The sequence below is a fragment of the Mycolicibacterium komossense genome (assembly GCF_025822605.1).
Lineage (GTDB): Bacteria > Actinomycetota > Actinomycetes > Mycobacteriales > Mycobacteriaceae > Mycobacterium > Mycobacterium komossense.
The window spans coordinates 1-56877 of sequence record NZ_JACKTY010000009.1 but is presented as its reverse complement, the minus strand read 5'-3'; the positions used below and the strand labels follow the sequence as shown (position 1 = coordinate 56877).

57 protein-coding genes and 3 tRNA genes (1 of these 60 only partly in view) are annotated in these 56877 nt (G+C 63.7%); 28 read left to right on the top strand and 32 right to left on the bottom strand.

The genetic code is table 11. The features are described 5' to 3' along the window. Positions 1-435: the final stretch of an N-acetylmuramoyl-L-alanine amidase gene (locus H7J73_RS01475; RefSeq protein ID WP_264065455.1), read on the top strand. 795 nt of this gene lie to the left of the window's left edge; 435 of the gene's 1230 nt are visible here — the last part of the coding sequence; its start codon lies beyond the left edge, outside the window; the stop codon is at positions 433-435. On the opposite strand, the gene H7J73_RS01470 is transcribed toward H7J73_RS01475, so the two are convergent. From H7J73_RS01470 to rpmH, 9 genes are all read right to left on the bottom strand, one after another. After that, positions 422-1168: an acetyltransferase gene (locus H7J73_RS01470; protein ID WP_264065454.1), complete on the bottom strand. Its 747-nt coding sequence runs from the start codon at positions 1166-1168 to the stop codon at positions 422-424. The two genes, H7J73_RS01475 and H7J73_RS01470, sit on opposite strands and share 14 nt — an antisense overlap. 248 nt (positions 1169-1416) lie before the next feature. Then, entirely contained in the window at positions 1417-2397 is a 981-nt protein-coding gene (locus H7J73_RS01465; protein ID WP_264065453.1) for a ParB/RepB/Spo0J family partition protein, read from the bottom strand. Further along, entirely contained in the window at positions 2394-3341 is a 948-nt protein-coding gene (locus H7J73_RS01460) for a ParA family protein (protein WP_264065452.1), read from the bottom strand. Before H7J73_RS01460 ends, H7J73_RS01465 begins: the two co-directional genes overlap by 4 nt. After that, positions 3338-4045: a 16S rRNA (guanine(527)-N(7))-methyltransferase RsmG gene (rsmG, locus tag H7J73_RS01455; RefSeq protein ID WP_264065451.1), complete on the bottom strand. Its 708-nt coding sequence runs from the start codon at positions 4043-4045 to the stop codon at positions 3338-3340. Before rsmG ends, H7J73_RS01460 begins: the two co-directional genes overlap by 4 nt. Before the next feature lie 51 nt (positions 4046-4096). After that, complete coding sequence (locus tag H7J73_RS01450) at positions 4097-4654, bottom strand: Jag family protein (RefSeq protein ID WP_264065450.1); 558 nt, start codon at positions 4652-4654, stop codon at positions 4097-4099. Between the two features lie 90 nt (positions 4655-4744). After that, the gene (gene yidC, locus H7J73_RS01445) at positions 4745-5815 is read right to left on the bottom strand and encodes a membrane protein insertase YidC (protein WP_264065449.1); all 1071 of its coding nucleotides are present in this window, start codon (positions 5813-5815) and stop codon (positions 4745-4747) included. Continuing rightward, positions 5808-6101, bottom strand: a complete 294-nt coding sequence (gene yidD / locus H7J73_RS01440; protein WP_264065448.1) for a membrane protein insertion efficiency factor YidD — start codon at positions 6099-6101, stop codon at positions 5808-5810. The genes yidC and yidD overlap by 8 nt, the downstream gene beginning before the upstream one ends. 20 nt (positions 6102-6121) lie before the next feature. Continuing rightward, a complete protein-coding gene (gene rnpA / locus H7J73_RS01435; protein WP_264065447.1) occupies positions 6122-6478 on the bottom strand; it encodes a ribonuclease P protein component in 357 nt (118 codons plus the stop codon). Between the two features lie 23 nt (positions 6479-6501). Continuing rightward, on the bottom strand, positions 6502-6645 hold the full coding sequence (gene rpmH / locus H7J73_RS01430; protein ID WP_264065445.1) for a 50S ribosomal protein L34: 144 nt from the start codon (positions 6643-6645) through the stop codon (positions 6502-6504). A gap of 592 nt (positions 6646-7237) precedes the next feature. Between rpmH and dnaA the strand changes: the two genes are divergently transcribed. The 11 genes from dnaA to H7J73_RS01375 all read left to right on the top strand — a co-directional run bounded on the left by dnaA (position 7238) and on the right by H7J73_RS01375 (position 19847). Beyond that, the gene (dnaA, locus tag H7J73_RS01425) at positions 7238-8764 is read left to right on the top strand and encodes a chromosomal replication initiator protein DnaA (protein ID WP_264065444.1); all 1527 of its coding nucleotides are present in this window, start codon (positions 7238-7240) and stop codon (positions 8762-8764) included. Between the two features lie 601 nt (positions 8765-9365). Further along, positions 9366-10565, top strand: coding sequence for a DNA polymerase III subunit beta (gene dnaN, locus H7J73_RS01420; protein WP_264065443.1), 1200 nt, complete (start codon positions 9366-9368; stop codon positions 10563-10565). A gap of 4 nt (positions 10566-10569) precedes the next feature. Beyond that, a complete protein-coding gene (gnd, locus tag H7J73_RS01415; protein WP_435405402.1) occupies positions 10570-11487 on the top strand; it encodes a phosphogluconate dehydrogenase (NAD(+)-dependent, decarboxylating) in 918 nt (305 codons plus the stop codon). Positions 11488-11494: 7 nt separating this feature from the next. After that, positions 11495-12655: a DNA replication/repair protein RecF gene (recF, locus tag H7J73_RS01410; protein ID WP_264065441.1), complete on the top strand. Its 1161-nt coding sequence runs from the start codon at positions 11495-11497 to the stop codon at positions 12653-12655. Then, the gene (locus H7J73_RS01405) at positions 12648-13244 is read left to right on the top strand and encodes a DUF721 family protein (RefSeq protein ID WP_264065440.1); all 597 of its coding nucleotides are present in this window, start codon (positions 12648-12650) and stop codon (positions 13242-13244) included. The genes recF and H7J73_RS01405 overlap by 8 nt, the downstream gene beginning before the upstream one ends. Before the next feature lie 224 nt (positions 13245-13468). Continuing rightward, positions 13469-15502 carry a DNA topoisomerase (ATP-hydrolyzing) subunit B gene (gene gyrB / locus H7J73_RS01400; protein WP_264065439.1) on the top strand — a complete coding sequence of 678 codons (2034 nt, stop codon included), beginning with the start codon at positions 13469-13471 and terminating at the stop codon, positions 15500-15502. Between the two features lie 53 nt (positions 15503-15555). Next, entirely contained in the window at positions 15556-18096 is a 2541-nt protein-coding gene (gene gyrA, locus H7J73_RS01395; RefSeq protein ID WP_264065438.1) for a DNA gyrase subunit A, read from the top strand. A gap of 60 nt (positions 18097-18156) precedes the next feature. Next, entirely contained in the window at positions 18157-19041 is an 885-nt protein-coding gene (locus H7J73_RS01390; RefSeq protein WP_264065437.1) for a DUF3566 domain-containing protein, read from the top strand. Positions 19042-19118: 77 nt separating this feature from the next. After that, positions 19119-19192, top strand: a tRNA-Ile gene (locus tag H7J73_RS01385). Positions 19193-19365: 173 nt separating this feature from the next. Further along, positions 19366-19438, top strand: a tRNA-Ala gene (locus H7J73_RS01380). Between the two features lie 97 nt (positions 19439-19535). Next, positions 19536-19847 carry a hypothetical protein gene (locus tag H7J73_RS01375; protein ID WP_264065436.1) on the top strand — a complete coding sequence of 104 codons (312 nt, stop codon included), beginning with the start codon at positions 19536-19538 and terminating at the stop codon, positions 19845-19847. Here H7J73_RS01375 and H7J73_RS01370 read toward each other — a convergent pair. Together H7J73_RS01370 and cwsA are read right to left on the bottom strand one after the other, a co-directional pair. Continuing rightward, positions 19844-21196, bottom strand: a complete 1353-nt coding sequence (locus H7J73_RS01370) for an L-serine ammonia-lyase (RefSeq protein ID WP_264065435.1) — start codon at positions 21194-21196, stop codon at positions 19844-19846. The two genes, H7J73_RS01375 and H7J73_RS01370, sit on opposite strands and share 4 nt — an antisense overlap. A gap of 22 nt (positions 21197-21218) precedes the next feature. Beyond that, positions 21219-21647: a cell wall synthesis protein CwsA gene (cwsA, locus tag H7J73_RS01365; protein ID WP_264065434.1), complete on the bottom strand. Its 429-nt coding sequence runs from the start codon at positions 21645-21647 to the stop codon at positions 21219-21221. Positions 21648-21728: 81 nt separating this feature from the next. Between cwsA and H7J73_RS01360 the strand changes: the two genes are divergently transcribed. Continuing rightward, positions 21729-22277, top strand: coding sequence for a peptidylprolyl isomerase (locus H7J73_RS01360; protein ID WP_264065432.1), 549 nt, complete (start codon positions 21729-21731; stop codon positions 22275-22277). Between the two features lie 73 nt (positions 22278-22350). Here H7J73_RS01360 and H7J73_RS01355 read toward each other — a convergent pair whose 3' ends face one another. Beyond that, on the bottom strand, positions 22351-22764 hold the full coding sequence (locus tag H7J73_RS01355; RefSeq protein WP_264065470.1) for a PH domain-containing protein: 414 nt from the start codon (positions 22762-22764) through the stop codon (positions 22351-22353). Between the two features lie 145 nt (positions 22765-22909). After that, positions 22910-23173: a cell division protein CrgA gene (gene crgA / locus H7J73_RS01350; RefSeq protein ID WP_264065431.1), complete on the bottom strand. Its 264-nt coding sequence runs from the start codon at positions 23171-23173 to the stop codon at positions 22910-22912. 106 nt (positions 23174-23279) lie between these two features. Here crgA and H7J73_RS01345 point away from each other — a divergent pair, with 106 nt between their 5' ends. Together H7J73_RS01345 and H7J73_RS01340 are read left to right on the top strand one after the other, a co-directional pair. Further along, on the top strand, positions 23280-24044 hold the full coding sequence (locus H7J73_RS01345; protein ID WP_264065429.1) for a DUF881 domain-containing protein: 765 nt from the start codon (positions 23280-23282) through the stop codon (positions 24042-24044). Positions 24045-24074: 30 nt separating this feature from the next. Beyond that, positions 24075-24749 (top strand): aminodeoxychorismate/anthranilate synthase component II, encoded by a 675-nt coding sequence (locus H7J73_RS01340; RefSeq protein ID WP_264065427.1) that lies wholly within the window; start codon positions 24075-24077, stop codon positions 24747-24749. On the opposite strand, the gene pknB is transcribed toward H7J73_RS01340, so the two are convergent. From pknB to H7J73_RS01305, 7 genes are all read right to left on the bottom strand, one after another. Further along, positions 24727-26619 carry a Stk1 family PASTA domain-containing Ser/Thr kinase gene (gene pknB / locus H7J73_RS01335; protein ID WP_264065425.1) on the bottom strand — a complete coding sequence of 631 codons (1893 nt, stop codon included), beginning with the start codon at positions 26617-26619 and terminating at the stop codon, positions 24727-24729. The genes H7J73_RS01340 and pknB overlap by 23 nt on opposite strands. Beyond that, positions 26616-27911: a protein kinase domain-containing protein gene (locus tag H7J73_RS01330; RefSeq protein WP_264065424.1), complete on the bottom strand. Its 1296-nt coding sequence runs from the start codon at positions 27909-27911 to the stop codon at positions 26616-26618. The genes pknB and H7J73_RS01330 overlap by 4 nt, the downstream gene beginning before the upstream one ends. Before the next feature lie 106 nt (positions 27912-28017). Next, a complete protein-coding gene (pbpA, locus tag H7J73_RS01325; protein ID WP_264065423.1) occupies positions 28018-29496 on the bottom strand; it encodes a D,D-transpeptidase PbpA in 1479 nt (492 codons plus the stop codon). Next, positions 29493-30944 carry a peptidoglycan glycosyltransferase RodA gene (locus tag H7J73_RS01320; protein ID WP_264065422.1) on the bottom strand — a complete coding sequence of 484 codons (1452 nt, stop codon included), beginning with the start codon at positions 30942-30944 and terminating at the stop codon, positions 29493-29495. The genes pbpA and H7J73_RS01320 overlap by 4 nt, the downstream gene beginning before the upstream one ends. Continuing rightward, complete coding sequence (locus H7J73_RS01315; RefSeq protein ID WP_264065421.1) at positions 30941-32536, bottom strand: PP2C family protein-serine/threonine phosphatase; 1596 nt, start codon at positions 32534-32536, stop codon at positions 30941-30943. The genes H7J73_RS01320 and H7J73_RS01315 overlap by 4 nt, the downstream gene beginning before the upstream one ends. Next, entirely contained in the window at positions 32533-33000 is a 468-nt protein-coding gene (locus H7J73_RS01310) for an FHA domain-containing protein FhaB/FipA (protein WP_264065420.1), read from the bottom strand. Before H7J73_RS01310 ends, H7J73_RS01315 begins: the two co-directional genes overlap by 4 nt. A gap of 146 nt (positions 33001-33146) precedes the next feature. After that, complete coding sequence (locus H7J73_RS01305) at positions 33147-34583, bottom strand: FhaA domain-containing protein (RefSeq protein WP_264065469.1); 1437 nt, start codon at positions 34581-34583, stop codon at positions 33147-33149. A gap of 271 nt (positions 34584-34854) precedes the next feature. On the opposite strand from H7J73_RS01305, the gene H7J73_RS01300 reads away from it, so the two are divergent. Together H7J73_RS01300 and H7J73_RS33650 are read left to right on the top strand one after the other, a co-directional pair. Then, positions 34855-34937: transfer RNA gene (locus H7J73_RS01300), tRNA-Leu, on the top strand. Positions 34938-35136: 199 nt separating this feature from the next. Beyond that, positions 35137-36075, top strand: coding sequence for an abortive infection family protein (locus H7J73_RS33650; RefSeq protein WP_264065419.1), 939 nt, complete (start codon positions 35137-35139; stop codon positions 36073-36075). Between the two features lie 326 nt (positions 36076-36401). Here the strand turns inward: H7J73_RS33650 and H7J73_RS01290 are convergent, their stop codons facing one another. Beyond that, positions 36402-37058 (bottom strand): DUF6338 family protein, encoded by a 657-nt coding sequence (locus tag H7J73_RS01290; RefSeq protein ID WP_264065418.1) that lies wholly within the window; start codon positions 37056-37058, stop codon positions 36402-36404. A 177-nt stretch (positions 37059-37235) separates the two neighbouring features. On the opposite strand from H7J73_RS01290, the gene H7J73_RS01285 reads away from it, so the two are divergent. The 3 genes from H7J73_RS01285 to H7J73_RS01275 are packed head-to-tail and all read left to right on the top strand — an operon-like array spanning position 37236 to position 39102. Beyond that, complete coding sequence (locus H7J73_RS01285) at positions 37236-37745, top strand: TIR domain-containing protein (RefSeq protein WP_264065417.1); 510 nt, start codon at positions 37236-37238, stop codon at positions 37743-37745. Positions 37746-37753: 8 nt separating this feature from the next. Further along, complete coding sequence (locus tag H7J73_RS01280) at positions 37754-38599, top strand: macro domain-containing protein (RefSeq protein ID WP_264065416.1); 846 nt, start codon at positions 37754-37756, stop codon at positions 38597-38599. Continuing rightward, on the top strand, positions 38596-39102 hold the full coding sequence (locus H7J73_RS01275; RefSeq protein ID WP_264065415.1) for an HIT family protein: 507 nt from the start codon (positions 38596-38598) through the stop codon (positions 39100-39102). The genes H7J73_RS01280 and H7J73_RS01275 overlap by 4 nt, the downstream gene beginning before the upstream one ends. 64 nt (positions 39103-39166) lie before the next feature. Here H7J73_RS01275 and H7J73_RS01270 read toward each other — a convergent pair whose 3' ends face one another. Then, positions 39167-40099 carry a DUF5677 domain-containing protein gene (locus H7J73_RS01270; protein ID WP_264065414.1) on the bottom strand — a complete coding sequence of 311 codons (933 nt, stop codon included), beginning with the start codon at positions 40097-40099 and terminating at the stop codon, positions 39167-39169. Further along, positions 40096-40668, bottom strand: coding sequence for a recombinase family protein (locus tag H7J73_RS01265; protein ID WP_264065413.1), 573 nt, complete (start codon positions 40666-40668; stop codon positions 40096-40098). The genes H7J73_RS01270 and H7J73_RS01265 overlap by 4 nt, the downstream gene beginning before the upstream one ends. Before the next feature lie 175 nt (positions 40669-40843). On the opposite strand from H7J73_RS01265, the gene H7J73_RS01260 reads away from it, so the two are divergent. Continuing rightward, positions 40844-41224, top strand: a complete 381-nt coding sequence (locus H7J73_RS01260) for a hypothetical protein (protein ID WP_264065412.1) — start codon at positions 40844-40846, stop codon at positions 41222-41224. A gap of 26 nt (positions 41225-41250) precedes the next feature. On the opposite strand, the gene H7J73_RS01255 is transcribed toward H7J73_RS01260, so the two are convergent. Further along, positions 41251-41532 carry a hypothetical protein gene (locus H7J73_RS01255; RefSeq protein ID WP_264065411.1) on the bottom strand — a complete coding sequence of 94 codons (282 nt, stop codon included), beginning with the start codon at positions 41530-41532 and terminating at the stop codon, positions 41251-41253. Positions 41533-41837: 305 nt separating this feature from the next. After that, complete coding sequence (locus tag H7J73_RS01250; protein ID WP_264065410.1) at positions 41838-42542, bottom strand: DUF3887 domain-containing protein; 705 nt, start codon at positions 42540-42542, stop codon at positions 41838-41840. A 79-nt stretch (positions 42543-42621) separates the two neighbouring features. On the opposite strand from H7J73_RS01250, the gene H7J73_RS01245 reads away from it, so the two are divergent. Continuing rightward, complete coding sequence (locus tag H7J73_RS01245) at positions 42622-43257, top strand: DUF3887 domain-containing protein (protein WP_264065409.1); 636 nt, start codon at positions 42622-42624, stop codon at positions 43255-43257. A gap of 377 nt (positions 43258-43634) precedes the next feature. Here the strand turns inward: H7J73_RS01245 and H7J73_RS01240 are convergent, their stop codons facing one another. Together H7J73_RS01240 and H7J73_RS01235 are read right to left on the bottom strand one after the other, a co-directional pair. Continuing rightward, complete coding sequence (locus H7J73_RS01240) at positions 43635-45002, bottom strand: glycine--tRNA ligase (protein WP_264065408.1); 1368 nt, start codon at positions 45000-45002, stop codon at positions 43635-43637. Between the two features lie 254 nt (positions 45003-45256). Continuing rightward, positions 45257-45733 carry a GNAT family N-acetyltransferase gene (locus H7J73_RS01235; RefSeq protein ID WP_264065407.1) on the bottom strand — a complete coding sequence of 159 codons (477 nt, stop codon included), beginning with the start codon at positions 45731-45733 and terminating at the stop codon, positions 45257-45259. A gap of 193 nt (positions 45734-45926) precedes the next feature. Here H7J73_RS01235 and H7J73_RS01230 point away from each other — a divergent pair, with 193 nt between their 5' ends. Next, entirely contained in the window at positions 45927-46205 is a 279-nt protein-coding gene (locus H7J73_RS01230) for an SDR family NAD(P)-dependent oxidoreductase (protein WP_264065406.1), read from the top strand. Between the two features lie 206 nt (positions 46206-46411). Next, positions 46412-46576 (top strand): hypothetical protein, encoded by a 165-nt coding sequence (locus tag H7J73_RS01225; RefSeq protein WP_264065405.1) that lies wholly within the window; start codon positions 46412-46414, stop codon positions 46574-46576. 513 nt (positions 46577-47089) lie between these two features. Here H7J73_RS01225 and H7J73_RS01220 read toward each other — a convergent pair. From H7J73_RS01220 to H7J73_RS01205, 4 genes are read right to left on the bottom strand one after another with little or no spacing between them, the layout of a single operon-like run. After that, positions 47090-47527 carry an ankyrin repeat domain-containing protein gene (locus tag H7J73_RS01220; RefSeq protein WP_264065404.1) on the bottom strand — a complete coding sequence of 146 codons (438 nt, stop codon included), beginning with the start codon at positions 47525-47527 and terminating at the stop codon, positions 47090-47092. Beyond that, positions 47517-48221: a hypothetical protein gene (locus H7J73_RS01215; protein ID WP_264065403.1), complete on the bottom strand. Its 705-nt coding sequence runs from the start codon at positions 48219-48221 to the stop codon at positions 47517-47519. The genes H7J73_RS01220 and H7J73_RS01215 overlap by 11 nt, the downstream gene beginning before the upstream one ends. 10 nt (positions 48222-48231) lie before the next feature. Then, entirely contained in the window at positions 48232-49569 is a 1338-nt protein-coding gene (locus H7J73_RS01210; RefSeq protein WP_264065402.1) for an Rv0964c family protein, read from the bottom strand. Positions 49570-49571: 2 nt separating this feature from the next. After that, the gene (locus H7J73_RS01205; RefSeq protein WP_264065401.1) at positions 49572-49898 is read right to left on the bottom strand and encodes a WXG100 family type VII secretion target; all 327 of its coding nucleotides are present in this window, start codon (positions 49896-49898) and stop codon (positions 49572-49574) included. 204 nt (positions 49899-50102) lie between these two features. Here H7J73_RS01205 and H7J73_RS01200 point away from each other — a divergent pair, with 204 nt between their 5' ends. The 4 genes from H7J73_RS01200 (at position 50103) to H7J73_RS01180 (ending at position 54902) form a co-directional block, all read left to right on the top strand. Continuing rightward, entirely contained in the window at positions 50103-50576 is a 474-nt protein-coding gene (locus H7J73_RS01200; RefSeq protein ID WP_264065400.1) for a hypothetical protein, read from the top strand. Positions 50577-51599: 1023 nt separating this feature from the next. Next, complete coding sequence (locus H7J73_RS01190; RefSeq protein ID WP_264065399.1) at positions 51600-51785, top strand: hypothetical protein; 186 nt, start codon at positions 51600-51602, stop codon at positions 51783-51785. Between the two features lie 265 nt (positions 51786-52050). Beyond that, positions 52051-53127: a hypothetical protein gene (locus tag H7J73_RS01185; RefSeq protein WP_264065398.1), complete on the top strand. Its 1077-nt coding sequence runs from the start codon at positions 52051-52053 to the stop codon at positions 53125-53127. Beyond that, positions 53124-54902: a hypothetical protein gene (locus tag H7J73_RS01180; RefSeq protein WP_264065397.1), complete on the top strand. Its 1779-nt coding sequence runs from the start codon at positions 53124-53126 to the stop codon at positions 54900-54902. The genes H7J73_RS01185 and H7J73_RS01180 overlap by 4 nt, the downstream gene beginning before the upstream one ends. A 466-nt stretch (positions 54903-55368) precedes the next feature. On the opposite strand, the gene H7J73_RS01175 is transcribed toward H7J73_RS01180, so the two are convergent. Then, positions 55369-55932 carry a hypothetical protein gene (locus H7J73_RS01175; RefSeq protein WP_264065396.1) on the bottom strand — a complete coding sequence of 188 codons (564 nt, stop codon included), beginning with the start codon at positions 55930-55932 and terminating at the stop codon, positions 55369-55371. Between the last annotated feature and the right edge of the window lie 945 nt (positions 55933-56877).

Below are 56877 nucleotides of genomic sequence, written 5' to 3'. Positions count from 1 at the left end.
CTGATGATCAGTCTGCGCTGCGCCACTCAGGCCAGTCCGGCGGCCAACGGGGTGGCATCGTTCCACTTCGGCAACTCACACGGCTCCGTCTCCACCATCGGCCGCAATCTCGCCGACTTCATTCAGCGAGAAGTAGTGGCGCGCACTGGTTTACGCGACTGCCGCACGCACGGCCGAACCTGGGATCTGCTCCGCTTGACCCGGATGCCGACCGTGCAGGTGGATATCGGCTACATCACAAATCCCCGCGACCGCGCCATGCTGGTTTCGACACAGACACGCGACGCCATCGCCGAGGGCATCCTGGCGGCGGTCAAGCGGCTCTACCTGTTGGGCAAGAACGATCGGCCCACCGGCACCTTCACTTTCGCGGAGCTACTCGCCCACGAGCTGTCCGTGGAACAGCAGGCCGCCGGCCGCCTCAGCAGTTCCTGACGCGGGCGCTGGCTCCGGCCAGTTCAGCCCCCGCCGTCTGCTGCAGTTGAGCACTTTCCAACAGTCGCTCCAACGCCTCTTCGACTTCAGCCTTCCAGCCCAGCCCTTTGTTGAGCTCGAGCCGCAGTCGCGGAAAGTACCGGTGCGGCGCTACGACGACGAAGCCCACCTCCTGGAGAAACTCGGCCTCGATCATGCACTGGTCGAAGGAACAGTCCCCCAACGCGTCCACCGCGGAGAACAGCTCCGGGTCCGCCGTCGCCGGGTCGAGGAGTTCCGTCGATTCCGCGGTTCGACCGAAGGCCTCCAATGCGCGGACTCCGCGACGAACCAGCTCCGCAACCACCTGGGCGATCAAACTGTTGGGGAGTCCGTCGGCAGCCTGGCCCGGTTCCACACCCATCGAGGTCAGCAGAACTGCATCGGCGCTCACGGGCGCGGTGGGAAATCGCTGCGCTCGCGGGACGGCATGCGGCGGCGCGTAGAGCACATAACCCTGGCACTGTGCGTCACTGGCGGTGTCCTCGGCCGCGGGCAGGCTCGCAACCTGCCCGCACGATCCCCACTCCAACATCACCATCGACAGCCACGCTTCTTTTTCGAACTCGGGGTCGGCGAGGTGATCATCGCTTCCAACGATCGCCGGATCGACTTCCCAGAACACGCACCGGCGCGCGTGCTTCGGCAGCTGTTCGAACGCTTCGAGCCTCAGCGGCGTGATTCGAGCAGACACTAGATTCCCGGTCCTTCGTATGGTGCCGTCGTGCGCGGCAGCCCCTCCAGGATAGGAGAGTCGTGACCGGTGTCCAGACGACTATCACCGATTTTGGTGCCGAGTCCGCCGGCTGGAACCCAGCCGGTCCCCGTCCCGCACGCTGATTTCCAATTATGCTGCCACACAACATGTTTGCACGCTGGAGCCGGCGTGGGCGACGTAGCTGTCACAGTGACGTAACTGCCGGGTATCAGTGGGTGTCGGTTTTACTGGCCCGAAGTGTCCATCATGTCGACGATTCTCTGCAGGTCGTCCACGGACCCGAACTCGACCACGATCTTGCCTTTACGTTTGCCAAGACTCACAGTCACCCGGGTGTCGAAGGCACCGGACAGCCTCTCAGCAACGTCCTGCAGGCCAGGCATTTGGATCGGTTTACGACGAGGAGCGGTCGGTGCGGGTACCGTCTCGCGGTTCGCCAGTGTCACCGCCTCCTCGGTGGCACGGACCGACAAACCCTCGGCAACGATGCGGGCCGCGAGCTCTTCCTGGGCCTCCGCCCCAGCTTCCAGAGCGAGAAGCGCCCTGGCATGGCCCGCTGACAGCACACCCGCGGCCACCCGGCGCTGGACCGGTACCGGCAGTCGCAGCAGTCGGATCATGTTACTGATCAGCGGTCGCGACCGACCGATACGAGAAGCGAGTTCATCGTGGGTGACTCCGAACTCGTCGAGCAGCTGCTGATAGGCTGCCGCTTCTTCCAACGGGTTCAGCTGCGCCCGGTGAATGTTCTCCAGGAGCGCGTCGCGTAGCAGGTTGTCGTCGGTGGTCTCACGGACGATGGCCGGGATCGCGGTCATCCCCGCTTCCTGGGCGGCGCGCCAGCGTCGCTCCCCCATCACCAGTTGATAGCGCAGGGGCGCCCCCGGCTCGGTGGGCATCGCCCGCACCACGATCGGCTGCATGAGCCCGAACTCTTTGATCGAGTGCACCAGCTCGGCTAGTGCTTCGTCGTCGAAAACCTGGCGCGGCTGCCGCGGATTGGGTTCGATGGTCTTCGGATCGATCTCCCGGTAGGTCGCGCCCATCTCGTTGACGGGTGCCGGCGGCCCACCCATCAAGACATCGGTAGCGGCAGCTCCCATGCGCGGACCGAAACCCGTCGACTCTTCGTTGGCTGGGCCCGTGGGGATGAGAGCTCCCAGACCGCGACCCAGACCGCCCTTACGACGTGTCGGCTGACTCATGATCGTCCCTTCCCCGTGGCGGCGCCGCGCTCCGCGAGTTCGCGGCTGGCATCCATGTAGCTCATTGCACCCCGGGAGCCGGGGTCATAGTCGATGATCGTCATGCTGTAACCGGGCGCCTCGGAGACCTTGACGCTGCGTGGGATCACCGTCCGGAGAACCTTGTCCCCGAAGAATCGGCGCACCTCGTCGGCCACCTGATCCGCCAGCTTCGTCCGACCGTCATGCATGGTCAAGAGAACGGTCGAGACATCGAGATTCGGATTCAGGTGAGCCTTCACCATCTCGATGTTGTTCATCAGCTGGGACACCCCCTCCAGGGCGTAGTACTCGCACTGAATGGGGATGAGCACCTCCGGGGCGGCGACGAGAGCATTGATGGTCAGCAGACCCAGCGACGGCGGGCAGTCGATGAACACGTAGTCGAAGTCGGAGCCGTCCAGTTCGGCGAGTGCTGTGCGGAGCCGATTTTCCCTGGCCACCATGCTGACCAACTCGATCTCCGCGCCGGCCAGATCGATCGTGGCGGGTACGCAGAACAGTCGATCGCTGTGTGGGCTCCGGCGCAAGGCGGCATGCAATGGCATCTCGCCGATCAACACCTCGTACGACGACGGCGTGCCAGAAGTCCTGTGCTCGATGCCCAGCGCGGTGCTGGCATTGCCCTGCGGGTCGAGGTCGATCACCAGAGTCTTGAGTCCCTGCACGGCCAGCGCCGCGGCCATGTTTACCGCGGTGGTGGTCTTCCCCACGCCGCCCTTCTGGTTGGCGATGGTGAAGAGCCGTCGATGCGTCGGCCGTGCCAGGTGCTCACGCTTGTGTAGCACCTTCATGGCGCGCTCGGCGGCAGCTCCGATCGGGGTGTCGAACTCGCTCGACCCACTCCATGTTTCACGTGAAACGTCACCCGGCTGCTGTGGATCCGGCCCCTCTGACCCGCTCATCGGTCCCTCCTGCCCGAAGGCTGTGACGGCCGCCGGCCGGCCGCCCCGCGTACGCCGCGTCGTGCGACGACCACGGTCGCCGGCGGTGTCAAGTACTTCACGCCACATTTCATCACCCTTGCATCCACTACGCCTAACGACGTCATCGCGCGGCGGTGTTCATCGAGTTCGGCCTCCGCGCGGTCACCCTTGAGCGCCGCCATCACGCCGCCTGGGCGCAGTAACGGCATACTCCACTTCGTCAACTTGTCGAGCGGCGCCACCGCACGCGAGGTCACCACATCGAAGTCACGGTGCTCCGCGAGCACTGCCCGATCCTCGGCTCGGCCGCGAACTACCGTGATGGACTCCAGGCCCAGCATGGTCACCACCTCCGTCAAGAAGGTTGCGCGGCGCAACAGTGGCTCGATGAGAACAACCTGCAAATCAGGGCGAGCGATCGCGAGGGGAATCCCGGGGAGGCCGGCACCACTGCCGACGTCGGCGACCCGGACGCCGTTACCGATAAGTTCCGCGATAGCGGCGCTGTTGAGTACGTGGCGATCCCAGATGCGGTCTGCTTCGCGGGGGCCGATCAGACCCCGCTCCACACCGGCTGTCATGAGAAAGTGCGCGTACTGCTCGGCGGTGCCGAGCGCGGTGCCGAACACCGCGCCGGCCGCCTCCGGAACCTCGGCCATACCGTCATGTTTCACGTGAAACATCCTCCGGTCTTCAGCGCGGTCCCGCTAGAACTACACAGATGTAACTCTTGATCAGTCGGGCAGGATGACGACGCGGCGCGCCGGCTCCACGCCCTCGCTCTCGCTGTGCACCCCGTCGACGGCAGCCACAGCGTCGTGCACGATCTTGCGCTCGAACGGTGTCATGGGCGCCAGCTGCTCGCGCTGTCCGCTCTCCAGGACCCGGCGTGACACCTTGTCCCCCAGTGCCGCCAGCTCGTCACGGCGGCGGCGACGCCAGCCCGCGATGTCCAGCATCAGCCGGCTCCGTTCACCAGTCTTCTGGTGGACAGCCAGGCGGGTCAGTTCCTGCAACGCGTCGAGCACCTCACCCTTACGCCCGACGAGCTTCACCAGATCCTCACCGCCGTCGATGCTGACGACGGCGCGGCTGCCCTCGACATCAAGGTCGATATCGCCGTCGAAGTCCAACAGGTCGAGCAGCTCTTCCAGATAGTCACCGGCGATCTCGCCCTCGGCAACGAGCCGATCCTCGGAGTCCGGCTTCGTCGTCGCTTCGTCCGCCCCGCCGTCGCCGGTGACCGCGGCCTCGTCGTCGATTGTCTGCTCGCTGGTATCGGTATTCGTCATGGCTGTGTATCCCTCTCGATCCCTCTAGATTCAGATACCGGTCTGCTCACAGACCGCGCATCGGGTGCCCGCATCGGTGGCGGGCAAGTATCAGCGCTTTCGCTTCTTGGGCCTGGCACCGGGCCGCGGCGTTGCCGACGGCGTCGACTGCGCCTGACCGTTCGCGGAAGCCGTATCCTCGGCCGCAGAATCCGTCAGCTCGACACCCTCCTGGGCGGGCTCGGGAGTTGCACCATTGGTCAACGGCTTCTTCGCCTTGGTGGGCTTCACACCTGGCGCGGGCGCGTTGGCAGAGCGGCGTTCGATCGCCTCCTGCTTCTTCTCTTCTTCTTCCTTCTCGATCTTGCCGAACACGTAGTGCTGCTGACCGAAGGTCCAGATGTTGTTGGAGAACCAGTACAGGATGATCGCCAGCGGGAGGAATGGACCACCGACGGTGACGCCGAGGGGAAAGACATACAGCGCGAGCTTGTTCATCATCGCGGTCTGTGGATTGGCCGCGGCTTCCGGGCTTTGGCGGGCCACCGACGCCCGACTGTTGAAGTAGGTGGCGACGCCCGCGAGGATCATGATCGGGACACCGACGGCGATCACCGCGGCACGGTTGAAATCGGTGAAGGCATCCAGGCCGGTGGTCTGGATCATGCTGGCGCCGAGAGGGGCACCAAAGAAGTTGGCGTCCAGGAAGTGCGCGACGTCGGTCGCACTGAAGACGTAGTTGCCCGTCGCGCGGTTCTGCTCGACCGACAGGTGCAGCTGACCGAAGCCGCCCTGCGTCCGGTTAAACGAGCGGAGCACGTGATACAGACCGAGGAACACCGGGAGCTGAGCCAGCATCGGCAGACAGCCGAGGATCGGGTTGAACCCGTGTTCCTTCTGGAGCTTTTGCATCTCCAGCGCCATGCGCTGACGGTCCTTGCCGTACTTCTTCTGCAACGCCTTGATCTGAGGCTGTAGCTCCTGCATCTGGCGAGTGGTGCGGATCTGCTTGACGAACGGTTTGTAGAGAATCGCACGCAGCGTGAACACGAGGAACATCACCGACAGCGCCCAGGCGAAGAAATTGCTGGGGCCAAGGACGAACGAGAATGCCTTGTACCAAACCCACATGATCGCCGACACCGGGTAATAGATGATGTCGAGGCTGAACCAATTAAACATAGGACTCGTTCCTGCCGCTGCTGGCGGCATCACTGTCGGTAGGTCGGTCTGGGCGCTCGGGTATCGGGTCCCATCCTCCCCGATGCCACGGACCACACTTCAGCAGGCGGATGGTGGACAACCAACTCCCCCGCACGAACCCGTATTCGGTGAGAGCCTCGACCGCATACTGACTACACGTCGGGGTGAAGCGACAGGTCGGCAGCCGCAGCGGCGACACGGCGTTGCGATAGAACTCGATAACGAAGACGAGAGCTCGGACAGCAGCGGAGCGACGGGCCTTCACAGGTGTTCCGTCGGTGGTGTTCACCTGGTGCCGGCCATGATGTCGTGGGATCGCCGGACACCCTTGCGCAGTTGCTGTTCCAACCGCGTCGACGCGGCAGCACTGCTGCCGGGTAGCGCGCGGATGACCACACGATCGCGAGGGTCCAGATCCGGGATCAAGGACTTGGCCACATGACGTAACCGCCGCGCGACTTGATGCCGCTGCACGGCGGTGCCGACGGACTTGGCGATCACCAGACCGACCCGAGGTCCTTCGGCGTCGGCGTCATCGCGGCGGACATGCACGACGATATCGGGCTGTGCAGCCCGCACTCCATGCTTGACCGTCGCGGCGAACTCGGTGGACCGTGTCATCCGGTACCGCGCTGCGAGCAACGTCGGAGACTACCTGTATGAAATCAGGCAGTCAGCGAGCGGCGGCCCTTGTTGCGCCGCCCAGCGACGATCGCGCGGCCGGCGCGGGTGCGCATCCGCAGACGGAACCCATGCACACGTGCACGGCGCCGATTGTTCGGCTGGAAGGTCCGCTTGCCCTTGGCCACGGCTATTTCTCCTCATTGCATCTGGCCTTCACATCCGCCACGCACATCTACGCTGTGCGCGGGCAGACACGATGACCGTTGGTAAGCTCATGCGTCTTGCTATTGACCGGCGTCAAAACCCTTGAGTTCGCCGGGAAATCCAGTAGTTCCCCCGGGTCGCTGCCGTATCGCCAACGTTCGGGCGACTGCTCGAGGGTACTGACGTGTCTTCGCTGGGTCAAACCCGTCGCGATGGCGACCGAACACCACGATACGGACCTGAAAATGTTGACTGCTGTAACAGCTGTCACGTGATGTCAAGAGGTCGCCAGGAACCGCCGGAGAATGTTGCAGAACGGTTGGCACTCCGAGATAAAACTGTTAGCTTCTGCCAATGCCGTTTCCGACCGGGACGGCCCAGACAACGAAGCACAGGTGCCGGGGGGCACATCCTGGGCCCTCGCATACTGTCGCCGGTACGCTCCCACGCGAGGACTACTGTCTTGTCCACACCTGTGGATAACTTTGTGGACAGATTGGCCCCGCTCTATGTTCGTCTCGGTACCCACCCCGATGCCACGTACCAACACCTCGCAACAAAGGGGATCTGTCGTTGACTGATGATCCCGGTTCCGCATTCGCCACCATGTGGAGCGATGTCGTATCCGAGCTCAACGGCGACCCGGGTGCCAACTTCCCCGATTCCGTCGGTACCAATGGCGACACCCTCAACCGACCACTGACCCCTCAGCAAAGAGCGTGGCTCAAACTGGTCAAGCCGCTGACCATAGTCGAGGGGTTTGCTCTCCTCTCAGTGCCGAGCAGCTTCGTCCAGAACGAGATCGAACGTCATCTCCGTATCCAGATCACCGACGCACTCAGCCGACGGCTCGGCCAACGGGTGGAACTCGGGGTGCGCATCGCACCGCCCGGTGATGACGACCCGGCCGACCCGCCGAACGCCATCTCCCCCGCGCTCACCGACGGACTCACCGATGACGACTCCGACGAAGTCGACGAAGACAGCGAGGCGCTGGCCAGTGCCCACGAGAGCTGGCCATCGTATTTCAACGAACGCCGCCGGGCCGCGGGCGCCACCGCGCCGGAGGGCACCAGCCTCAACCGCCGATACACCTTCGACACGTTCGTCATCGGTGCCTCCAACCGATTTGCCCATGCGGCGGCTCTGGCCATCGCCGAAGCTCCGGCCCGCGCCTACAACCCGTTGTTCATCTGGGGTGAATCCGGACTGGGTAAGACGCACCTACTGCATGCAGCTGGCAATTACGCCCAGCGACTCTTCCCTGGGATGCGTGTCAAATACGTGTCGACCGAAGAGTTCACCAACGACTTCATCAACTCTCTGCGCGACGATCGTAAGGTCGCGTTCAAGCGCAGCTATCGCGATATCGACGTCCTTCTGGTCGACGACATCCAGTTCATCGAGGGCAAGGAAGGTATTCAGGAGGAGTTCTTCCACACCTTCAACACCCTGCACAACGCGAACAAGCAGATCGTCATCTCCTCCGACCGCCCGCCTAAACAGCTGGCCACGCTCGAGGATCGACTGCGGACCCGCTTCGAATGGGGTCTGATCACCGACGTCCAGCCCCCTGAGCTGGAAACCCGAATTGCCATCCTGCGCAAGAAAGCTCAGATGGAGCGGTTGGATGTCCCTCCCGATGTGCTCGAGCTCATCGCGAGCAGCATCGAACGCAACATCCGCGAGCTCGAGGGTGCCCTCATCCGGGTCACCGCCTTCGCGTCGCTGAACAAGACACCGATCGACAAGGCACTGGCCGAGATCGTGCTGCGTGATCTCATCGCCGATGCCAGCACCATGCAGATCAGCGCAGCGACCATCATGGCCGCGACCGCCGAATACTTCGAGACCACCGTCGAGGAGCTGCGCGGGCCCGGTAAGACCAGGGCGCTGGCACAATCGCGCCAGATCGCAATGTATCTGTGCCGCGAGCTCACCGATCTGTCGCTGCCGAAGATCGGCCAGGCATTCGGCCGTGACCACACGACCGTCATGTACGCACAGAAGAAGATCCTCAACGAAATGGCTTACCGCCGCGAGGTCTTCGACCATGTAAAGGAACTGACAACGCGGATCCGGCAGCGCTCCAAGCGCTGAATCTGTCGGCTGCATCTTGCTGTTCGCACCCCCTTGGCACGACACCGTCGTGTCCGGGGGGTGCTTTTGTTGTGTTACCCGGGTACTTCTACGCGGCTCCGGCCGAAAAACTTTCAAGAAACTTCCGGCACAACCACATCATCAGTCACACGAAATCGGTGTGCATACCGCTGTGTACAACCTGCCCACGAGCTGGCGTCTGCCTGTGACAACAGTGGACATCTTCGCCCCGTCCACAGCCCGGACCCGCCGTCCTCACAACCATCCACCGCTCATACACAGGCCCGCAAGACTCTGGACTGCAGTTACGACAGCTCATCCCCATCTTGCACACCCCCTATTACTGTTGCTTATCTATCTCTCTAGATTTCTCTTTGAAGACAGGCGTTGGGGATCAGGTCTTCCACACGGTCTGGCTGCCACTCTCGTCAGCCGCTTGTCGGGGCGATCGATTAGCTTTCAAGATGACAAGGAAAGCTCTACGGTGGGTCTTCTGCAGTTACGGTCACCGTGGCGGGGCAGGGTTCGAGAGTGTCACGGCCGGGATCGCTGGTTGGGGCTGTGAGTAGAAGCTGATCAGTACGGAAGGGACGCTATAGCCGTGGCGACGACAACAGTTGGTCTCACCGACTTGAAGTGCCGCCTGGTGCGAGAGGATTTCGCCGACGCCGTGGCGTGGGTGGCGCGCAATCTCCCGACCAGACCCACCGTGCCTGTCCTGGCCGGCGTGCTGCTGACCGGCACCGACGAGGGCCTGCGGATTTCCGGATTCGACTACGAAGTGTCCGCGGAAGTCCAGGTTGCTGCCGAAATATCTTCTGCTGGAAGTGTTTTGGTGTCGGGCAGGTTGCTCTCGGATATCACCAGGGCACTGCCGGCCAAACCTGTCGATGTCACCGTCGAGGGCACCCGCGTCTCACTGACCTGCGGAAGTGCCCGCTTCTCGCTCCCCACGATGGCTGTCGAGGACTACCCGGCGCTGCCCGCGCTGCCGGACGAGACGGGCATGATTTCCGCGGATCTGTTCGGGGAGGCCATCGGCCAGGTTGCCGTCGCGGCCGGTCGTGACGACACACTGCCGATGCTGACCGGTATTCGGGTCGAAATATCCGGCGAATCAGTCGTTTTGGCGGCGACCGATCGGTTCCGGCTGGCGGTTCGTGAGCTGACCTGGTCGGCGTCGACCGCGGATATCGAAGCTGCGGTGTTGGTTCCTGCGAAGACTCTGGCCGAGGCAGCCAAGGCTGGTACAGCGGGCACCGAGGTGCATCTGTCGCTCGGTGCCGGTGCTGCGGTCGGTAAGGAAGGCCTCCTTGGTATTCGCAGTGCGGGTAAGCGCAGTACCACACGTCTCCTCGATGCGGAATTCCCGAAGTTCCGGCAGTTGTTGCCGACCGAACACACGGCGATGGCGACCATCGGTGTAGCCGAGCTGACCGAGGCGATCAAGCGCGTCGCTCTGGTCGCTGATCGCGGGGCCCAGGTCCGGATGGAATTCGGTGATGGGGTGCTGCGGCTGTCGGCGGGTGCCGATGACGTCGGCCGGGCCGAGGAGGATCTGCCGGTCGAATTCGTCGGTGAGCCCCTGACGATCGCGTTCAATCCCACATATCTCACGGACGGACTGAGTTCTCTGCACTCCGGTCGGGTCTCATTTGGTTTCACCACGCCCAGCCGACCTGCGGTGCTGCGCCCGGCAGGCGAAGATGACGGGGAAAGTCCCCTGACTGGCACAGGCCCTTTCCCCGCTGTTCAGACGGACTACGTATATCTGTTGATGCCGGTCCGTCTCCCGGGCTGACCGAATAACCGCGACGAAAGGGACATCCATGCAGCTGGGTCTGGTCGGACTGGGCAAAATGGGCTTCAACATGCGTGACCGCCTGCGCGAAGGCAGCCACGAAGTCATCGGTTACGACCCGCGCCCAGAAGTCACCGACGTCCCGACGTTGGCGGCACTGGCCGAGGCGCTCGAGGCGCCGCGCGTCGTCTGGGTCATGGTGCCCTCCGGTCCCATCACCGACGACACGATCACCGCCCTGGCCGACGTGCTCAGCGAGGGTGACCTGGTCATAGACGGTGGCAACTCCCGATTCACCGAGGATGGTCCCCACGCAAAGCTGTTGGGCGAGAAGGGCATCGGATTCATCGACGCCGGCGTGTCCGGTGGTATCTGGGGATTGAAGGAAGGCTACGGACTGATGGTCGGCGGCAGCGATGCCGACGTCGCCCGCGTGATGCCGATCTTCGACACCCTGCGTCCGGCCGGCCCGCTCGAGGATGGTTTCGTCCACGCGGGTCCGGTCGGTGCCGGTCATTACGCCAAGATGGTGCACAACGGTATCGAATACGGCCTGATGACGGCCTATGCCGAGGGTTACGAGCTGTTGGCCGCCGAAGAATTGATCACCGATGTCCAGGCTGTCATTCAGGCCTGGACAAACGGCACCGTGGTGCGATCGTGGCTGCAGCAACTGCTGGCGAAGGCACTCAAGGAAGATCCGCATTTCGACGCGATCTCCGGATATACCGAGGATTCCGGTGAAGGCCGGTGGACCGTCGAAGAGGCCATCAACCACCGGGTTCCGATGCCCGTCATCGCGGCGTCACTGTTCGCACGTTTCGCCTCCCGGCAGGATGATTCACCGGCGATGAAGGCGGTCTCGGCGCTGCGCAACCAGTTCGGTGGGCACGCTGTCAAGCGCATCGGCTTGTCCGGGTAACCACCTCTTGTACGTCCGGCACCTGGGTCTACGCGATTTCCGATCGTGGCAGACAGCCGACCTCGAATTGGAACAGGGCCGGACGGTCTTCGTCGGTCCAAACGGTCACGGTAAAACCAATCTTGTTGAAGCTCTGTGGTATTCATCGACTTTGGGTTCGCACCGGGTAACTACCGATGCGCCACTGATCCGGGCTGGGGCGGACCGGGCAGTGGTGTCGACCATCGTGGTCAACGAAGGACGGGAGCTTGCCGTTGATCTCGAGATCGCGGCCGGCCGGGCGAACAAGGCCCGGCTGAACAGATCGCCGGTACGCAGCGCACGGGAAATTCTCGGTGCGTTGCGCACGGTGTTGTTTGCGCCGGAGGATCTGGCACTGGTTCGCGGTGACCCCGGCGACAGGCGGCGCTATCTCGACGAGTTGGCGACTATTCGTCGACCCCGAATCGCCGGTGTGCGTGCCGATTACGACAAAGTGCTGCGCCAGCGCACCGCGTTGCTGAAATCGGCGGCGGGCTCGAGATACCGCGGAGACCGTGGAGCGCTCGATACTCTCGACGTGTGGGACGGACACCTGGCCGTCCACGGTGCTGAGTTGATGGCGGCCCGGCTGGAACTGGTCGGTGCGCTGGCGCCGGAGGTGGAGAAGGCTTACCAACTGTTGGCGCCCTCTTCGCGGCCGGCGGCGATCAACTACCGCAGCAGTGTGGACAAGGTCATCGACGCCCCGACTGCGTCGGACACGACGGATTCATTGCGGGCCGGATTACTCGAGGCGCTGGCGTTGCGTCGGGACGCCGAGATCGAGCGTGGGGTGTGTCTGGTCGGCCCGCACCGGGATGATCTCGAGCTGTGGCTCGGCGAACAGCCAGCGAAAGGCTTTGCCAGCCATGGGGAATCGTGGTCGATGGCGTTGTCGTTGCGACTGGCGTCCTATGAGTTGCTGCGTAGTGAGGGCACCGACCCGGTACTGCTTCTCGACGATGTCTTCGCCGAACTGGACACCTCGCGTCGGCGGGCATTGGCGACGGTGGCCGCTTCGGCCGAGCAGGTACTTGTGACAGCTGCGGTGCCAGAGGACATTCCGCAGGATTGGGACGTGCGCCGGATCCCGATCACGCTCAAAGATGGTGACAGCGGCCGGATTTCGGTGGTGGACAATGGCTAGTGACGAACCTGACGAGCAGAACAATTCCGACGACACGACTGACGACCAGGTGGGCCCACCCGAGCGCCTGACGCGGCTTGCCGGGATGGATCTGGTCCGTCGGACGCTGGAAGAGGCCCGCGGCGCGGCACGCACCCAGGGCAAAGACGTCGGTCGCGGCGGAAAGTCACCGACGGCCCGTCGGGCGTTCGGAGCGGGTACCAGGCGCAGTTGGTCCGGGCCGGGACCGGACAGTCGTGACCCGCAAACGCTGGGCGCAGCGACCAACGAATTGTCCAAGAGCCGGGGCTGGACGCCGCGGGTGGCCGAAGGCGCGGTGTTCGCGCAGTGGGCTGCGGTGGTCGGCGAGCAGATCGCCGAGCACGCGGAGCCGATGACCTTGCGCGACGGTGTGCTGAGCATTTCGGCGGAGAGCACCGCCTGGGCCACCCAGTTACGGACAGTTCAGGCTCAGCTGCTCGCGAAGATTGCGGCCGCCGTCGGCGACGGTGTGGTCACCAGCGTGAAGATCACCGGGCCGAGCGCACCGTCATGGCGAAAAGGAAAGCTGCATATCTCCGGTCGTGGGCCTCGCGATACCTACGGCTGAACCGCCGACTGCGGCGTCGGCTGAGAGCCACGAGAAACAAATTTCTTGCCCGAACGCACGTCCTGACGCACCGGGAATCGCGATACTGCGCGCACGGCCAAGTTAGATAGGTAGAAACACCGCCGCAGTATCGGTCCTGACGGTGGTTGACGGTAGACTGAACGCAAGACATGCTGCGGTGACTGGACCGCGTGCACGCGACCCCCGAGGAGAACTTCCCGACCGTGGCTGCCCAGAATAATAACGAGCCCAAGGAATACGGCGCGTCCTCTATCACCATCCTTGAGGGCTTGGAAGCGGTCCGTAAACGGCCTGGCATGTATATCGGCTCCACTGGTGAGCGCGGTCTGCACCACCTCATCTGGGAAGTTGTCGACAACTCCGTCGATGAGGCGATGGCCGGTTACGCCAACCAGGTCGATGTCCGCATCCTCGAAGACGGCGGTGTCGAGGTCTCCGACAACGGCCGTGGAATCCCCGTCGCCATGCACGCCTCGGGCAGCCCGACCGTCGACGTCGTGATGACCCAGCTGCATGCCGGTGGCAAGTTCGGTGGGGAGGACAGCGGTTACACCGTTTCCGGTGGTCTGCACGGCGTCGGTGTTTCCGTGGTGAACGCTCTGTCGCGACGCCTCGAGGTCGATATCTCCCGCGACGGCTTCGAGTGGACGCAGTCCTACGACCGGTCCGAGCCCAATACCCTCAAACAGGGCGAGAAGACCCGCAAGACGGGTACGACCATCAGGTTCTGGGCCGACGGCGATATCTTCGAGACCACGGTCTATGACTTCGAGACCGTCGCGCGCCGGTTGCAGGAGATGGCGTTCCTGAACAAGGGACTGACCATCAACCTGACCGACGAGCGGGTGGCGCAGGACGAAGTGACCGAAGAGGTGGTCAGCGATACCGCGGCCGCGCCGAAGTCCGCCGACGAGCAGGCCGCGGAGAAGGCGGCACCGCACAAGGTCAAGCACCGCACGTTCCACTACCCCGGCGGGTTGGTCGACTACGTCAAGCACATCAACCGGACCAAGAACCCGATCCACACCAGCATCATCGACTTCTCCGGCAAAGGTCCCGGCCACGAGGTCGAAATCGCTCTGCAGTGGAATGCCGGCTATTCGGAATCAGTACACACCTTCGCCAACACGATCAACACCCATGAGGGCGGCACTCACGAAGAGGGTTTCCGTGCTGCGTTGACCACGGTGGTGAACAAGTACGCCAAGGACAAGAAGCTCCTCAAAGAGAAGGACACCAACCTCACCGGCGATGACATTCGTGAGGGGCTGGCCGCCGTCATCTCGGTGAAGGTCGCTGAGCCGCAGTTCGAAGGCCAGACCAAGACCAAGCTCGGTAACACCGAAGTCAAGTCTTTCGTGCAGAAGGCGTGCAACGAGCAGCTTGCACACTGGTTCGAGGCTAACCCGGCCGAGGCCAAAACCATTATCAACAAGGCGGTTTCATCAGCTCAGGCGCGTATCGCGGCGCGTAAGGCCCGCGAGTTGGTTCGGCGCAAGAGTGCCACCGACATCGGCGGTCTGCCCGGCAAGCTCGCCGACTGCCGCTCCACGGATCCCCGTAAGTCGGAACTGTATGTGGTGGAGGGCGATTCGGCCGGCGGCTCGGCGAAGAGTGGCCGCGACTCGATGTTCCAGGCGATCCTGCCGTTGCGCGGCAAGATCATCAACGTCGAAAAGGCGCGTATTGACCGCGTTTTGAAGAACACGGAAGTCCAGGCCATCATCACTGCGTTGGGCACCGGCATTCACGACGAATTCGATCTGGCCAAGCTGCGCTATCACAAGATCGTGTTGATGGCCGACGCCGACGTCGACGGCCAGCACATCTCCACTTTGCTGCTGACACTGCTGTTCCGCTTTATGCGCCCGCTTATCGAGAACGGTCACGTGTATCTGGCCCAGCCGCCGCTGTACAAGCTGAAATGGCAACGCTCCGAACCGGAATTCGCCTACTCCGACCGCGAGCGCGACGGTCTGCTCGAGACCGGTAAGGCCGCAGGCCGGCGGATCAACGCCGAAGACGGTATCCAGCGCTACAAGGGTCTTGGTGAGATGGACGCCAAGGAACTATGGGAGACCACGATGGATCCGTCAGTGCGCGTCTTGCGTCAGATCACGCTCGACGACGCGGCTGCTGCCGACGAACTGTTCTCCATCCTGATGGGAGAGGACGTCGAGGCCCGCCGCAGCTTCATCACTCGCAATGCCAAAGACGTTCGCTTCCTGGATGTTTGATCTTGTCGGCGTGCGCCGCAAGAGTCAATCACTGAGCTACTGACGAGGAACTGATGACAGACACCCTGCCACCCGGCGGAGACGAAACCGACCGCGTCGAACCGGTCGACATCCAGCAGGAGATGCAGCGCAGCTACATCGACTATGCGATGAGCGTCATCGTCGGTCGCGCGCTTCCCGAAGTCCGCGACGGTCTCAAGCCGGTGCACCGCCGGGTGCTGTACGCCATGTATGACTCCGGGTTCCGGCCCGACCGTGGCCATGCCAAATCGGCGCGCTCGGTTGCGGAAACGATGGGTAACTATCACCCGCACGGTGACTCGTCGATCTACGACACCCTGGTGCGGATGGCGCAGCCGTGGTCACTGCGCTATCCGCTGGTCGACGGGCAAGGCAACTTCGGTTCGCCGGGCAACGATCCGCCAGCTGCCATGCGGTACACCGAAGCACGTCTGACGCCGCTGGCGATGGAGATGCTGCGTGAAATCGACGAGGAGACAGTCGATTTCATCCCGAACTATGACGGCCGCGTGCAAGAGCCGACCGTCCTGCCCAGCCGGTTCCCGAACCTGCTGGCCAACGGTTCGGGCGGTATCGCCGTCGGCATGGCCACCAACATGCCGCCCCACAATCTGCGTGAGCTGGCCGAGGCGGTGTTCTGGTGCCTCGACAACTACGAGGCCGACGAGGAAGCCACCCTGGCCGCGGTGACCGAACGGGTGAAGGGACCCGACTTCCCCACCTACGGACTGATTGTCGGCTCGCAGGGTATCCACGACGCGTACACCACGGGCCGGGGCTCCATCCGGATGCGCGGCGTGGTGGAGATCGAGGAAGATTCCAAAGGCAAGACGCTGCTTGTCATTACGGAGTTGCCGTATCAGGTCAACCACGACAACTTCATCACCTCGATCGCGGAGCAGGTGCGCGACGGGCGGCTGACCGGTATCTCCAATGTGGAGGACCAGGGCAGTGACCGGGTCGGTATGCGCATCGTCGTCGAGATCAAGCGCGATGCCGTGGCGAAGGTGGTGCTGAACAACCTTTACAAGCACACCCAGCTGCAGACCAGCTTCGGCGCGAACATGCTCTCGATCGTCGACGGTGTCCCCCGCACTCTGCGCCTGGACCAGCTGATCCGGCTCTACGTCGTGCACCAGTTGGACGTCATCGTCCGCCGGACCATCTACCGGCTGCGCAAGGCCAACGAGCGGGCCCACATTCTGCGCGGCCTGGTCAAGGCGCTCGATGCGCTGGACGAGGTCATCGCGTTGATCCGGGCTTCGGCCAACGTCGACGTCGCCCGCACCGGCCTGATCGAGCTGCTCGATGTCGACGAGATCCAGGCGCAGGCCATCCTTGACATGCAGCTGCGGCGCCTGGCCGCCCTCGAGCGCCAGCGCATCGTCGACGACCTGGCCAAGATCGAGGCCGAGATAGCCGACCTCGAGGACATCCTGGCCAAGCCGGAGCGTCAGCGGGCCATCGTGCACGACGAGTTGGCCGAGCTCGTGGAGAAATACGGCGACGACCGTCGCACCCGGATCATCCCGGCCGACGGCGACGTGGCCGACGAGGATCTGATCGCCCGCGAAGAGGTGGTCGTCACGATCACCGAGACCGGTTACGCGAAACGGACGAAATCGGATCTGTACCGCAGCCAGAAACGCGGCGGCAAGGGTGTGCAGGGTGCCGGCCTCAAGCAGGACGACATCGTCAAGCACTTCTTCGTCAGCTCGACCCATGACTGGATCCTCTTCTTCACCACGCAGGGCCGGGTCTATCGCGCCAAGGCCTACGAACTGCCGGAGGCGTCGCGGACCGCGCGCGGCCAGCATGTGGCGAACCTGCTGGCTTTCCAGCCGGAGGAGCGCATCGCGCAGGTCATCCAGATCAAGAGCTACGAGGATGCGCCGTACCTGGTGCTCGCCACGAAGAACGGTCTGGTCAAGAAGTCCAAGCTGACCGACTTCGATTCAAACCGCTCCGGTGGCATCGTCGCGGTCAACCTGCGTGAGGGTGACGAGCTGGTCGGTGCGGTGCTGTGCTCCGCGGAGAACGACCTGCTACTGGTTTCGGCCAACGGACAGTCGATCAGGTTCTCGGCGACCGACGAGGCACTGCGGCCGATGGGCCGAGCTACGTCCGGTGTGCAGGGCATGCGGTTCAACGCCGACGATCAGCTGCTTTCGCTCAACGTCGTGCAGGAGGACACCTACTTGCTGGTCGCGACGGCCGGCGGTTATGCCAAGCGCACGGCCATCGAGGAGTACACAGTCCAGGGCCGTGGTGGAAAAGGCATCCTGACCATTCAGTACGACCGGCGGCGTGGCAGTCTGGTTGGCGCGTTGATCGTCGACGATGACACCGAGCTGTACGCCATCACCTCGGGCGGCGGTGTCATCCGTACCAAGGCCAAGCAGGTTCGCAAGGCCGGTCGCCAGACCAAGGGTGTTCGGTTGATGAACCTGGGTGACGGCGACACACTGTTGGCGATTGCGCGCAACGCCGAGGAAAGCGACGAGGACGAGCTGTCCGGGTCAGAGCCAGAGCCAGAATCCGGGTCCGAGTCGGAGTCCGAGACGGACGAGTAACGTCCGGCACGGAGCGGTTCGACAGACGCGGCGCGGCGCGCCACCATCAGAGGAGAAACGGTGAGTTCACCGAACGAGCCAGGCCATATCGGACCTGGCGACGGCACGGGTAATGGGAACGGCTCGGTCGACCGCTCGGCCGGCGGCGCCCGGCCCGGACCTTCGGGCCGACTCACCGACTCCGGTCCTCCGACCGCGCGGATCGCGGATTCGGCGGAGGTACCGCCCTGGCAGCGGGGCGCTGGTCGAACGCAGCAGTCGGGTCCGCATCAGCCGCCGGCGCGGCAGGATCCGCCGCGGCCTGCGGCCCACTCCCCCGAGGCTCGGCCCAATCGGTACATCGCCGGGACCGCTGCACCGGGCGTGCAGCCTCCGGCACCGGTCGCAGAGCCCGAGGCGCCGGCCCGTGCCGACGCCCCCAGGACCAAGGAGTACGGAAGCGAACTGCCCGATCTGTCGGGTCCGGTATCGCGTCCGGTTCAGGCGCGCCGATCGTCTCCGGAGCGCACGGATGCCCCGGCGGCCGGCACCAACCGGAACGCCGGCGGCGCGCGCGTGCAGGTCGCCGGCCGGAGTAAGAGCGGACCGGTCCGGGCGACCATGCAGATCCGTCGGGTGGATCCGTGGAGCGCACTGAAGGTGTCACTGCTGTTGTCGGTCGCGCTGTTCTTCGTGTGGATGATCGCCGTCGCATTCCTCTACCTGGTGCTCGGCGGAATGGGCGTGTGGAGCAAGCTCAACAGCAATGTCGGTGACCTGCTGACCAGCAGCGGCGGCAGCGGCGGCGAACTGGTCTCCAGTGGCACTATCTTCGGCGGCGCCCTGTTGATCGGTCTGGTCAACATCGTGCTGCTCACCGCGATGGCCACCATCGGTGCGTTCATCTACAACCTGACCACCGATATCGTCGGCGGCATCGAGGTGACGTTGGCCGACCGCGACTAGAGGTCGCTGTTCAGGAGCGAATTTGGGTGCCTGACCACCGATGCGGTAATCTCGCTCCTCGGTCGTGTGCACGTTACGGGCCTATAGCTCAGGTGGTTAGAGCGCTTCGCTGATAACGAAGAGGTCGGAGGTTCGAGTCCTCCTAGGCCCACTGGAAGTCGGTGGGATCCGGCGGGCTCCAGGCAGAAGGGCGGTCCGTGAAACGGTTGTTCGTCTTCTTGGCGCTTCTGTCGGCCGGTGCGGTGGTGTTACGGTCGCGACAGCGTGTCGAGGTCTGGCACGTCGCGGCGGACCAGACCGTCGACCAGCCCGCCTAGCGGGTAAGGGGCCTTAGCTCAGTTGGTAGAGCGCTGCCTTTGCAAGGCAGATGTCAGGAGTTCGAATCTCCTAGGCTCCACATGTAAATCGAACCCCGTCGAGGGTCTGCTGCCAGCGTACGGCGCGTAAACCTCCGTAGCCTGGTACCAGAACAGCTACTCGTAAAGAGGTTCGGCATGCTTCGTGTCCCACAAGCGTCATGGTTTTATGACGCCGCGCGGAGATGGGCCCTCGGAGCTACAGCGGTCGCGGCAGTGATCGCCTCGCTCGCATTAGCCCCATCGGCTTCAGCCGATGGGGCAGACGCCGTCATCGCCGATCTGGAGGCCAAGGGCTACCTTGTGCAGATCAATTGGCTCAACGGCTTCGATGCCGCCCCGCTGTCACGATGCACGGTGGTCCAGGTGCACAATCCCAACACTCCGAGCGACGCTGCGGGTGGCACTGTGTACGTCGACGTGCACTGCCCGAATCACCAGGACGACTAACATTCCACGACGTTGAGCGCGAGACCGCCCAGTGACGTCTCCTTGTACTTGTCCTGCATATCGGCGCCGGTCTCCCGCATCGTCTTGATGGCCGTATCGAGGCTGACGTGATGGGTCCCGTCACCGCGCAATGCCATCCGCGCCGCGGTGATCGCTTTGACGGCGGCGACCGCGTTGCGTTCGATACAGGGAATCTGCACCAGTCCCCCGACCGGGTCGCAGGTCAGACCGAGGTTGTGCTCGATGCCGATCTCGGCGGCGTTCTCTATCTGGGCGGGCGTCCCACCCATGACGGCGGCCAGGCCGGCGGCGGCCATCGAACAGGCTGATCCGACTTCACCCTGGCAGCCCACCTCGGCCCCGGAGATCGAGGCGTTGGCCTTGAACAGCACCCCGATCGCGCCCGCGGTCAACAGGAACTGCACCACTCCGTTGTCGGAGGCGCCGGGCAGGAACCGCCGGTAGTAGTGCAGCACGGCCGGGATCACTCCGGCCGCACCGTTGGTCGGCGCCGTGACGATCCGGCCGCCGGCGGCATTCTCTTCGTTGACCGCCAGGGCGTAGACGGTCACCCAGTCCATGGCATACATCGGATCGGTCGGATCGGCCTCGAGCGCAGCGGCTAGCGAACTCGCTCGACGCCGCACATGCAGGCTGCCCGGCAACGTGCCGCTGGCACGCAGGCCAGTGCTCACACACTGCTGCATCACCGACCAGATCCTCAGCAGCCCGTCGCGCACCTCTTGTGGTGAGCCCTCTTCGTTGCGCAGCATCAGCTCGGCGATGGTGATGTCGTGTTGTTCGGCCAGCGCCACCAACTCGGCCGCGGTGCCGAAGCGGTACGGCAGCTCCCGTTCGTCGAGACGCGGGTGCGCTGCCTCGTCCTCGTCGACGACGAAACCGCCACCGACCGAGAAATAGGTGCGCTCGCCGAGGAGTCCGCCGTCGGCGCCGATAGCACTGAATCGCATGCCATTGCTGTGAAAGTCCAAGGTGCGCAACATCAATGAGATATCTGTTTCGACGCTGAAGCCGATCGCCGGACCGTCGGGCAGCTGTAACCGACTGCTGGCTCGGATCTCCTCCAACCGGGCCCGGGCAGCCAGTGGGTTCACCTTCTCGGGGGCGTTGCCTTCCAGGCCCAACACTACGGCGCCGACGGTCCCATGGCCGTGTCCCGTCGCGCCGAGTGATCCGAACAGTTCCACGCGCACACCGTCGGTGCGACCGAGGACACCGGCATCGGTGAGATGGCGGACGAAGCGTGCCGCGGCACGCATCGGGCCCACGGTATGCGAACTCGATGGTCCGATCCCGATCGAGAACAACTCGAAAACACCGACGGCCATCAGCGGCAGCTAACTTCGAAGACTACGGTTTCGGGTCGACTTGAACACTGGGCGGCAGCGTCGACGGCTCGGGTCGCGAGGATCGCCGGATCGCCGAGAACGCGATCGCTCCCCCAGCTACGACCACCGCGCCGACGCCGGCGGCCACCAGCCAGCGGCGCCGACCGGGATGTTGTGCCGAGCGGGCCTCCTGGATGGCGTCCGGTAGCCCCGAGACGACCTCTCCCGCGGCGGCCAGCTCACGAGTGATGGTCTCCTGCGCGGCGGCCAGTTCGCGGCGGAGTTGGCTCTTGCGGTAGCGCCGGCGCAACTCGCCTGTGGTGGCCGCGAGCGACTGCGCACCGAGTCCCGCTACTCCCCTGGTCACGTCAACCGGTCCCACGGTGGAATAGACCAGGCCGCGGGCCAGTCGTTGTCTCGGAGTCAGCCGGTTGTCGGTCTTCACGCTCATCTCTCCAGCCTGCCATCTACACCGGTCGTGCGTGGCCGATAGGGGCCTGGAGACGGGGTCGGGGATTCGCCGTAGGCGGTAGTGGCAGACTGTAAAGCCGTGACTACGAGCCCCATTCAGACTGCCACCGCCACGCTGCACACCAACCGCGGCGATATCAAGATTGCCCTGTTCGGTAATCACGCGCCCAAGACCGTTGCGAACTTCGTCGGCCTGGCCCAGGGCACCAAGGAGTACTCGACCGAGAACGCATCGGGCGGGGCCTCCGGCCCGTTCTACGACGGCGCCGTGTTCCACCGCGTCATCGAGGGTTTCATGCTTCAGGGTGGCGACCCCACCGGCACCGGCCGCGGTGGACCCGGCTACAAGTTCGCCGACGAATTCCACCCCGAGCTGCAGTTCGACAAGCCCTACCTGCTCGCGATGGCGAACGCCGGCCCGGGTACCAACGGCTCGCAGTTCTTCATCACGGTCGGCAAGACTCCGCACCTCAACCGTCGCCACACCATCTTCGGTGAGGTTGTCGACGAGGAGTCGCAGAAGGTTGTCGACGCGATTGGCACCACGGCCACCGATCGCAACGACCGTCCGGTCGAGCCGGTTGTCATCGAGTCGGTCACCATCTCCTGACTTTCACCGCCGAAATCGACGCTCGAGAGCGAAAGTGCGAGTCACTCGCTCCCGAGCGTCGATTTCCGCGTTTCTAGCCGGCGTACCCGGCTGCCGTCAGCGCGTCGAGCACGGTCAGCGGCTCGACTCCGAGGTCCCAACGGGTGAAGACGTGCAGCCGGTCTTCGGCGGTGTCGATCTCCAAAAGACGGACTTTCCGTCCGATGCGGCGGAACTCCGTGATCCGCACCAGAGCGATGTCCGACTGCTGCAAAGTCTGAGTGCGCCACCAGCCCCGGATCACCAGGCCGTCGTCGGTGATAGCTAGCTTCGGGTGCGCGCGCCAGGAGAATGTTGCAAACAAAAATAGACCGACTGCGGCAACGCTGATGAGAATTCGACCCGGGGTATCTGTGACTAGCGTCACAGCGCCAAAACCCAACAGAATTCCGGTGATCCCCACCCCCGCGACACCCAACGGTCGGGGGCCCCACTCAGTTTGCTGGATCGGATGCATAGGTGCTCTTACCGTTGCCGATGGAGTTATCCACAAGTGCTATCCACAATGGGGATGAATCACACGCGTGTGATTGGCTCGCCGTGTTGCCGGATCCTCAAAAGGCACCTACGGGTGATTTTGGATACAATTTTCGCTACCGCCACCGCATTGTGAGCAACAAGCCCGCAATCATGAAGGCAAAGGCGATCGCGTAGTTCCAGGCCCCCAGATCAGCCATCCACGGCAAGGATGTGGAGGCGAGCTGGAAGACCAACAGCCACGCCAGCCCAACCAACATCAGGCCACAGAACAACACGACGAACCACACGCTCGACGGGCCCGTCTTCACCTTCACCGGGGTACGGCTGACCGGGTTGATGGTGAAGTCGTTTTTCTTGCGAACCTTGGACTTGGGCATGGTTACCTTCGGGCAGTGGAACTGGTGCGACGATGGAAGCCGCACAGGATCGCTACGAGACTATCGCAGCGCTGCCATTACCTGAGAATTCCCGGAAGGACCGCCGATGACACGCGCAACGGCAGCCCCTGAGGAGTCTCGTCGGTCCCGCTGGCGCTACGGGGTACCGGTGGTCTGTTTGGCGGCCGGTCTGCTGCTCGCTGCGACACACGGGGTATCCGGTGGCGGTGAGATCCGGGGCAGCGATTCGCCCCGCCTGGTCGACCTGGTCCGCGAGGCCCAACAGTCGGTGGACCAGCTGAGCGGCCAACGGGACGCCCTGGCCACCCAGATCGACGACACCCACGGCCGCTCGAGCGACACGGCCCTGACGGCGATGCTGGCGAGGGCGGCCGAACTCGCTGCGGAGGCCGGCCTGAACCCGGTCCACGGCCCCGGCCTGACCATCACTCTCACCGACGCCCAGCGCGACGCCAACGGGCGATTCCCGCGCGATGCCACGCCCGACGACCTGGTGGTGCATCAACAGGACATCCAGGCGGTGTTGAACGCACTGTGGAGCGCGGGCGCCGAGGCCGTCCAGATGCAGGACCAGCGGATCATCGGCACTTCGGCGCCGCGCTGTGTGGGCAATACGTTGTTGCTCAACGGGCGGACCTACAGCCCGCCGTACACGGTGACCGCGATCGGAGACGTCTCCGCGATGAAGGCGGCACTGGCCGCCGCTCCCCTGGTGACGCTCTACAAGCAGTACGTCGTCAGATTCGGGCTTGGGTACACCGAGCAGGCCGGTAGCGATGTGCAGGTGGTCGGCCACACCGAACCGCTGCGCATGCGGTACGCGCAGCCGGCCGGTCCAATCGGTTATTGAGTCGGTATGGCACCCCGGTAACCTGTGGCAATGCGGGTTCTGGTCGTCGACAACTACGACAGCTTTGTGTTCAACCTGGTTCAGTACCTGGGTCAGCTGGGCGTCGTGGCAGATGTCTGGCGAAACGACGACGACCGGCTGGCCACCGACGAACAGATCGCGGCGGTCGCCGACGATTTCGACGCGGTCCTGCTCAGCCCAGGCCCCGGCACGCCGGAACGCGCCGGCGCGTCCATCCCCCTGGTCCGGGCCTGCGCGGCCGCAGCCACCCCACTGCTCGGTGTGTGCCTGGGCCATCAGGCCATCGGCGTCGCGTTCGGTGGCACTGTCGACCGGGCGCCGGAACTGCTCCACGGTAAGACGAGCACCGTCTATCACGTGAATAGCGGTGTGCTGCAAGGTCTTCCGGATCCATTCACCGCGACGCGCTACCACTCTTTGACAATCCTGCCGGAGACCGTGCCCGCCGAGCTCGAGGTGACGGCCCGGACCCGTGGTGGGGTGATCATGGGTGTCCGGCACCGCGAACTACCGATCCACGGTGTGCAGTTCCACCCGGAGTCGATCCTCACCGAGGGCGGCCACCGAATGCTGGCCAACTGGCTGGGTTACGCCGGCGAGGCGCCGTCGCAGGACCTGGTGAACCGGCTGGAGACCGAAGTCGCCGACGCGGTGCGCGCGGCTACGACGCGAAGCTCAGCGTGATCGAACTGCCGTAGGTCACTGCGCTGCCGGGCGACGGCGACTGTGTCACCACCGCGTTGGAGCGCTGCCCGCTGTTGTCGACGTTCGGGCCCTTGAGCAGGATGCCCGTCCAGCCCAGAGCCCGCAGGTTCGGCTCGGCGTCGGTCCAGAACTGCCCGACCAGATTCGGCATCACGAACTGGTTGCCGCGGGACACCTGGATCTGGATCACCGTGTCCACCGCCGACGTCTGCCCTGCAGCGGGGTTGGTGCCGGTTACCTGACCCGAGGGTGTGGTGCCGTCCACCGGGATATCGATGGTGTTCGGGAAGCCAGAAGCGCCGAGGATCTGCTTGCACACGTCCACCGTCTGACCCAGGCAGTCCGGGATGACCTTGCTGCCCGGTCCGGTCCCGACGACGATCGTGATCGGGTTGGTGACGGCCGAGTAGGAGTTGGCGGGCGGACTGGTCGCCAGCACCTTGTCCTTCTGCTCCGGCGTGGATTCCGACCCCGTCTGGGTGAAGCGGCTGAATCCGGCGGCCTGCAGCTTCTGGACGCACTGTGCGTAGGTCATCGTCGCGCAGTCCGGTACCTGCCGTTGATCGGGCCCGGTCGACACGTTGAGGGTGATCTGGGCACCGGCATCGACCGACGAGTTCGCCGCCGGGTCGGTGCTGATGACGTACCCAGGTTGCACCTTGGAGTCGGGGATCGTGCTCGTGGTGACCTTGAAGCCACGGTTCTGCAGCGCGGCGGTGGCATCGGCAGACGGTTGGCCGGCGACATCGGGCACCTGGACCGACCGGGTGGTGTCGCCGAGGAAGTTGATCGCCAGCGTCACCACCACCGTCAGCACGGCCAGCACCGCGACGGCGATCACCCAACGGGCGATCGAGCCGCGACCATCGCTGCCACGGTCGTGCTCGACGAAATGTGGTTTCTGGCGCGGCAATTCGTCAGTCGAATCGGCGCCGTTGCTGCGGGGCGGCGGGGTGGTGGCGAAATAGGAGGTGCGCTCGGCCTCGGTCAGCACCTTGGGTGCGTCCGGGGCCTCGCCGTTGTGCACGCGAACCAGATCCGAACGCATCTCGGCGGCGGTCTGGTACCGATTCTCGGGGTTCTTGGTCAACGCCTTGAGCACGACGGCGTCGAGTTCGGGGGAGATGCCGGGGTGACGCTGCGACGGCGGGACGGGATCTTCCCGGACATGCTGGTAGGCGACCGCTACGGGGGAGTCGCCGACGAAAGGTGGCTCGCCGGTGAGCATTTCGTAGAGCACGCAGCCAAGTGAGTAGACGTCGGAGCGGGCGTCGACGGGGTTTCCGCTGGCCTGTTCGGGCGAGAGGTACTGTGCCGTGCCGATGACGGCGGCGGTCTGGGTGACGTTGGTGGAATCGGCGAGGGCCCTGGCGATGCCGAAGTCCATCACCTTCACCGCGCCGGTCTTGCTGATCATGATGTTGGCCGGTTTGACGTCCCGGTGGATGATGCCGTGGTTGTGGCTGAAGTTGAGGGCCTGACATGCGTCGGCGATGACCTCGAGGGCGCGCTTCGGCGGCATCGGCCCGTCGTTGTGCACGATATCGCGCAGGGTCACCCCGTCGACGTACTCCATGACGATGTAGGGCAGCGGCCCGGCGGGGGTCTCGGCTTCACCGGTGTCGTACACCGCCACGATCGCCGGGTGGTTCAGGGCGGCGGCATTCTGGGCTTCGCGGCGAAAGCGGAGATAGAAGCTGGGGTCGCGGGCCAGATCGGCGCGCAACACCTTCACCGCGACATCGCGGTGCAGGCGAGTGTCCTTGGCCAGGTGTACCTCGGACATACCGCCGAAGCCGAGGATTTCGCCGACCTCGTAGCGGCCAGACAGGAGTTCGGGGGTGGTCATCTCGATATCTCGTGGTTCGCGGGCGGCTCGGCCGCCCGCGGGCTCTGGAACAGAAGCTGCTGCGTCTGGGGTCCAGGATTACCGCTGACCCGATCTTCGGTCCAATTCGACGGCGCGGCGGGCGATGATCCCGTCGCGCCGTGGCTCGGCGTCACCGTGTCGGTCACCGTAGGCGGGGACTGCTGCTGGTTGGAGTTGTTGTCCTTAGCGTTGACGACGATCAGCACCGCGATGACGATTGCCAGTGCACCGAGTACCCCGGCCGCCCACAACAGGGCCCGCTGACCCGAGGAGAACGTGCGGCGCGGCGGCGGCGGGCGGTGGCTGCCGGTCGCCGGGCGGGGACGCATACTGGTTTGCGGACTGCGCACCTCGATATTGGGCCGGGACTGCGTGCCGGGGATGGCGGCGGGAGCGGCTCGGCCGATCGTCGGCGCCTGGTTGGGCCGCGGTGGCCGACGGCCGGCCCGGACCGCGGCGACGGCGTCGGCGAACGGACCACCGCTGCGGTAGCGCATACCGGGGTTCTTCACCAGCGTGATCTCGATCAGCTCACGCACGTTGGGGGGCAGGTCCGCGGGCAGCGGTGCCGGGGTCTCCTTGATGTGCTTCATCGCGACGGTCAGCGCCCCGTCACCGGTGAACGGGCGCTTACCCGAAACGGCTTCGTAGCCAACGACTCCCAGCGAGTAGACATCGCTGGCGGCGGTGGCGTCGTGGCCGAGTGCCTGCTCGGGCGCGATGTACTGGGCGGTGCCCATCACCATGCCGGTCTGGGTGACCGGCGCGGCGTCGACGGCCTTGGCGATACCGAAGTCGGTCAGCTTCACCTGGCCGGCGGGGGTGATCAAGATGTTGCCCGGCTTGACGTCGCGGTGCACCAGGCCCGCGGTGTGCGCCACCTGCAGGGCGCGACCGGTCTGCTCGAGCATGTCCAGTGCGTGGCGCAGCGACAGCCTGCCGGTGCGCTTGATGACGGAGTTCAGCGGTTCGCCGTTGACCAGTTCCATCACGAGGTACGCGGTGCGTCCCTCGCCGTCCATTTCCGTCTCGCCGTAGTCGTGGACGCTGGCGATGCCGGGATGGTTCAGCATGGCGACGGTGCGGGCTTCGGCCCGGAACCGCTCGACGAACTCGGGGTCGGAGGAGTATTCGGCCTTGAGCACCTTGACGGCGACCCGACGGCCCAGCCGACTGTCGACGGCCTCCCACACCTGGCCCATGCCGCCGGTGGCGATCAGACGCTGCAGTCGGTACCGACCGGACAGCGTCACTCCTACGCGTGGGCTCATGACTCGACTCCCACTCGTTCTGTGGCCCTGGTCCGCTTGCTCGTCGGCACTGCTCCCTCGTGCCGCATCGTCATCGGACGCCTCTCTCGTGCTCGTCTTCGGGGATTCATGACCCTCCCTGAAGTGCCGCCGCGATCACGGCCCTGCCGATCGGTGCCGCGACGGCGCCGCCGGTCGCGGACAGCCGGTCGCCGCCATCCTCCACCAGCACCGCGACGGCCACTTTTGGCGTCGACGCCGGAGCGAACGCGATGTACCACGCGTGCGGTGGGGTGTTGCGGGGGTCCGTTCCGTGCTCTGCGGTACCCGTTTTGGATGCGATCTGCACGCCCGGAATGGCCCCTTTCTGCTGTGTGTATTGCTCGGCGCCGACCATCAAATCTGTTAGCTTAGCGGCGACCTGCGGGGAGACCGCACGCCGCTGCTCCTGGGGAGCAGTGGTGCTGATGTTGGCGAGGTCAGGGCCTTTGAGGCTGTCGACCAGGTACGGCTGCATCGTCACACCTTTGTTGGCGATGGTCGCGGCGACCATCGCGTTTTGCAGCGGAGTCACTGCGACGTCCTTCTGCCCGATGCTCGACATGCCGAGCGCGGCCGCATCGCTGATCGGTCCGATGGTGGATTCGGACACCTGCAGCGGTATCGGCGCAGGTGGGCTGTCCAGCCCGAAGGCGAAGGCGGTGTTCTTGAGCGCATCGACGCCGAATTTGATGCCCAGCTGGACGAAGGCGGTGTTGCACGACCGCGCGAACGCCTCCTGCAGCGACGCCGTCGGTCCGGACCCGCACGGTGTGCCGCCGTAGTTCTCCAGGCTGGCTGTGCTGTCCGGCAGGGGAATCGACGGCAACGCGGTCAGCTGGTCGTCTACGGTCGCTCCGGACTGCAGTGCGGCGGCGGTGGTGATCACCTTGAAGGTGGAGCCCGGTGGGTACCGCTCGGAGATGGCGCGATTCGTCAACGGCGAATCGGGGTCGTCGCGCAGTTGCGCCCAGGCCGCGGACTGCTGGTCGATGTCATGTGAGGCCAACAGGTTCGGGTCATAGGACGGAGAGGACACCAAGGCCAGAATCTTGCCCGTCGAAGGGTCGACGGCGACCACAGCGCCCTTGCAGGGGCCGCCGCTGCAGCCCTGCTGCATGGCGTCCCAGGCGGCCTGCTGTACCCGCGGGACGATCGTGGTGTCGACGTTGCCGCCGCGGGGATCGCGACCGGTGAAGAAATCGGCCAGTCGCCGACCGAACAGCCGCTGGTCGGAGCCGTTGAGGACGCTGTCCTCGGCGCGCTCGAGCCCGGTGCTGGAGTACCGCAGCGAGTAGAAGCCGGTGACCGGTGCGTAGACAGCAGGATTGGGGTACACCCGCAGGAACCGGTAGCGGCCGTCGGTGGACACCGAGTAGGCCATTAGCTGGCCGCGAGCAGATATCTGGCCGCGCTGGCGGGAGTACTCGTCGAGCAGGACACGCTGGTTGCGCGGGTCGGCGCGCAGACCGTCGGCGGTGAACACCTGGGTGAGGGTGGCGTTGAGCAGCAGCAGGACGATCAACGCCATGATCATGACCGAGATGCGGCGCAGTGAGGTGTTCATACCTTCTGGATCACCTCGGTGGACGCGGCGGCGATCGGCGGCTGGGGCGTCGGCCCCGTTTCGATCGGGCGGCGGGCGGCGTGGGAGATCCGGACCAGGATGGCCAGCAGCAGGTAGTTCGCCAGCAGGGACGAGCCGCCGTAGGACATCCAGGGCGTGGTCAGGCCGGTCAGGGGAATCAGTTTGGTCACCCCGCCGACGACGATGAACAGCTGAATGGCCAGTGTCGAGGCCAGCCCGGCGGCCAGCAGCTTGCCGAAGCTGTCTCGCACCGCGATCGCGGTGCGCAGGCCGCGGATGATCAGGATCGTGTACAGCATCAGGACCCCGGCCAGACCTACCAGCCCGAGCTCCTCACCGACGGCCGCGACGATGAAATCGGTGGATGCGGCGGGCACGGTTCCTGGCTGGCCGTTGCCCAGCCCGGTGCCGAAGATGCCGCCGGTGGCGAAGCTGAACAGCGACTGCACCATCTGGTAGCCGGTGCCGTCGGGGTCGGCGAACGGGTCGAGCCAGTTCTGCACGCGGACCCGGACATGGCCGAACAAGTAGTACGCCGCAACGCTTCCCGCGGCGAACAACGTCAGCCCGATGACCACCCAGCTGAACCGTTCGGTGGCGATGTAGACCATCACCAGAAACGAGGCGTAGAGCAGCAGCGAGGTGCCGAGGTCCTTTTCGAAGACCATCACACCGACGGAGATGACCCAGCCGGCCAGCAGCGGTGCCAGATCGCGCGGTCGGGGCAGGTCCATGCCGAGGAAATGCTTTCCGGCGCTGGTGAACAGGCTGCGCTTGGACACCAGCACCGCCGCGAAGAAGATCAGCAGCAGGATCTTGGAGAACTCGGCGGGCTGAATGGAGAAGCCAGGGAAGCGGATCCAGATCTTGGCGCCGTTCTGCTCGGAGAACGCCGCGGGCAGCAACGCCGGGATCGCCAGCAGCACCAAACCGACCAGACCGCAGACGTAGCCGTAGCGGGACAGCTGCCGGTGATCCCGCAGCAGCGCCAGCGCCAGGACGAAGCCGATGACCCCGAACAGCGTCCAGAGCATCTGCTGTTCGGCGCTACCGCCGCTGGCGGCGCCGTCGATGCTGTTCGACAGGTCGAGCCGGTGGATCATCACCAAACCCAGCCCGTTGAGCAGGGCGACCACGGGGAGCAGCAGGGGGTCCGCATACGGGGCGAAACGTCGAATTGCCAGGTGCGCCAGACCGAACAGCGCCAGATACGCGCCGGTGTAACCGAGCAGATCCAGCGAGATGCCCTGTTCCTGGTTGGCCTCCACGATCAGCAACGCCACCGTGGTGATCACGGTGGCGAAGCAGAGCAGGTACAGCTCGGCATTGCGACGGTTGGGCAGCGGCGGGGTGACCGCCACCGGAGACTGCGGCGCGGTGTTGCCCGTCTTCGTTTTGCCAGCGCCGGTTTTGCCAGGCAGGGTCATGCCGCCGCCCGGCAGTCGGTCCCCGGATTCGATGGTGGTGGGGGCAGCGCAGTCACGGTCGGTGCCGGTGCCGGAGGACTTGGCGCAGGTGTGGGTGGCGGCGGTGTCTGCTGCGGTGCGGCGGCGGCACTGGTCCCCGGTGCGGCCGAGGTGGGCGCTGTGGTGCCCGGTGTTGTTGTGGGCGTGGCTGTTTCGGTGCCCGACGGGGCGGGGCGACCGGACATCGTCGGCGCCGGCGTGGATGCCGGGGGAGCCGCGGTGGGAGCGCCAGGGGGAGCCGCGGTGGGCGTCGGCGTGGCGGAGGTCGTGGGCGTGGCAGGCGCAGGGGCACACAGCGGCAGCAGTGAGGTGTGGGCCAGTTCGCGGAGCTGGTTGATCGCGTCGTCGAGGGAGCCGGCGGGCAGGCCGGCGGCCACCTGGGCGCGCTCGGAGGGCCGTAGATCCTGCAGCCCCATCAGCCGGCATCCCAGCGAGTCCGCCGGCTGGCCATAGCTGATCTGGGACAATTCGTTTCGGTCGTTCAGACAGCCCAGCAGGTACGGCTCCTGCAGCGGATATCCCAGGATCGAGCCCTGGATGCCGCGCATGATCGAGACCGTGCCGGCGTTCTCGGTGACGTAGTAGTTACTCCGGATGACCTCCCGGCCAACCGCGAGACCCGCGAAGACCAGGAGCACGATCAGCGCGGCCGCGAGGAATATCCGCCGCCGCGACCGGGGTTTTTTTACCGGCGTCTCGACTTGCGGCACAACGCGTTTCGCCGCAGTGCGCTTGGGGTTGAACGCCGACGCACGGCCCGCTGCGGTATTCGGCGGGGCTACGTCTTCATCGTGGCCAGAGACGGCGCCGGCCAGGATCGGTGCCGTCTGGCCGTAGTCGTAGTCGACGACGTCGGCCACCACGACGGTGACGTTATCGGGGCCGCCGCCGCGCAACGCGAGTTCGATGAGCCGATCGGCACTTTCGGTGACGTCCTCGATCTGCAGGGCTTCGAGGATGGTGTCGTGGCTGACGGGATCGGACAGGCCGTCCGAACACAGCAGGTAGCGATCGCCGGCCCGGGCTTCGCGCATGATGAGCGTCGGCTCGACCTCGTGGCCGGTCAGCGCGCGCATGATCAGCGACCGCTGCGGGTGGCTGTGGGCTTCCTCGGCGGTGATGCGCCCCTCGTCGACCAGGGTCTGGACGAACGTGTCGTCCTTGGTGATCTGGTTGAGCTCGCCATCGCGAAGCAGGTAGCCACGCGAATCGCCGATATGCACCAGGCCAAGTCGGTTGCCGGCGAACAGGATCGCCGTCAGCGTGGTGCCCATGCCCTCGAGCTCGGGTTCCATCTCGACGTGTCCGGCGATGGCCGCGTTGCCCTGGTGGACCGCCGCGTCGAGCTTGCTCAGCAGGTCGCCACCGGGCTCGTCGTCGTCGAGGTGGGCCAGTGCGGCGATCACCAACTGTGAGGCGACCTCACCGGCGGCATGGCCGCCCATCCCGTCGGCCAGTGCCAGCAGCCGGGCACCCGCGTACACCGAATCCTCGTTGTTGGCGCGCACGAGACCACGGTCGCTGCGGGCCGCGTAGCGCAGAACAAGGGTCACGGTCGTAGCTCGATTGTCGTCTTGCCAATACGAACCGGCGTGCCTATCGGAACACGTACAGCCGTCGTCACCTTCGCCCTGTCAAGGTAAGTACCGTTGGTGGATCCTAGATCCTCGACGTACCACTCGGTGCCCCTCTGGGACAGCCGCGCATGTCGAGTCGAAGAGTAATCGTCGGTGAGCACCAGCGTGGAGTCATCAGCCCGGCCGATCAGCACTGGCTGGGTGCCCAGGGTGATCCTGGTGCCGACCAGCGATCCCTCGGTCACCACGAGATAGCGAGCCGACGTGCGACGCTGACGGGCCGGCAGCAGCGTGCCGCGTAACGCCAGGCCACGGCGAACCATGACAGCACCGGTCGGGGCATAGATATCCGTTCTGAGAATGCGCAGCACCGACCAGATGAACAGCCACAACAGGAGTAGGAAACCGGCACGCGTCAGCTGCAGAACCAGTCCCTGCATCTGACGTCCTTCCCGTCCACATTCACTCGCGGCCCCGGGGCGCCCGCAAACAGCTGCGCCCGTCGGCAACGTCACGATACTTGGGCGGTGGCCGAAGTGAGGGCAAGCCTCACAGCTTTACACCCGGGTCGTGACCAGCCGTGAACTCAGTGGACGCGGACGACGATCTCGGAGTGGCCCAGGCGAATCACGTCGCCGTCGGCCAGCTGCCACTCCTGCACCGGCGCGTTGTTCACCGTGGTGCCGTTGGTGGAGTTGAGGTCCGACAGCAGAGCGACCTGGCCGTCCCATCGAATCTCCAGGTGGCGGCGGGACACACCGGTGTCGGGCAGCCGGAACTGGGCGTCCTGGCCGCGACCGATGACATTGGCGCCCTCGCGCAGCTGGTAGGTACGGCCGGAGCCGTCGTCGAGCTGCAGGGTGACCGCCGCGGCGCCGGGACGGTAATCGGCACCTTGGCCGTAACCGCTGTAGCCGCCTGCGGCGGGGGGCTGACCGTAGTCGTAGTCACCACGGGCGGGCTCGCCGTAACCGCCGCCGGGGCCCTCCGGGTAGCGGCCGTACTCGGGCTGGCCGTACTCCGGGCGACCTTCCGGCCGGTCGTAGCCGCCGCCGGCGGGGTAGCCGGGCTGGCCGTAGCCGCCCTGATCCGGGTAGCCCGGCCGACCGTACTCATCGGGGCGTCCCGGTGCGGGGCGCCCTTCCGGACGGCCATCCGGTCGGCCGTAGTCGTAGTCGGCGCCGGGCGGGGCGCCCGCGGGGGCCCCGTAGCCGCCCTGAGGCGCGCCGTAGCCGGGGCCCTGGCGGTAACCCTGGTCGTAGCCGCCTGAGGGCGGGCCGTAGCCGGCCGGCGGGCGCTGCTCGTACGACGGGGGCGGGTAGGCGCCCTGTTCGGGGTAGCCACCCTGATCGGGGTAGCCACCCGGGCGCGGCGGGGGGTAGTTCGGCTCACCCTGGGGCGGCGGCGGGTAAGCGCCAGGCTCCGGTGGTGTGTACGGAGCGCGCGGCGGTTCCTGACCGGCGGCGCGTGGCTCGTCCTGGGGACGCCCGTAACGGTCGTCGTAGTAGTCGTCTCCAGGACGCCCCTGCCCCTGGCCGCGATAGGTCGGATTGTCGGTCATCGGTACTCCTGGTTCTACGGTCGACGCCTGGTCTGATTGTGCTGGGGCGGGCTGGCTTGTGCTCGGGGTGGCCATGGCGCCGGGTGTGACATCAGGGTTGACGACACCTCGTGCACGGACCTGGCCAGTGTGCAAGTTCGGTGATGGCTCGAATCTGACGACCACATCACCATACGTTTGCCACCCTTGCTCGCCGATGTATCCACCCAGATGCTTGGCAAAAGTGTCCGCCGTGAGATCGGGATCGGCTTGCACCTTCTCGTAGTCGGGCACACTGAGGGTAATGACGTACTCGTTGGCAGCCAACAGGCGGCCACCCTGCAGCGAACGCACGCCGTCGGCGGATTCCCGCCGCAGCATCCCTTCTACCTCTTGCGGAACGATCGATCCGCCGAAGACCCGGGCAAAAGCGTCGCCGACAGTGGACTCGATCTTGCGGTCGAACCGCTGAACCAATCCCATGTCACCGCCTGCCTTTCCGTGTTCCGTCATAAGGCTTCCGCGTCACGCGCTGCACGCGAGTACCCGGTCGCGTGTCGTGTCACCCGCGTGTTTTCTCTGCATGGTATCGGGCCAGCACATCGCTACGGCACCATAGAAACTCTGTGAATCGCATCCGGGCAGGTCAGCGCTCTGATCACTTGCTCGCCTCACTCCGATTCGGCCCACCTGGGGCGGTAGTCACGGTTTGGAGTATGACCCGGTCACCGTGATACGCTCTGCCGGTTGTTTTGGGCGAGTGGCGGAATGGCAGACGCGCTGGCTTCAGGTGCCAGTGTCCTTCGGGACGTGGGGGTTCAAGTCCCCCTTCGCCCACATAGAGCGGTTCTACGAACTGCGACGACAAAGGTCACGAACCAGAAGTGGTTCGTGACCTTTGTGTTTGTCGATGAGACGGACTTCAGGTGCGACTTCAGGAGCTGCGGGGGATTTTGTCGCGTAAGTCCCGGTAATCGTGGAAGTTCACTAACCACCATCCGTGGTGGGCCGGGTCCAGGTTTAAGGAGTTGTGGGCGTGCCGACGAAGCTCATCACCCCGGTCACGCGCCGCAGGATCTTCGACACGATCACACTGTCGAAGGTGCTCTGGGAGGGGAGGTTGGAGGAGCCCGAGTTCTTGGCGCGCATCTACGACTTGGACTCAATGCCAAGCACTGATTCTAGGTACAAGTCAGCGGTAGGCGATATCCGGCAGCATCGTGTGAACAACCCTGAAGACTGGCCAGACGATTGGGTGTTTACCGACAGCCGCTTCGGGTTGCAGCACGGCGATGACGAACTCGTTCTGCAATTCCTGGCTGAAATGCTGCACCCGTTGGTGAGACCCGATGAGGAGGAGGTCGGCCGTCTTCTCAACTCGTTCAACGAAGCCCTCGCCAGAGACGGCTACGAGCTATACCCAGCTGACTGGATCAGTGGCCATGCCGTCTACGGATGGCGCCGTCGCGACTCCTTTCACGGCGCAAGCCCGGACCTTCGGCTCGGCGAACGAGAACTCCTGACCGACCCGGTGGTGCTGGAAGAGCACCTTGTACGCATCCGTGACAATCTCAGCTCAGATCCAGCCGCTGCGATCTCGTCGTCGAAGAACCTAGTCGAGAGCTTGTTCAGGATCATTCTCGACCAGTCTGGTGTGGCGTACGGGCAGCGGGAGGACATTCCTCAGCTCTATCGGTACGTCGCCGATCTGCTTGAGCTGAAGGCAGATTCGGTTCCGCAGAGTGCCAAGGGAAGTGAGTCTGCGCAGCAGATTTTGCGCACGCTTGTTACCACAATCCAGTCGTTGGCGGAGCTGCGCAACGAGCTAGGAATCGGCCATGGGCAGTCCAAGCGGAGTGTGGCGCTTGCGAGGCACGCGCGATTGGCGCTCAATGCAACAGTCACTGTCGCAGAGTTCGTTCTCGATACTTGGCACGCGCGGGTAGTCGCTGGGCGTCTCAAACCTCTCGCGTAAGCGTCTTTTATGGGGTTAGCGACACTCCCGATGCACGAACTGACAGATGGGGCCAGTGGTCATATGCCACAGTTCAAGGGTGCGCCATTTCGTATGACGCAAGCAGTCAGCTTTGCGAAGGTGGGTTGTTGGTCTGGTTTTGCGGCGGATTCGCCGGCTGAGGACGCGAAGGGGGCGGGTTGCGAAGACCCTGCGGACGGTTCAGCTCCGAGGAACTCTTGCCGGGTGTGTACCCGCCGTATCGCTCTTCGCGATTGCCGGTGCTGGGGCGTGGCTGACCAGTCTGACGTTGCGATCGCTCGGTCACTACGGCTTCTCCCTGCCTATTACAGTGCTTCGAACTCAGCGTACGCCACCTCTGACCAGCTGATAAGTACCGCGACGCCTCTCGGAACGGTGTCATCGTTCTCGTCGATCTCAAGAGACCCGTCGTCTCTCATTGCGAAGGTTTCTCGGAGATAGAGATCCTGGGCGTGAGGGAAGGCCGAGGCGTAGCTGTCGGGCAGGTTGGAGCCGGCGTCCCCCGTGGCCCATTCACCGACAATGAGCGTTCCGTCCTTCAACGTCAGACGCAGAAGGCCGCCAAGTTTCGGTGTCCGAAAGAGCGCATCCCAGGCGGTCGGGTGTGGCCGCGGGCCCGTGAGGAATCGTGATCCGCGTCTGCGTTCTCGGGCTGCGTTCCCGGCGAGGAAACCGACGAGCAGCGGAACGATGACATAGCCCGCCACAATGAGCCAGATCCACCATGGCAACGGTTCCCCGTCCTTGAGGCGGCCGGTCACGATGTACGTGCGGTATCCCTGGTAGAGCAGGGGTGCCGATGCCATCGCAAACACGGCCGAGGTGGTCAGGAAGACGATCAGGCGCTCGCTGGAGTCCCCTGAGACAGCCCTGGTGTACTCACGCTCGTATTCGAAGGTGAAGAGTGCGCCGGGCAAGACCGAAGTCAGCAGGACTGCCAGAGCCTGAAAAGTTGCCAGCATCGAAACAGTTTCCCCAAATCACCGACCGTCCCAAAACTGAAGACTTCGGGCAGCAGCACAACAGGGCGGGTCTGCCTTCCGCCGCTCTCGGCGCGTGCGACCCCACAATGCTGCAACGGTGTCGGCGGGACACGGTATGAATGAGGCGCTAACACCGTCGTTTACCCGGGGGAAACCATGAGCTACCGCAACAAGACATATGTCGCTTTCGCGAGCGAGGACATCTCGTCCTACCGCCTGATGGAAGCATGGCGCGAGAACAAGAACATCGATTTCGACTTCTTCGATGCACATGACCTGTACATATCCCGTGACACCAGCCAGCCCGAGACCATCAAACGCAACCTGCGTGAGCGACTGAAAAACGCGAAGCAGATCGTCCTTCTAGGAAGCGCTGATGCGAAGAAGAAGGGCTCGGACGGAACTTCATTCCTTGCCCACGAGGTCAAGGTGATGACGGAATTCAACCTTCCTATCGTGGTGGCCAATCTCGACGGAGACCGCACCATCGACCGCAACTTCATCCCCACGCCGCTGCTGGATGCTGACTACTACACCCTGTCGGTATCGTTCCAGGCGGCGATCATCAAATACGCGCTCGACAATTACGCTCCCAAATTCGCATCTAGTGACGCCACTGGGCCGCACTACTACAAGGAGCATATTTACTCCGAGCTCGGTTTGTGATGGGGTCGGTGCGTCGCGACATCCGTACACGGCGCTTCTGGAAGATTCTTCTCACCCAAGCATTTGCGCTGTTCGGTGCCCTAGCCGCCGTCGCCAGCGCGGTGGCGCTCTTCATCCCCGATCTCTTCATCGGTCGCGGGTGGCTAATATGGCCCGCCCTGGTCGCCGCCGTCGTCTACGGGGTCGTCCGAGGGTGGCCGCGGCCGGTCGAAACCAGCTATCAGGCGCCGGCCACCACGATCAAGCTGATTCGCGGGGACCTATTCGAGCAACAGGATGCCCACCTGATCATTGGAGTCAGCGACACCTTCGACACCGCCGCCCCATACATCGCCCCCAAGAGCGTCCAAGGCCAATTCCTGCAGCGCGTTTATGGTGGCGATGTCGGGCAACTCGACGCGGATATTGACCAGGAGTTGGCCCACGTTCTGCCCATTGGCGAGGTAGAGGGTAAGCAAGGGAAAATCACCCGGTACCCGTTGGGCACCACAATCACGTTGCGCGCCAACGCAGTTAGATACTTTCTTGTGGCGTACACCCTGATGGACAAGGGAAGCACCGCCTCCTCCACCACCGATGGGGTTTGGAACAGTCTGAGTGAACTGTGGAAAGCGGTACGCGCCAATAGCAATGGCGGGCGTGTATGCGTGCCCATGATCGGGGGAGGCCAATCCAAGCTGTCTCCCGTTCTCCCTGCCGCGGACTCGGTACGGTTCATTGCACTATCGTTCATGCTGGCCTCCCGCACTTCGAAGGTCTGCGACGAGTTGATAATTGTTGCACCCCCGGCCGAGTACGACGCCCTCGATCACCTTGAGATTCAAGCGTTTCTAAACTCTCTGAGGCCCTCATGAGCCGCCGTGAGTCGGCCATCGAACTACCCGAGGGTGACGACTGCGCGTTCTGCGATTATCTCTCGGGCCGCCGGCCCTACACGGTGCTATGGAGAGAAGATCAGGTCGCCGTGCTCGTCACCCGAGAACAACGTGGGATCGGTCACCTCCTCGTTCTCCCCAACCGTCACGTCCCTTCGCTTCTGCACTTGTTTGACGGTGAGGCTGAGGCAATGATGGTCGCTTTACGTGATGCCGCTATTACTATCGACAGCGCGTACAAAAGGCCGGGCGTGGCTGTGTGGCAGAACAATGGTGTCGCCGCCCACCAGGCTATCCCTCACCTTCATTTCCACGTTGCTGGCACTCTGCCCGGGGGCGGTACCGATTTCGGTGACGTTCCCGAACTGTCCGTCGACGCTACCGATGTGATCGGTCATCGACTTGCTTCGTTCGTTCCCCAACGACCACATAGTGGCCGACGAGTGAACTCCGAACTAACGAATCAGACTCTCCCTGAGTAATTTTCGGGTGCAAGCAGTTCTTTGATGGGGTGACGGCCAGCCGGGTCCTGTAGTGGTGGCCGAGTCAATCCTGAGTGGGCTGGTGTCGCCGGTAAGTTGACGTGAAGACTGCCTCGTAGTCGGGCTGGAGGTGTGGTTGGAGATCGCTGGCGCGCAGGTCAACGGGCAGTTGGTTTTCTTCGCCCAAGCGGAGCACGTCAGCAGCATCCGGGTGTCCCGCTTTGGATACTTCGAGGACGTAGAGCGCCCACAGGCTTGAGACAGCCATGCCGCGAATCAGCTCGGGCGAATCCAGTTCGGTCCCGAACGGGCTGATGGGACCGACCACAACTTTCGGAGGAGGCGTGATGTCGAAGTGCGCACGGACGAGTCCATACGACGGATGAACTGCCTGCGTGAGATCGCGGTAAATCCCGTAGAGCAAGCGAGTGGATGAAAATCTCTCGCAAAGGTTGAAGACCGACCAGTCCGAGACGGGTTTCTCACCGAGAAACTCACCGAACTCCTTGGCCAGGGCGGCGGATTCAGCCAGGTCGGGTGTGTCGGCGGCGGCTCCCACGACCGCGTCAACGAACTCGCTCGACCGTCGGTGATCCTGCAGTGCCATCTGTTTTGCAAGCAGGTCCTCGCCGTCTTTGGTCCACAGGACCCACTGCGCAGTAAGCGCATGCTCGAACGCGATCCGAACAGATGACATGGCCACCCAGGGTGATGACGATTGGAGAGCTACCGCGGCCTGGACGTGGTTCAGTGCATGTGCGGCCAGCGGAAAGGAGACTCGAAATTTCCTGCTCAGCTCGGGGTTTAACGTCGGTGTCGACGTCTGTTCCTGCCACGAGGTGCGCCACCGCTCAAGCGCTGCGTGGACCACCCTCATCCAGGTGGCCTCGGTCTCGTCCACTTGATCGACATACCGGGATTCCAGCTTTGCAACCTTGCTCATGAGCTCGATGCGCGGGTCATCACCTGGCGTCGAGGGGGGCGCGCTCTCGTTCACGTGGCGCGCCCCCGGCTCAAATATCGGTACGCGGTCGCACGCCCGATGCCGAATGCGGCAGCAAGCTCGTCGACCGGTTCGCCGGTGGCCGCCAGCCGACACAGCTGCTCCTGGCGTACGGCGCTGAGCTTCGGCGGCTTCGTGGCTGGCAGGCTGCGCGAGCGGCGGGCTTCACGTGATGCGGCGCGTCGCTCCCGGCCGAGTTCGAGTTCGAGTTCAGCCAGGGTGGCCATGATGGCTGCGACAGCACGGCCGGTGGGGGTGGCGGTGTCGATACCCTCGCGGAGGGCGCGCAGCACGATTTCTCGCCTGTCGAGGTCGGCGATGGTGCGAGTGACTTCGGCAGCGGAGCGCCCGAGGCGGTCAATCGCGGCCACCACAACGGTATCGCCGGTCCGGGCGTATTCGAGCAGCGCAGCGAGACCGGGGCGGGCGGCGCCGACCGCTCCAGAGAGTTTGTCGGTGAAAACTCGCTCGGCGTCGACGCCGGCGGCTGCGAGGGCGGCTTGTTGCGCGGTGAGGTCCTGACCGGTGGTGCTGATCCGGGCGTAGCCGAGGGTGGCTGTCATTTATCGACTGTCTCAGCTGGCAGTGACAAGGCAGATGCGAGACACGCAGTGTGAGACGAGATATGAGACAACGCCACCTGGGGCGATGCAACGGGGAAGGGCTTTCCCTGAGCCTGTCTCGGATCTTTAGAAATGAGATAGGTCAGCGCAAGCGCTTCCCAATAGAGTTGTGGATATGCATTCAGTAGGGACGGTGCGGGATTGGCATCCCGAGGAGGGGTGGGGAGTCATTGATTCCCCAGATACTCCCGGTGGTTGTTGGGTGCATTTCAGCCATCTCTGGCGCGACGGCATCCCAGCGGCCGGCCCCGGCGAAGTCGTCGAGGTCACCAGCGGATACCGCGAGGTATTCGAGGGCGAGACCGTCGACTTCGACTGGGAAACAGCGGACCAAGACGGATACGACTTCCGCGCCACCGACGCGCGGCCCCGCGGACGGCAAGCACCACATCGGGTAGTCCGTCACTACAAGGCCGGTGAGTACCCCAATCCGTCCGCCGGAAGCCAGATCCAGATAGGCACCCCGCAGCAGCCCGACCAGGACCAGAACCTTTGAGTCCCAACGTCTATGATTTCTAGGGCTTACGAGCAGAGCTTGCTTGCGCGTGCGTAGATTCCGTCGAGACTTACAGCGTAGGTCTTCACAGGCTGCTTAGTGCCGTTGATGTCGACGTAGGCCGTCGGGCCGGTCGGCACTATGTCGTCGATATCGCGGAAGTTGCCAAACCGCTTCGCTGTGGCGTTGAGCCCGTACTCCACCCCACCGGAAGTGAATGTCTCCATGCTGTCTTCGACGTAGCACTTCAGCACCCCGTCGGGAACGGTGAACGGCCAAGCCCCACCGGTCCACGTTGCCTTAGACATTGGAGGGCTTACAGCCGTGGGTGTGAGTGAAGGCGCCGCTGTCCTGACCTCAGCTGGCTCGGAACAGCCTCCGACGACCAGCGCCGCTGAGACGAAGACCAAGCCCGTCCTATCGATCCCCACCGCATAATATTAATGACCAGAACCCCGCTTAGGCGGCGCTTCTGTCCGTGACACGCTCGCCACCGCTGCTTGGCATCAGGTGAGACAAGACTGATCACTCTCGAATCTCTAGAAACGACACTCCCTCGAATCGCGCTGCCTGCCAGCGCGGACGCGTCAGATTCGTTTCGGGGCTTACTGATTCACTTGGTGGCCGATCCGCCCGCGGACCCGGGCAGATCGGGATTGAGAATGTAGAGCCCGGAAATCGTTTGATCGTCACGGAAGGTGATTCGAGCAACGAAATCGCCGGCCTCGAAGGCCAACGGCGTGTTGGTGATGGTGCGGTCGCCCGCGCGGGCAACGTCAGTGTCTCTGTGGCCCAGGTAGTTTCCGACCGATCCCGCGATCTGAGCCCACGGCGCGGCAAGTTCCTCTTCGCTCAGCTCGGCGTGCATCGTGTCGTCGAAGCGAGCTCTGACCTCTGCCCACCGGGCATGCATGAGGTCATTGATGACCGTCCGAGCCAGCTCGACGGCGTCAGGAAGTGGAGCTTGTCCTGTTTGAGAATCAATCGGCTCGCTGTAATGGCCGATCTTCGCCCCTGGATCCACCTGAGTGAATGAGCGTCCGTGCAAGGTTCCGTTGATTACGGCCCCACGCATGACCACAAGGTTGCCGCCCTCATTGATGGCATCGCCTGTGCAATATCCGCGGTGTTTGGCCGTGCCTCCCGGCTCTACAACGAGGCGCTCCGTCATGCCAATGATGAAGGCGTAGCCGCCCCGGGCGATGGTGAGCGCACCGTCGACATTGCCAACCAGCAGCAGCTTCCCGCCGCTGTTCACGCGCACGTCACCGTGAGTCGTGCCGACATTCACGCGAAACCCCGAAATGACCGTGACCATGCTGCTGAACATACGGTGACCCATAAATTGTGTCAATCTAAAGTTGACGCAGAGCTGTACGTAAATTTAGTGTTTACATATGCCTGGATTGCTCATGCTGACTGCTCAGCAGCTTCATCGTCAGCTCGCCCAGATCCTGGCCGGCCCCGTTCTGAACACCGGTAATGATCCGATCGAGGTGGTGCGCGCAGCACACCAGATCCGGGAGGGGGCTGAGACGTTGATGGGTGCAGCGGTACAGCAGGCGCGAGAAGCGGGCCGGACATGGCAGGACATTGGAGACGTGCTCGGCGTCTCACGGCAGGCCGCTTTCCAGCGATACGGCAAACCCATCGATCCTCGAACCGGAGAAGCTATGAGCACCAGTCCAGTACCGGAAGCCGTCGAGCTCGCCCGGGCAGTTATCGATGATCATGCTCACGGCCGGTGGGCTGACATCACCGCGCGTTTCGATGACACGATGCGCGCGGGCCTTACCGAGGAAGGGCTTGCCGAGGCGTGGGCCTACCTTGCCGGGTTGGCGGGGGCCTATGAAAGCCATGGAGACACTGACGTCGTGCGCACCGGCGACTTCACCGTCACCAACACACCCTTGGCCTTCGAGGCCGGCAGTTTCGTTGCTCGCGTCGTCTTCCGCGATGACCGAACAATTGCCGGGCTGTTCATCCTCAACCCCGAAGAAGCCCACGACAACACCGGATCAGCCACCACGTAAACATCAGGAGCACAGACAAATTGGGTTCGCCACCGGAGTCAGTCCGAGGGTTTAACAGTCCCGATCAACGCGGGCCGACTAAGAATCAGAGGATGGCGACGGCGTGAGACGCCGCTGTTACGAAACGAGGGCGCAGAGTCGACGTCCGCCACGCATCAACACCAGCGTGGCGGTGCGCACCAACGACGGATGGAGGCTCGCCGCCTCCCAGAACACCACCCTCAACCGACTGGCTGAAACACTGCCGCGAAAGCTCACTTCGCGAGACAGGAACTGAGCCGTCCAAGTTCTCTAGATCTGAGACGGGTGTCGTAAGCCGCGACGGTAATGCGCGACACCATAACGGGATGAGGCGCGACCGCAACAAGCGGGACGGCCTACGCGCCCTTCAGTCGAAGTGCCAAGTAGTCCGACACCGCGCCGATGGACACCCGCTCCTGCGCCATGGTGTCGCGTTCGCGGATCGTGACTGCTTGATCCTCCAGCGAATCGAAGTCCAGCGTCACGCAGAACGGCGTGCCGATCTCATCCTGGCGTCGGTACCGCCGCCCGATCGCGCCCGCGTCGTCGAACTCGATGTTCCACGACCTGCGCAGCTCCGCGGCCAGGTCGCGCGCCTTCGGAGACAGATCGGCATGCCGCGACAGCGGCAGCACTGCCACCTTGACCGGAGCCAGACGCGGATCCAGCTTCAGCACCACCCGCTTGTCCACACCGCCTTTGGCATTGGGCGCCTCGTCCTCGTGATATGCATCAACCAGGAACGCCATCAACGACCGCGTCAGTCCTGCTGCCGGCTCGATGACATACGGCACATACCTGGTGTCGCTGGCCTGGTCGTAGAACGACAGATCCACACCGGAAGCCTTTGCATGGTTTGACAAGTCGTGGTCAGTGCGGTTGGCGACGCCCTCTAGCTCACCCCACGGGTCACCCGCGAAACCGAACTTGTACTCGATGTCAACGGTGCGGTCGGAGTAATGCGCGAGCTTGTCCTTCGGCACTTCGAACAGGCGCAGGTTCTCCGGGTGGATGCCGAGGTCGACATACCACTGCAGCCGCGCATCGATCCAGTACTGGTGCGGCTCGACGAAGAACTCCATCTCCATCTGCTCGAACTCGCGGGTGCGGAAGATGAAGTTGCCGGGGGTGATCTCGTTGCGGAAGCTCTTGCCGATCTGACCGATACCGAACGGCGGCTTCTTGCGCGACGTGGTGACGACGTTCGCGAAGTTGACGAAGATGCCCTGCGCCGTTTCTGGCCGCAGATAGTGCATGCCGTCCTCCGACTCGATGGGACCGAGGTAGGTCTTGAGCATCATGTTGAAGTCGCGCGGCGCAGTCCACTGGCCCTTGGCGCCGCAGTCGGGACAGGCGATTTCGGTCATCGCCACCTCGTCGGGGCTGTACAGGCTTTTCTTCGCGGCGTACGCCTCCTGCAGGTGATCCTGGCGATGCCGCTTGTGGCAGTTCAGGCATTCCACCAGCGGATCGTTGAACGTCTCTACGTGCCCGGAAGCCACCCAGACCTCACGCGGCAGAACGATCGCGCTGTCCAGCCCCACAACATCATCACGAGCCGTCACGACGGAACGCCACCACTGCCGCTTGATGTTCTCCTTGAGCTCCACGCCCAACGGCCCGTAATCCCACGCCGACCTGGTCCCGCCGTAGATCTCGCCGGACTGGAACACCAGCCCGCGCCGCTTGGCCAGGTTCGCGATTGTGTCGATGACAGACGCCACGAGAGCATGCACCCCTTGCTGGTAGGGAATCGAGTGCCGATACAACGCCCTGCACTCTAACTAATCAGCAGATGCGCGACTGCGGCCTACCAGCGACGAAGGTCCAAAAAGCTGACCTTGAGCCGCACCGGCGTCTAAGCCGCTGCATACCAACGAACCACTGGTCGCCCCTCACTGCCCCTGCTGTCAAGTAGCTTCCCTACACAATGACAACCCCCTCCGCACGCGGTGGGGCCGAAACCAAGTACGACACCTCATCGAAGGTCTTTGACCAAGGCGATCCCCAGCGGGCCATTGCCTTGGCCGACAACGCGAAAACCCTTGCGTTCGTAGAGCCGCTTGGCAGGATTGCGCACGTGGACGTTGGTGCACATCGTTTCGTGGTCCTTCGCAAGCTCAGCGAAGAGCGCGTCGAGCAACATGGCGCCGATGCCGACACCACGGTGCCCTGGTGTGACACCAATGCACAGTTCGGGCAGCGGCACACCCGCCGGGTCGCAGCGCAACGGCGGATCACCGCGATAGGTCCACACCGCACCAATGGGTGCGCCGGTGTCATCCTCGGCAATGATCGGCACCACCCCGGCAGGGGGAAGCATCTCAAGTACTTCGTCGTCGTCAGGATCGGGAAGAGGCCAATCCTCAATAACACAGGCATGACGCGCCATCTCGACGACAAAGAAGTCATCATCGGACGTCGCCGCACGAAGCATCGTGCGCTGAAGGGTCATCACCAGATCCTGGCAGACGTTCTGTGCTGCATACACTTCGATATTGCCTACCGCGGAACGCTGAGCCTCCAAACGGCACGTCCGACGCGTCAAGGGTCCGATTGATGTGAGCGCTCTCAGATCTTTAGCAATGAGATGCGAGCCCACTTCCAGTCGCGCCAGCCCGATTCGATTGAAGGTCTAGCGTTTGACTGTGAGCGAAAGCAGGCGCGTCGCGTTGGTAGCCGGAGCGACGTCGGGGATAGGGCTGGCCATTGCACGCCGCCTCGCCGAACGCGGATATCGCGTGATCGTGCACTCCCGCTCGTCGACCGAGGCTGGGATCGCGTTGGCTGCCGAACTCGGCGATGCTTCCTATGTTCAAGCAGACTTGGCAGACGATGCGGACAGGCAACGGCTCGTCGCTGATTCCATACGCATCGCGGGGAGTCTCGACGTCCTGGTCAACAACGCCGGCATGCGTTTCGCCTGAAGAACTCCGACCAAAGTGGGGCCAAGTCAGGTGACCACACTCACGGGTTCATCAGCAGGTGCTCTTGGACCTACACGGCGTAGCTCTGAAAGCTCATGGCGGTGGCGGCGCCGAAGTGGTGCTTGACCAGCGCGAGGGCAAGATCGTTGGCGGCCTGTTGTTCCACAGCCATACCATTCAGAGTAGGTGTGCGCGACAATCACAGGATGCCGACTCCAGCCGATCAACGATGGTTTTGGACCGAACGTTGGCAGCGGCATGAGCGCGAGGTGGACGCTCATGTGGCTGCCGGTGAGGTTCTGGTGTACCGCGATGGCAATGCGCTGCTGGAATACCTCGATCAACTTGACACCACTACAGGCACCATCTAGTCGACCAACGGGTGGTGGACGGTTCGAGAGTGGTTGTGATCAGCCTCTTTTCTTTGTTAATGGGAACAGTTGTCAAGTGGTGGTGAGGTCGTCACTCATTGACGCGTGCCCCGTTGGACCGCGCCACGTGGAATTTTGAGACCGGCTTGGGGCTGGGTCGGTGGATCTCGGCGGCGCACTCTGACCTACGCGTGCTCGAGGACACCGGGTGCGTGATCGGCACCGACGTGACGTCAGACGCGCACAGCAGTCCCTTGGAGTCACCGAAAGTCAGCGCCTAAGTCGGCCCTGGGCGCCGGGATGGCGCCCGCTAGGTGCGTGATCGCCACGACCTGCTCGACACCCGCGGTTTGGGCGCCCGGCGTGGGGTGCAGCCCGTCGGGCCGTCGGGCACCCGGGAAGTCCCGGTGTCGGCGGTGAAGCGGAAGTCGCTCCTGCGCGGCGAAGTGTCGACGCGGTCCGAGTGCCGGGGTCTTCAACATCCGGCTGACGGGCACCTGACTGATCTCGGCGTCACTGTTTTTTGGTGGCGCCTTCGATCAATTCGATGAGGTCCTCCGGGAATCCCGCGATCCGCCGAATCATGACCAGAGGCGTGTTGCCTTTGGGCTGTTCGCTTCTGGCGGGATCCGCGCCGTGGTCAATCAGTAGGCGGATGATCGCACCGTCGGGATCGTTGAGGTGCTGAGACATGATGGCCATCCACAGTGGGGTGTTGCCCCAGACGTTGATTGGGTCGATGTCGACGCCCACATCGAGCAGAGCTTTGACGAACTCAAAGTTTCCCTTATCGGCGGCGATGTGCAGCGGTGTCATGCCTTCGGGGCCAGGACTGTTGATGTCGTTGCCGGCAGCTAGCTCGACGCTGAAGCCATCGATATCGTTGGTCATCACGGCTTTGTGGATCGGCTTGAGCGGGTCAACTTTTGGGGGCCTGCCGCTACGTGCCATCGGATAGTCCTTCGATCGGGTTATGGTGTGCCTGGTCGGCATCCACGGTAGTGATCTGTTCGAGGAACGCCGTATGGACCTCCGCGGTGAGGTCGTCGACGTCGAGACGTAGGGCGGCCCGATGTGCCGTGTCCACAAAGATCGCGTGCTCGATGAGCAGGCCTTGGGCTGGAGGTCTCGCGCTGGCCAGATAGCTGCTGAACTGCGCCCAGATGCGACGATGACCCACGGTGAGATAGCCACTGCTGCGCATCGCTGCGGCCGATGCCCCGTCGGGAATCTCTAGCGGATAGGTATTGATGCTGTCGGCGCTCAGTGCGCTCAGTGTTCCGTCGGAGACGGCACGGATCAGTTCGGGGTCGACGGCGCCGGTCACGGAGAAGACGGCGAGTGTCTCAGAGGCGTCCCAACCGCCGCCGGGCCGAGCTTGGCAAAGGGCAATACGCGATAGTGGGGCCTCGCCGTCGAAGCGACCGATCTCCCAGCCGGCCGGCACATCGAGTTCGGCCAACCAAGGCAACCCATCGACCTTCAGTAGAGTCAGCGCCTCGACCTCTGCGCCCACCACTGCAACCGTCGAGGAGAACATGTTGACGTCGCCGATAGTCGTTGCAGCACTGCTGGATCCGGGAACGACTGCTGTCTGCTCGACAGAGGTGTAGACCTCTGCGGCGGTCGGTTCTGGTGTGCTCACCGTCTACTCCTCATGCGATCAGCGCCGCCAACCCGAGAACACCTATCAAACCGCCGCCAGCGCCGGCGATCGGAGCCAGTTGACTGGGGTCGAGCATCGGGGGCAGTTGGATCAGCGGACCCGTCGAGGGCTCGTGGTACGGGCCGTCAGTCACCGGCGACGGGGGCGCTCCGACGAGCGGCCCGGGTGCCGGCATACCGCCCTTGACCCGTTCCGGTGTCCAGTCCGGGTTGGGTGCGTATTCACCTTTGTCCTCGTTGGCGTGACCGCTGTTCTCCTCGGGGGTCTCTAGCCTGTATCGGTCCTTCTGATTCATGAAGTCGTTGAGCTCTTTCTGAGTCCAGCCCTCCTCCTCGGCCTGCTTGAGTACCCGCCAATTTTCTTCGCCGTACTGGTGGCCGAGATGCGATGAGCCCCGCTCGGGCAGAGTCATCGAATCCTCTGGTCCGACCGGCCCGGTGCCAACTTCCTTACCGGTGTCCTTGTCGAACCAAATCAGGTCGCCATTGGAGTTGCGTCTCGCCGGGATGACATCACCAGAGACCTTCGACAGCAGATCGCCTTCGGGTGTGCGCGCAGCGTCGCGCCAGGTCTGTAGACGGGTCGGTATCCGGACGTAAGAGCGGTGCAGGTTCGTCATGAACGCGCCCGCCTGGTCTTCGGCGGCTGCTAAAGCCTGGTCGGCCGGGATGCCGTTTGCCGCTGCGCTGCGCAGGCTGTTGGTCAGCAGTTGGGACAGTCGTTCGCGCTCCGCGGGGCTGAGATCTTGGCCGTCGAGCATGTCGTTGACGGCATCGGTGACTTGTGCATTGGTCATGGGCTTGGAGCCGTCATTGGGCCCCGGCGGCAGTGGAATTGCCACGTCGGCATCGGCCATGTTGATAGCCATCGCGAGTTCGCCGTCGACCGCATTGGCATCGGCGATGATCGCGTCCAGCCTGGCCTGCAATCCTGGGATAGCAGCCTGCATCTCGCGACGCCCATGTGTCGAATGGGGAATCGGCACAATGCGATCGGAACCGGGGTCGACTTCTAGGCCCGTCGCTTCGGCATCAACCTTTAACTGCCGGAGGCTGGCCTGGACTCGATCGATATCGTCGGCCGCCCGTCGGGCGGCGTCAGCTACCGCGGCGACCTCCTGACCGTGGGCATCGATGTCCATTCTCGTCTGCGACGTCGCATGCTTGGCCGCCTCGGCAGCTTGCCCATCCCAGGTGTTGAACACCTGTAACGCCCCCAGCGTGCGGGACACGTCATGGACGATGCGAAGCCGCGCGGTACCGGTATGGAATACCGCGCGCACCGATTCTGAACTCCACCGCTCGATGTCAGCGACGGTGAGAGACATGGCTACAGCGCCGACGAACTAGCTTGATCACCCTGCTCGCCGATCATGCGCATCGCCTCAGCACTCCGCTGTTCGTGAGCGGCGAACGCATTCGCGCTATCGTGCAACCCCTGACTGTGGTCACTAAGCCTGCGTAGCAGGGCGCTGCTGGTCTGATCCCACTTCTCCACGCGCGCGCTCAGCGCAGTGGACGAGGACCCACGCCATCCGGACTGCGCCATCTCGATCTGCGTCTGGTTCGCGGCATGCTCAACTGCAAAATTCTCACCCTGCGTCCCGAGTTCCAGCGCCGAGCACACCATGTCCTCAAGATTGACCCGAAGAACCACCGCTAGCTCCCAACCCCAAATGCCTCGACCTCCAACTAGGCATACCAACAGACGACACGAGCCGCCAGTCACCCTGGCCACTGGGGTCGGCCACACGAGCGGCCAAGAGGTCTGCAGTACTCGCCAAAGATCAGTCCGAAGCGGGCACACTGGACGTCATGTGTGAGGAAAGGATGCCCGCGGCCAGGGCGTCAAGGGGCAGTGGTGTCGCCGCAGCACGATGAGGACGTTTCAGACAACCCGCTCCTGCCCAAGGACGGCGGTCTTGACGACGCACTCGATGCCGTGGGTGTCCCCGTTGACGCTGGACCTTACGCTGCGGCGCTTGCGGCGATCTTGGGGCGGATCCCCGAGCGGTGGGGTCGCTGGATCGACCACGACGCCGGCTGGTACGCGCTGGTGGTATCGGTTGATGAGCAACTCGCCGCGATCGATCCCGACTACGTCGTACACCAGGTCAAGGAGAAGTACGGCACCCTGCGTTACTACTGCTCACCCTGCAGCGATGAGTCGGCCACCCAACGGCAGGCCGTCTTCGACTCCATCATCGCCGAAGCCGAACGCGCGTCCGCGGCCACCTGCGAACGCTGCGGTCAACCCGGAAGCATGCGCCACAGCACCAATCTCGTCAAAACCCTGTGCTCGCCGTGCGCCGATGAACTCGGATACGCGAGTTAATTGACGGTAGAGCTGGCCACAGGCGGTTCGCACCGTTGCCGGATGACGCTGAACTCAGCACGCACATCACGAAATAGATTGTGCATCAAGCGGTTACTGTCTTGGCCGAGGGCCAGGTGACGAGCTGGATCCACACCAGCTGATTGGGAGCGACGCTCTATTTTGTGTGACGGGGCGGCAGCCCAAACCGAGCCCGGACTTCTTCTTCACCGTAAGTCCGGCCCGCAGCGTAATCGGCATCGGCCTGGGCTAGCGATTCGCAAACACCAGGAACAGATAGCCAGAACGCTGTTTCTTCGTTTTCGCCCTCGTCGTCAGCTGCCGAGCGTTCGACCGAACCCGTCATCACGCCCACGATAGACGCCCTCGCCAACGAGCCGCGAGGTCGTGCATCAAGGATTACCCGCGAAACCCGGAGCCACGACCCGGGGGAGGACAGTGGGGGTCGACCGCTTTCACGTTGGACGAGCAATCTGCACGCCGGCCCGCACGTGGCGTGGCTGTCATCGTGATTGGCGAGACCAGCGGAAGAAGTCGGCTAACCGTAGTGGCAGAGACGATTAAACGCCGATCTAGAGCGGCGCCCGGCGCGTGCTGGATGCGACACGCCGACTCGATTCGAGCATTCGGACGTTGATCGGGTTGTTTAAGTTCGGCGTAAAGAGAAGCGGAAAGAGAAGCATCAAACTTTAACAACTGTGGCGTGGGCCGCCTTATCGGTGATGATCTGTGAACCCTAGATATATGCCTTGTAAAGGCGTAAGTCACTGCACAGCAATACTTTTCGCTCGTATGCAAGTAGAACACCGCCGCCGCGCGAAGGCGTGGCAAGGATAAAGTTCAGGTGTTAAAGTTCGTGCCGCTGCGATAGGCCGGCACGTTGGGCTGGGGTCTTAACCAGCCGAATTGTGTTGAGCTGCTGGACTATATTGACCGGCAGGTGCCGGGATCATCCGGCCCGCTCTTCTGAAGGGGTGGCTGCCTATGCCGCGACCAGTGATGGGACGCCGCGACGGTACTCGCGTGGAATTTCGGTTGTCACCGCCGTTGGCTGAACGCGTCTACACCTATGCCAAGGCCCAAGGGTTGACCTTGTCACAATCCGGTGAGCGTCTTCTGGATCTCGCTCTGGCGGAGATCACCGGCGAGGCCGACGCCCATGGTTGTAGCCACGCCCAGGATGGCGATCGGTCCACATTAGAAGCGTAAATCGTTGCATTGCAACGTATATCGGTAAAGCACGCGGAGGAGGTCAGCGAGGAATTAACAACAGGTCCGTGGGGCCGTGAGTAATTTCAGATTTGCGGCCTAGCAGGGCCGGAACAGACTGAAGGCCGGGTGGTGACCCGGCCTTCAGGCAAAGCAAAGAGTTGTCTCGACTCTTCCCAATCCTCACGAGGAGAACTGTGTCTATTTCAGCGTGCCTTCGTGCGCTTGTCAATCTCCCACGCCCTATCGCAGGCGGTGTCCGCTGATGGCGCGATTCAAAAAGATGATGATCGCCGGCGCCGCAGCATCAACCGTAGAGCACAAGATCGGTGGATCAGCGGCCGCGGATTCTCCGGCGAACACTGTTTTCGCGGTGGCTCGGGCTGCGGTCAAGGAGCTACCGGCGCTACCGCCAGCGGAGAGTGACCGGTTGGAACGACTGATGCGACAGACGGTCACAGCCGACAACCCCGCGGTGGCGCGCGCGGCGATCGAAGCGGCGGCCGCGCTGCGCTGCCAGGTCCCGTTCACCACCGCCGAGCAAGACCGTAAGAGGGTTGGTCACGTCGCGCGTTTTCTCGTCTGGTCGGCATTTGGCGATGTCGTGGATCCGGTCAGAGCTTTCACGAAGGCTAACGTCGACGAACACTTGGCGGCGACCGCCACGAAGAGCAAGCGCTCTTTCGAACAGCGGCGGTACATCCTGTACCAGACGGGCCGTGGATTGCATCCACAGCAGTTCCCGCTGGCGCAGCCTAAGAATGCGCCGATGCGACACCGTCACCCGGTAGCCAGCCACTCAGAGATCCGCCGCCTCCAAACGATCGTCCCCCGACTACCCGCTCGACTCGGTGAGCGCACTCAACTGTTGCTCGATCTCAGCTATGGGGCGGGGGTCCGGCCGGCGGACTTCCGCACGTTGCGCGGCACCGCCATCACGAGCGTCGTGGTCGACGGCAGGGCGATCTGTGTCGTCGCAGTACCGAACTTGGGTGGCGGTGTCCGGCAAGTACCGGTGGTAGACCCTGCTATCGGCGGACGTCTGCTGGGAGCGGCGGCCACCATCGGCGACCGACTACTGATGGCCCCCCACGCCACGATCGCCGAGCGCAACATCGTCAACCGGGTCAGCGAACAGTTGCGAGAGAAAGGCCATGCCAGTCTCGATCCGATCGCGTTGCGCAACCGGTGGATTCTCGACCTGGCCGAACGCGTACCAGCAGTGTTGCTGCAACAACTCGCTGATCTGTGCGAACTTCGCATCCTGGTCGACGAACGCGGCCTGTTGACTCAGTACAAGCTGCGCCATGCGATCACCCTCCTGGCGGAGGCTCGGCGATGATCCGTACTCGTCAACCACTCTGCACGATCTCCGATGAGGTGTTCAGCACCGCGCTCGAGGTGATCGTCAAATCCGCTGCAGCACAAAGCATCGAGGACTACGGGCGTCACTCGGTGCGAGGCGGCGGCCGGAAGCCCATGGGAATTGAGTACACCGTGACCGCGTTGTTGGTCGCGTTGTTGGTGCGGTTCATCATCGGCTTGCCCTACAGCCTGCGCGGTGCGATGGACACCATCGGGGAGTTCACTGCCGATCAACTCGCTGCGGTCGGGATGACAGGACAGGATTGCGCCGCCATCCGCCTCGATGCTGGAGCCGAATACAAGCGGTTTCATCGATTCTGGAGCCTGCGTCTGCAGCCTCTTGACCCCGACGTCGACCTGCCCGCCAAACGCATCACCAACGCCGAGTACGCCGCCCGGCTACACGCCCGCAGTGATATCGACCGCAGCCGCAGCGAGCTGGCCGACCAACGGCTGACCGCGCTGGTCAACGATCTGCTCTACGGATCGATACGTACCGCCGCGCCAGCGAACTGCGAAGGGGACGTAGTCGTGGACGAAACGATCATCGACACCGCCGCACCCGACGGCATGCTCGGTAGCCGCCCCGACCGCTACCGCGGCGCCTCCTCGGTCGCACGGTACTGGGCCCGCGACAAAAGGGGCCAAGTGAAACAACCCGGCACGGCCGGGGAGATCAAGTCAAGCGGATTCGGCATCGGCGCCACCTTCGTCTCTCGAGTCGCACGTCGCGACGCGCTGCACGCTGAGCCCGCACTATTCATCGGCATGGATGTGCACGCGCCGACCAGCGGCAGCGTCGCAGGCCTGGCCACCGCCCTGGCCCACGCATGTCGAACTGGAGTCGACGCCCGCCGCGGCGGCAGCCGGACCCGACGGCCGCTGCTAACCGCCGACATGGGCTACAACCCAAAGAACGGGTTCGCCGAGCTCATGCTGGAACTGGGATATTCGCCGGTCGTGCGCTACCCGAAACACTGGACAGTCGAGTACCCGAGCGTCCAGCCACCCGGCGCCCCGGACGGGCCCGCACCGGGGCCCCTGCAGTACGCGGGCACGTTCTATTGCCCGGCGGGCATCAAACGCCTCGCCGGGCACCGCACCCCCAGCACGGAAGAGATGCTCAGCCGGGACGACTTCGGAACCCACGACAGACGGCTCCAAGCGATCTACCCGTTCCTGATGGGCCTGCATTCCCGACCGGTCATGGCCGACTGTCGCTTCGGCCGTCCCCGCTTGGGTACGAGACCACCGCAGCGAGTCAAAATCCGGCTGGTCTGCCCGGCCGCCTTGGGCACGGTCATGTGCCCACTTAAACCGGAGTCGATGCACACCGAAGTCCTCGGGCTCCCTATGGCAGAACCTGACTGGCCCGCCGACGCCATGGCCTGCTGCAGCGACTCCAGCACCACCGTCTATCTGACCGAGGGCCAACTCAAGATGGCCCAATGGGATCTCATCCCCGGCTCCTGGGAGCACACCCTGTACTTCGAAGCTGCCCGGTCACTCACCGAACAACGATTCAGCCAGCTCAAGTCCCGGCACGTCGCCGGCCTGGACTCGCTGACCACCGGGCCACGTCGTACACCGATGATCAAGATTGCGATCGCACTAGCAGCGGCCACCGTCAACATCCGGGCCCAGCAGAACCACGATCCGACGAGGCGCCGCACTGAAGCCATCGACATCCGGGTGCGCCACCTCGCCGCCGACCTCGGACACCCACCCACACCGATGCCGCGCCGCAGCTAGCACTTGCTTCGTAGGTAGGCGGGCCGAACCCACGGGATCGGCCCGCCTACCTGTGTATTCAGGGACCGAAAATCTGTGGAAATCAAGCACCGAATCCGCCGATCACTTCGCAGGGCATCGTCAACATCCGCGAAGTTCTCCGAGTACGGCGACTTAACCGACTCGGACCGGGCGCGTTACGTGGCTCCACAGCCTCCGCGCCGTATCGCTGAGGTCGGCGACAGAGCGGTCCAAAAGTCTGTGGAACTACCGCCATAAATCGGTGGAACGAACTTCGAAACGACCCACCTGACCAGCAACTGCGAACCACTCACAGAGAGCGGTTCTACGAACTGCAGGCACAAAGGTCACGAACTCGAAAGAGGTCGTGACCTTTGTGTTTGGTGCGGCGTGTGAGCTCCGTGTGGGAGTTCGTACATACCGGGACTTCGCCGCGCGAATCCCCAGACAACTGCGTACGCGGGTATTAGCGGAAGTCATCTTTACTGATATGGCCACCTAAGGCGAGCCGATCGAGTGCACGGTCCAACTCGGTTAGCGAACCACAAAGATCCGCTCCGTACCTGTGATCGAGACCCGCCTGCCGCGCAGCATGGACCCAGCGCTTCTCAGTTGCGACCACAGAGCAGTGCGGAATGGCGAGGGCAAGCACGCACATGTCCGTCCGATCATGTTGCTCGAGAGGGAAGCCGCGATCACGATGGCGATGAATTCTCAATCTGGCAATGACGTTCGTCACCGGTACTGCGTTCACAAATGAACGGACTGCATCGGGAGGATTGTCGGTGAGGAGAAGGCCGTGGGGGTCGATACCAACTTCTTCGCAGGCTTCGTTGGTGCAGTCCAGAAGACGGATGAATTCCTGAGTCAGGATGAAGTCGCCGAGGCGTTTCCGGGAGTACTCAGCGTGCCGCAATCGCTCGCGAACGGCGGATTCGTAGTCAGCATCAGCGGTACCGTGCCGATGCTCGGGCCGGACATCGATACCGTCCATGGTCAGCAATTCTTCAGGACCTGCGGGGTCAGCCACTCCCAACGCTCACCGCTGGCTTCGGCGACGTCAAGGAAGCCTGGAGGGACATCGGCCGGCGACCTTCAGGGTGTTCTCGGTTGCGATCGAACTCACGGAGCGGAATCGACCGGTTGCCCTTCCGAAGGCGTGGCTCACGCCGTATCCGACAGCGGTCGCATCGGGTGCTGGGCAAGTACGACCGCAGCTGCGTCAGATTTCCGAACGGACTTCTGCGCGCTCCATGGCGTGCACCGGCGCAAGTGTGGCGTATGAGCTGACGTCGCGCATAAGGCGTGCAAGGTCGTGCCTGGAAGTTGCGTTGCGGCGGTGCCACGTCTCAAGGTAATGAGAGCCAGAAAGAGGTATCGAAATAGAGCCTGCCTCGCGCAGCTCAATTAGCCGTGGTACCAACTCGTCAGAGGCGCGGTCGCGGGACTGGACGCCACGCAAGAGAGCTACCCAGATGTTCTGGTCAAGATAAACCAGGTGCATGTCCGCACATCGTTGCCTTGGCGTCCACCGCCGTGTCGGTCTTTTGAGTTGCTGAAGTTTTCATGCATCCTCCTGTATGCCCTGGTTAAGGGCCCCACCGGAATGATCGCAACCCGCGGGTTCCAGATGCGGCATTCAAGAGGCCGCTCGTCTGAGTTGCATTCTCATATCACTTCGGACTCTAACGGCGAGCGTGCGCCACGTGCACGCCTTGCGGTTGCGAAGGGCGGCTGAGGGGGACCCGTTTGGTGGTCCAGTTGATCTGTCCCCGCTGTTTCGAGCCACGATCATGCGAGTTGAGGGATCGAACAGGTGGATGTCCAGAGCGTTTCAAACTCTGATGGGCTGATGTTACCGAGGTAGCTGTGGCGTGTCCGTGGCCATGAAAAGGTATCCACTGGTGGCCAAGTCGAGGTATCCAGTTTTGGCCAGATAAAAGTATCCACCCCGTGTTCGTCGTGTCGATCAGGA

What these genes read in the sequence shown, in the direction of transcription:
- H7J73_RS01250 (WP_264065410.1), bottom strand. Translation starts at nt 42,542, where the DNA reads ATGGTCACGGTCATTTCGGGGTTTCGCGTGAATGTCGGCACGACTCAC.
- H7J73_RS01265 (WP_264065413.1), bottom strand. Translation starts at nt 40,668, where the DNA reads ATGACAGCCACCCTCGGCTACGCCCGGATCAGCACCACCGGTCAGGAC.
- H7J73_RS01340 (WP_264065427.1), top strand. Translation starts at nt 24,075, where the DNA reads ATGCGGGTTCTGGTCGTCGACAACTACGACAGCTTTGTGTTCAACCTG.
- rsmG (WP_264065451.1), bottom strand. Translation starts at nt 4,045, where the DNA reads ATGTTTCACGTGAAACATGACGGTATGGCCGAGGTTCCGGAGGCGGCC.
- H7J73_RS01260 (WP_264065412.1), top strand. Translation starts at nt 40,844, where the DNA reads ATGCATTCAGTAGGGACGGTGCGGGATTGGCATCCCGAGGAGGGGTGG.
- H7J73_RS01345 (WP_264065429.1), top strand. Translation starts at nt 23,280, where the DNA reads ATGACACGCGCAACGGCAGCCCCTGAGGAGTCTCGTCGGTCCCGCTGG.
- H7J73_RS01275 (WP_264065415.1), top strand. Translation starts at nt 38,596, where the DNA reads ATGAGCCGCCGTGAGTCGGCCATCGAACTACCCGAGGGTGACGACTGC.
- H7J73_RS01405 (WP_264065440.1), top strand. Translation starts at nt 12,648, where the DNA reads ATGGCTAGTGACGAACCTGACGAGCAGAACAATTCCGACGACACGACT.
- crgA (WP_264065431.1), bottom strand. Translation starts at nt 23,173, where the DNA reads ATGCCCAAGTCCAAGGTTCGCAAGAAAAACGACTTCACCATCAACCCG.
- pbpA (WP_264065423.1), bottom strand. Translation starts at nt 29,496, where the DNA reads ATGAACACCTCACTGCGCCGCATCTCGGTCATGATCATGGCGTTGATC.
- H7J73_RS01305 (WP_264065469.1), bottom strand. Translation starts at nt 34,583, where the DNA reads ATGGGATTGGTTCAGCGGTTCGACCGCAAGATCGAGTCCACTGTCGGC.
- H7J73_RS01210 (WP_264065402.1), bottom strand. Translation starts at nt 49,569, where the DNA reads ATGTCTCTCACCGTCGCTGACATCGAGCGGTGGAGTTCAGAATCGGTG.
- H7J73_RS01330 (WP_264065424.1), bottom strand. Translation starts at nt 27,911, where the DNA reads ATGAGCCCACGCGTAGGAGTGACGCTGTCCGGTCGGTACCGACTGCAG.
- H7J73_RS01255 (WP_264065411.1), bottom strand. Translation starts at nt 41,532, where the DNA reads ATGTCTAAGGCAACGTGGACCGGTGGGGCTTGGCCGTTCACCGTTCCC.
- H7J73_RS01225 (WP_264065405.1), top strand. Translation starts at nt 46,412, where the DNA reads ATGCCGACTCCAGCCGATCAACGATGGTTTTGGACCGAACGTTGGCAG.
- H7J73_RS01465 (WP_264065453.1), bottom strand. Translation starts at nt 2,397, where the DNA reads ATGAGTCAGCCGACACGTCGTAAGGGCGGTCTGGGTCGCGGTCTGGGA.
- H7J73_RS01290 (WP_264065418.1), bottom strand. Translation starts at nt 37,058, where the DNA reads ATGCTGGCAACTTTTCAGGCTCTGGCAGTCCTGCTGACTTCGGTCTTG.
- H7J73_RS01285 (WP_264065417.1), top strand. Translation starts at nt 37,236, where the DNA reads ATGAGCTACCGCAACAAGACATATGTCGCTTTCGCGAGCGAGGACATC.
- H7J73_RS01245 (WP_264065409.1), top strand. Translation starts at nt 42,622, where the DNA reads ATGCCTGGATTGCTCATGCTGACTGCTCAGCAGCTTCATCGTCAGCTC.
- H7J73_RS01310 (WP_264065420.1), bottom strand. Translation starts at nt 33,000, where the DNA reads ATGCAGGGACTGGTTCTGCAGCTGACGCGTGCCGGTTTCCTACTCCTG.
- H7J73_RS01220 (WP_264065404.1), bottom strand. Translation starts at nt 47,527, where the DNA reads ATGGCACGTAGCGGCAGGCCCCCAAAAGTTGACCCGCTCAAGCCGATC.
- H7J73_RS01235 (WP_264065407.1), bottom strand. Translation starts at nt 45,733, where the DNA reads ATGACCCTTCAGCGCACGATGCTTCGTGCGGCGACGTCCGATGATGAC.
- yidC (WP_264065449.1), bottom strand. Translation starts at nt 5,815, where the DNA reads ATGTTTAATTGGTTCAGCCTCGACATCATCTATTACCCGGTGTCGGCG.
- H7J73_RS01460 (WP_264065452.1), bottom strand. Translation starts at nt 3,341, where the DNA reads ATGAGCGGGTCAGAGGGGCCGGATCCACAGCAGCCGGGTGACGTTTCA.
- pknB (WP_264065425.1), bottom strand. Translation starts at nt 26,619, where the DNA reads ATGACCACCCCCGAACTCCTGTCTGGCCGCTACGAGGTCGGCGAAATC.
- H7J73_RS01375 (WP_264065436.1), top strand. Translation starts at nt 19,536, where the DNA reads ATGCTTCGTGTCCCACAAGCGTCATGGTTTTATGACGCCGCGCGGAGA.
- H7J73_RS01180 (WP_264065397.1), top strand. Translation starts at nt 53,124, where the DNA reads ATGATCCGTACTCGTCAACCACTCTGCACGATCTCCGATGAGGTGTTC.
- H7J73_RS01450 (WP_264065450.1), bottom strand. Translation starts at nt 4,654, where the DNA reads ATGACGAATACCGATACCAGCGAGCAGACAATCGACGACGAGGCCGCG.
- H7J73_RS01185 (WP_264065398.1), top strand. Translation starts at nt 52,051, where the DNA reads ATGGCGCGATTCAAAAAGATGATGATCGCCGGCGCCGCAGCATCAACC.
- gyrA (WP_264065438.1), top strand. Translation starts at nt 15,556, where the DNA reads ATGACAGACACCCTGCCACCCGGCGGAGACGAAACCGACCGCGTCGAA.
- cwsA (WP_264065434.1), bottom strand. Translation starts at nt 21,647, where the DNA reads ATGAGCGTGAAGACCGACAACCGGCTGACTCCGAGACAACGACTGGCC.
- H7J73_RS01320 (WP_264065422.1), bottom strand. Translation starts at nt 30,944, where the DNA reads ATGACCCTGCCTGGCAAAACCGGCGCTGGCAAAACGAAGACGGGCAAC.
- H7J73_RS01370 (WP_264065435.1), bottom strand. Translation starts at nt 21,196, where the DNA reads ATGGCCGTCGGTGTTTTCGAGTTGTTCTCGATCGGGATCGGACCATCG.